Source organism: Pseudomonas sp. MOIL14HWK12:I1, from assembly GCF_000510705.1.
GTDB lineage: Bacteria > Pseudomonadota > Gammaproteobacteria > Pseudomonadales > Pseudomonadaceae > Chryseomonas > Chryseomonas oryzihabitans.
This window is the reverse complement of record NZ_KI783307.1, coordinates 1,607,125-1,663,279: the sequence shown is the minus strand read 5'-3', so window position 1 is coordinate 1,663,279 and position 56,155 is coordinate 1,607,125. Positions and strand designations below refer to the sequence as shown.

Here is a 56,155-nt window from a genome sequence, read left to right as displayed (position 1 = left end):
GGGTGGCTTCCAGGGAGGCCACCAGCTCGGGAGGGGTGAGCGGCGTGGCGGGCGCGAGCTTGGGGGGATAGGAGTCGTGGATGCTGGAAGAAATCTGTCTGTGCATATGCCGCTGGTCCTCTACCGCTGGAGCTGCCAGGTTCAGGAACCCGGCCCTAAGATCCTAACGAAAGTCCGGGAGGAACTCCTAGACCGTTCGTGCCCATCTTTATGACGCCTGGTTAGGTCACAGCGAGAAACATGCCAAGGTGGACGCAGAAAACGGCAGACGAAAAAAAGCCCGGCAGATGCCGGGCGGGAAAGGGGGCGTGAGATCGATCAGGCGCTGGTGCGGATCAGGTGATCGAAGGCGGCCAGGGAGGCCTTGGCACCTTCGCCAAGGGCGATGACGATCTGCTTGTAGGGCACGGTGGTGACGTCGCCCGCGGCGAAGACGCCGGGCAGGGAGGTCTGGCAGCGGGCGTCAACTTCGATCTCGCCGCGCGGCGACAGCTCGACGGTACCCTTGAGCCAGTCGGTGTTGGGCACCAGTCCGATCTGCACGAAGACGCCTTCCAGGTCGAGGTGGTGGAACTCGCTGGAGTTGCGATCCTTGTAGACCAGGCCGTTGACCTTCTGGCCGTCGCCCTTGACTTCGCTGGTGAGGGCGCTGGTGATGACGGTCACGTTGGGCAGGCTGAACAGCTTGCGCTGCAGCACGGCGTCGGCACGCAGCTGGCCGTCGTACTCGATCAGGGTGACCTGGGCGACGATGCCGGCGAGGTCGATGGCCGCCTCGACACCCGAGTTGCCGCCACCAATCACGGCGACGCGCTTGCCCTTGAACAGGGGGCCATCGCAGTGCGGGCAGTAGGCCACGCCGCGGTTGCGGTATTCCCGCTCACCGGGGACGTTCATCTCGCGCCAGCGAGCGCCGGTGGCCAGGATCAGCGTCTTGGCCTTGAGCGAGCCGCCATCGGTGAAGCGGACTTCGTGCAGGCCGCCGGCTTCGTGGGCCGGAATCAGCTGCTCGGCGCGCTGCAGGTTCATGATGTCGACTTCGTACTGCTTGACGTGCTCTTCCAGCGCCATGGCCAGCTTCGGCCCTTCGGTCTCCTTGATGGAGATGAAGTTCTCGATGGCCAGGGTGTCCAGTACCTGGCCGCCGAAACGCTCGGCGGCGACGCCGGTACGGATGCCCTTGCGTGCGGCATAGACGGCAGCGGCAGCGCCAGCCGGGCCACCCCCGATGACCAGGACGTCGAAGGCGTCCTTGGCATTGAGCTTGTCGGCTGAGCGAGCGGCGGCGCCGGTGTCGAGCTTGGCGACGATCTCTTCCAGACCCATGCGGCCTTGGCCGAAGGGTTCGCCGTTCAGGTAGACGCTAGGCACGGCCATGATCTGGCGGCGCTCGACCTCGTCCTGGAACAGGGCGCCGTCGACGGCGACGTGCTTGACCCGGGGATTGAGCACGGCCATGAGGTTCAGGGCCTGCACCACGTCCGGGCAGTTCTGGCAGGAGAGGGAGAAGTAGGTTTCGAACTGGTAGTCGCCGTCGAGCGCCTTGACCTGCTCGATGACGTCCTGGCTGGCCTTGGACGGATGACCGCCCACCTGCAGCAGGGCCAGTACCAGGGAGGTGAATTCGTGGCCCATGGGCAGACCGGCGAAGCGCAGGTCGATGTTCTGACCGGGGGTCAGCAGGGCGAAGGAGGGGCGACGGGCATCGGTGCCGTCGGTGCTGAGGCTGACCTGATCGGACAGGCTGGCGATATCCTGCAGCAGGCTGTGCATTTCACGGGACTTCGCGCCATCGTCGAGGGACGCGACGATCTCGATGGGGCGCGTGACGCGTTCGAGGTAGGTCTTGAGCTGGGCTTTCAGATTGGCGTCCAACATGGCGACGTGGCTTCCGTAAAAAATGGGCAAAAAAAGAGCGCGCGGGCAAGGCGCCCGGGCGCTCGGGCTAGATCAGGCGGGTGTTAGATCTTGCCGACCAGGTCCAGCGAGGGGGTCAGGGTCGCTTCGCCTTCTTTCCACTTGGCGGGGCAGACTTCGCCCGGGTGGCTGGCGACGTACTGGGCGGCGCGGACCTTGCGCAGCAGTTCGCTGGCGTCACGGCCGATGCCGTTGTCGTGGATTTCGCACAGCTTGATCTGGCCTTCCGGGTTGATCAGGAAGGTGCCGCGCAGGGCCAGGCCTTCTTCTTCGATCAGCACTTCGAAGTTGCGTGCCAGGCGAGCGGTGGGATCGCCTACCAGCGGGTAGTTGACCTTCTTGATGGCTTCCGAGGTGTCGTGCCAGGCCTTGTGCGCGAAGTGGGTGTCGCAGGACACGCCGTAGATCTCCACGCCCAGCTTCTGGAACTCGGGGTACAGGTCAGCAAGGTCTTCCAGCTCGGTGGGGCACACGAAGGTGAAGTCGGCCGGGTAGAACACGATGGCGGACCACTTGCCCTTCAGATCGGCCTCGGTCACCTGGACGAATTTGCCGTTGTGGTAGGCGGTCGCGGTGAAAGGCTTCACTTCGGTGTTGATCAGGGACATTGATGACTCCTTGATGGGTTTAAGTCAGGGTTGAAATCGATAGGACGCATACTAATCGCATTTTGACGATTCACCTCATTGTTAAAGGCGATGTCGGCGATTGGGCGTCTCTATCGGATACTACAGGTATTTAATAAAATCAGCGGCTTAGCTCGGCTCAGGCCGGGCCCAGCGCCTTGGTCGTGGCCGGATGCTGACCCCATTCGCTCCAGGAGCCGTCGTAGAGTCGACCATCCGGCAGGCCGGCGACGCTCAAGGCGAGCAGCAGGACCGCGGCGGTGACGCCACTGCCGCAACTGGTGATCACCGGATGCAGGCTGTCGATGCCCAGGGCCTGGAAGCGCTGGCGCAACTCCTGGGGTGGCAGCAGGGTGCCGTCTTCGTTCAGCAGGCTGTCGTAGGGCAGATTCTGGCTGCCGGGCATATGCCCGGAGGCGACGCCCGGGCGCGGCTCCGCTACCTCGCCGGTGAAGCGCTTGGCGCCACGCGCGTCGAGCACCTGGGTCTGGCCCACGCTGAGCGCGGTCTGCACATCGCCGAGGCCGCAGAGCAGGCGATTGTTGAAGATGACGGGGTAGGGCGGCTGCGGGTTGGGCAGGTTTTCACCGGTCTCCAGCGGCAGGCCCTGTTCACGCCAGAGCGGCAGGCCGCCGTCGAGCACCATCACCTGGTCATGGCCGAACAGGCGGAACAGCCACCAGGCCCGGGCGGCGGAGAACAGGCCCTTCTGGTCGTAGACGACCAGGGTGGTCTCCGGGGTGACGCCCAATTCGCCAGCCAGGCGGGCGAAGCGTCCCGCGCTGGGGACCATGTGCGGCAGCGCGGTGTCCGGATCGGAGAAGTGTTCGATATCGAAGCGCAGGGCGCCGGGGATGTGCTGCTGCCGATAGGTCTCGTCGGCGATCTGGGGTTCGTTGGGCAGGTAGAGACTGGCATCGAGGATCAGCAGATCCGGACGGCCGAGTTGCTCCTGCAGCCAGGCAGCGGTGACCAGCGGGGAGGCGATCATGGGTGGCGCTCCTTGATGGGCAAAGGACGACAGCTTACCGCGCCCGGCGCGACGTGGGCTGTCAGGGATCGGCGGATACTTTATCCTCGTCAGCCTGGTAACTGGATAGATGACTTATGAGCGAACTTAACGGGCAATCCACGGGCGGCAACGACTGGCAACTCGGACGTATCGTCGGGGAACTGCATGAGGCGCGCAGCCAATGGCGCGAGACCCATGGGCGTTTCCGCGAGTTCAGCGGCCGCGAGCTGCCGTCGCGCAGCGTCATGGCCAGCGTGATCGAATCCCTCAGCGGTGCGCTCTTTCCGCTACGCCTGGGGCCGGATCAGCTGCGCCAGGAAAGCGAGGACTTCTATGTCGGTTTCGAACTGGAGCGGGCGCTCAATGCCCTGGTGATCCAGGCGAAGCTGGAACTGGACTATTTCGCCAAGCAGCGTGGCGAGAACGGCGTCAATCGCGCCGACGAGGCCCGTCGGCTGGTGCAGGCCTTCGCCCTGGCCCTGCCGGATCTGCGGCGCCTGCTGGACACCGACGTGATCGCCGCCTACCAGGGCGATCCCGCCGCGCGCAGCGTGGACGAGGTGCTGCTCTGCTACCCGGGCATCTACGCCATGATCCATCACCGCATCGCCCATCACTTCTATCGCAGTGGCCTGCCGTTGCTGGCGCGGATGGTCAGCGAGCGGGCGCACTCGGCGACCGGGATCGACATCCACCCGGGTGCCCAGATCGGCGAGGGCTTCTTCATCGACCATGGCACCGGTGTGGTGATCGGCGAGACCTGCATCATCGGCGACCGGGTACGCATCTATCAGGCAGTGACCCTGGGCGCCAAGCGCTTCCCGGCCGATGCCGAGGGCAACCTCAAGAAGGGCCACCCGCGCCATCCGATCGTCGAGGACGACGTGGTGATCTATGCCGGGGCGACCATCCTCGGGCGCATCACCATCGGCCAGGGCTCGACCATCGGCGGCAACGTCTGGCTGACCCATGGCGTGCCGGCCAACAGCAACGTCAGCCAGGCCAGCCTGCAGGGGTGTGCCGGTCTGGCTCAGGAGTAGTCGGCGGCACTGTCACGGACGAACTTGGCCAGGAAGCGCCGGGTGCGTTCTTCACGCGGCCGATTGAACAACTCGGCCGCCGGACCCTGTTCGACGATGCGGCCGCCGTCCATGAACAGCACGCGATGGGCGACGTCGCGCGCGAAGGCCATCTCGTGGGTGACGATGACCAGGGTACGACCCTCCTGGGCCAGCCCGCGAATGGTCTCCAGCACCTCGCCGACCCGCTCGGGATCCAGCGCCGAGGTGGGTTCGTCGAAGAGGATGGCCTGGGGACGCATGGCCAGTGCTCGGGCGATGGCGACCCGCTGCTGCTGGCCCCCCGACAGCTGCCCGGGATAGCTATCGGCCTTGTCGGCCAAGCCGACCTTGGCTAGCCATTCACGGCCCTGGGCGATGGCCGAATCGCGCGCCTCGCCCTGGACGATGATGGGGCCCTCGATCACGTTCTCCAGCGCGGTGCGATGGGGAAACAGATTGAAGTTCTGGAAGACGAAGCCCATGCGCTGGCGCAGCTGGCGGATGGCGTGCTGCTGGCCCTTGAGCGGTCGGCTGGCGTCGATGCGCAGGTCGCCCAGGCGGATGCTGCCGGCCTCCGGGGTCTCCAGCAGATTGAGGCAGCGCAGCAGGGTGGTCTTGCCCGAACCGCTGGGGCCGATGATGGCGACCACCTCGCCCTGAGCCACCTCGAGGTCGATGGACTGCAGCACTGTCTGCTGCCGGAAGGACTTGGACAGCCCCTGCACCTCGATCATGACTGACCTCGTTCGTTGATGTGGCGCCCGTAGTGCCGTTCGAGGCGGTTCTGCAGGGTGGACAGCAGGCTGGCCAGGACCCAGTAGAGCAGCGCCGCGGCCAGGTAGAGGCTGAAGATCTCGAAGGTGCGGGCGGTGATCAGCTGGGCCTGGCGGAACAGCTCCGGCACCTGGATGGTGGCCGCCAGCGAGGTGTCCTTGACCAGCGAGATGAAGCTGTTGCCCAGTGGCGGCAGGGCGATGCGCAGCGCCTGGGGCAGGATGGCGCGCCTCAGGGTCTGCAGCGGCGTCATGCCGATGCTGGCGGCGGCTTCCCACTGACCGCGGTCGATGGCGCCGATGGCCGAGCGGATGATCTCCGCGGTGTAGGCGGCCATGTTCAGCGAAAAGCCGATCAGGGCGGCCGGCAGCGGATCGAGCTGCAGGCCCAGTTCGGGCAGGCCGTAGTAGATGACGAACAGCTGCACCAGCAGCGGCGTACCCCGGAAGAACGAGATGTACAGCCGCGCCAGGCTACGCAGCGGCAGGCTCGGCGAGCGGCGCAGCAGGGCCAGGCCGAAGCCCAGCAGCAGGCCGAAGAACATGCCGCCGAGGCTCAGGACCACGGTCCAGATCGCGCCCTTCAGCAGGAAGGGCAGCGAATCGAGCAGGAGCTGTAGCGTGTCGCTCATTGGGTGACGTCGGCCTTGAACCACTTCTCGGAGATCTTGGCCAGGGTGCCATCGGCGCGCAGCTTGGCGATGGCCTGGTCGACCGCGGCATGGAATTGCGGATCACCCTTGCGTTCGGCGATGCCCGACTCCTGGCGACTGAAGGGCTCACCGGCCAGGGCCAGCTTGTCCTTGGTCTTGGACAGCAGTTCCAGGGCGGCCAGGCGGTCGACGAGGATGGCGTCGATGCGGCCGACGCGCAGATCCTGGTACTTGGTGGGATCGTCTTCGTAGGTGCGCACGTCCGCCATGGGTACGTTCTGGCGCAGCCATTGCTCGTAGTTGGTGCCCAGGCCGACGCCGACCTTCTTGCCGGCGAGGTCGGCGGCGGTCTTGATGCTGTCGACGTCGTCCTTGCGCACCAGGGCCTGGATGCCGGAGACGGTGTAGGGGGTGGAGAAATCGTATTTCTTCTTGCGCTCGTCGCTGATGGTGACCTGGTTGATCACCACGTCCAGACGCCGGGATTCCAGGGCGGCGAGCAGGCCATCCCATTTGCCGGGCTGGATCTTGGCGTCGACACCCAGTTCCTTGGCCAGGGCCTTGGCGAAGTCCACTTCGAAGCCGGTCAGCTGGCCCTGTTCGTTCTGGAAGCTGAAGGGCGGATAGGTGCCCTCCAGGCCGACGATCAGTTCGCCGCGCTGCTTGACGGTCTGCAGGAGGTCTTCGGCCTGGGCGGTGGCCTGGTGGGCCAGGCCCAGGGCGAGCAACAGGGCGGCGCTACGGAGCAGACGCTGGGGGAGGGGTTTGCGCATGGCAGAGATCCTTGTGGTTATGAGGGTGCGCCACTATGAGGGTGTCTGTTCTGACATCCCAAGTCCGAAAACTGCTGACGTTATGCCATCGTCCTGTGGCTTGGCTAGCCGATCACGCCAACCAGTCGCCATAGGCGAAGATGCCCGGGGCGCCGCCGGTGTGCAGGAATATTAGGGGGCCGGGTGGGAGGTCCCCGCTGGCGACCATATCCAGCAGGCCCGCCATGGCCTTGCCGGTATAGACCGGATCCAGCACCAGGCCTTCGAGCCGGCCGAGGCGGCGGATGGCGGCCAGGGTGCCGGGATTGGGCTCGCCATAGCGCGGGCCGAAGTAGCCGTCACGCAGGAGCGGAGGATTCTCGGGTAGAGCGACGCCCAGCAACTCGGCCAGCTGCTGCCGCAGCAGGGCGACCCTGGGCAGCTGCTCGGCCTGGGTGCGGGAAACGGTGACGCCGATCACCGGCAGCTCTGGCCGCAGATGATGAAGGGCCAGGTCCAGCCCGGCCTGGGTGCCGGCACTGCCGGAGGCGAGGATGACGGCTGCGGGTTGCAACTGTAGCTCCTGCAGCTGAGCGTCGAGTTCCAGGGCCGCACGGACGTAGCCGAGGGCGCCCAGGGCGCTGGAGCCGCCAATGGGGATCACCCAGGGCTTGCGCCCTTGCTGGCGCAGGCGCTCGGCTTCGGCTTCCAGCTGGCGCAACGGATCATCGAGCGCCGCGACGGCTCTGATCTCGGCGCCGAAGAGTTCGAGCAGGAGGCGGTTGCCGCCGTGCAGGTAGCCGGGGTCCGCGGTGGCGATGGGATTTTCCAGCAGGGCGACGCAGGCCAGGCCCTGTTGCGCGGCGACGGCGGCGGTCTGGCGCACATGGTTGGACTGGATGGCGCCGGCGGTCACCAGGGTGTCGGCGCCGGCGGCCAGCGCCGCGGCGACCAGGTATTCCAGCTTGCGCACCTTGTTGCCGCCCAGGGCCAGGCTGGTGGTGTCGTCGCGCTTGCAGTAGACCGCGCGGCCCAGCTCCGCCGACAGCCGCGGCAGGACCTCCAGCGGGGTCATCGAGGGTTGCAGCGTCAGGCGCGGAAAGCGGGCGAGGGCGGTGGCGAGCATGGCGGAACCCAAGGCAATTGAAGGGGGCATCACTCTAGGGCCAAGCCGCGCCTGGCAGCAATCCTGCCCTCAGGCGAGGTCCGGACGCCGCGCCCAGGCCTGAGGCACCAGCGAACGCAGCAGCACGCCATAGAGCGGGACGAAGAGCAGCAGGCTGACCGTCAGCTTGACGCCGTAGTCGACCAGGGCGATCTCCGGCCAGTGACTGGCCATGAAGGGGTTGTCGCTGCGCCAGAAGGCGATGGAAAAGAAGGCCAGGGTGTCGAGAGCGTTGCCGAACAGGGTCGAGACCGCGGGCGCCAGCCACCAGTGGCGCGAGCGCCGCAGGCGGTCGAACACCTGGATGTCGAGCAGTTGGCCGAGCACATAGGCACAGAAGCTGGCGAGGGAGATGCGCAGCACGAAGACGTTGACCGCGGCCAGCGCCGCCCAGCCCTGGAAACTGCCGTCCTGGAACAGCACCGAGACCCCATAGGAAACCACCAGGGCAGGAATCATCACCCGGGCGATCACCTGGCGGGCGGGCGCCTTGCCCATCAGCCGCACGGTGAGGTCGGTGGCGAGAAAGATGAAGGGAAAGCTGAAGGCGCCCCAGGTGGTGTGCCAGCCGAACAGCTGCAGCGGCAACTGCACCAGGTAGTTGCTGGCGATGATGATGAGGATATGGAAGGCGACGAGCGCGGCGACCGCCGTGCGGCGCGCGAAAGCGATACGTTCGAGCATGAGAGGGCCTTTTTGAAAGTGCCTGGGGTGAGGGAACCCAGGCCCCGGAATTCGGGGCGGCGCCATCCTAGCCCAAACAGGGCGCCTATCACCAGTGATTGGCTGCAGGCGGCGCCCGGCGGGTGGGAGCGGCTCTTCCTGAGCGCTCCCTGGGAAGGTGAACAGCCTCAAGCGGCCGGCTTGAGTACCACCTTGGTCCAGCCATCATCCCGCGCATCGAAATGGCGATAGGCGTCCGGCGCCTCGGCCAGGCTCAGGCGATGGGAGATGATCTGCGAGGGTCGCGCCTTGCCTGCATGGATCAACCGCGCCAGCTCACGGTTGTAATTCTTGACGTTGGCCTGGCCGGTGCGGATCTGCTGGCCCTTGAACCAGAAGTTGCCGAAGTCGAAGGCCATCTTGCCTTGCTTGGCCAGGTCGTTCCGGCCACCCGGGTCCTGGGGCACGAACACCCCGACCACCCCGATACCACCGGTGGCGCGGGTCGACGCCACCAGGTTGTTCATGGTGAGGTGATTGGCTTCGTGCCCGTGGTGATCGCAGCACTGGTAGCCGACGCACTCGCAGCCGCGATCGGTCCCGCGCCCATGGGTGAGGTTGAGCAGTTGCTCCACGGCATCGCCTTCCTTGGCGTGGATGGCCTTGGCGCCGAGCTTTTCCGCCAGTGCCAGGCGATCCGGCTGGTCGTCGACCACATAGACCTCGGAGGCGCCACGGATCATGGCGGAATGGGCAGCCATGAGGCCGACCGGGCCCGCGCCATAGATGGCGATGGATTCGCCCGGGCGCAGACCGGCCAGCTCGGTGGCATGCCAGCCGGTGGGAAAGATGTCGGACAGCATCACGTAGTCGTCTTCGCGTTCCGCGGCATCTTCGGGCAGTACCAGGCAGTTGAAGTCGGCGTAGGGCACCCGCAGCAACTCCGCCTGGCCACCCTGATAGGGGCCCATGTCGGCGAAGCCGTAGGCCGCACCGGCGACGCCCGGGTTGGCGGTGAGGCAGAAACCGGTCAGTCCGCGCTCGCAGTTCTCGCAGAATCCGCAGCCGATGTTGAAGGGCAGGCAGACCCGGTCGCCAACCTTGATGCGATCGACGCCGAGACCGACCTCGACCACCTCGCCGAGATTCTCGTGGCCGAAGACCCGGCCACTTTCGAAGCTGGTGCGGCCCTCGTACATGTGCAGGTCGGAACCGCAGATGTTGGTGGTGGTGATCCTGACGAGGACGTCGGTGGGTTTTTCGATGCGGGCATCGGCTACGTTCTTGACCGCGACGTCGCGTGGGCCCTGGTAAACCACAGCTTTCATGATGTGCACTCCGGAGTGTCGCGTCGGTCCTCTACGGGCACCCGCTTGGGTAGATGGGCGTCTTCCCTAGCAGCGAGCAGCCTGGGCTGTCGCCTCAAGGGGAGGGCATCGGCAAGCGGACGATAGTTCAAATCGTCAGACGAGTTGGGCTGCGCTTGGGAGTCCTGCTAACGTTGCGGTTTCAACCGCGAAAGAGGCTTGCCATGCACTATCGATCCTTGGGCCGAACCGAGCTGAAGGTGAGCGCCATTTCCCTGGGTACCATGACCTGGGGCGAGCAGAACACCGAGGCAGAAGCCTTCGAGCAGATCCGGGTCGCCAAGGCGGCCGGCGTCAACCTGCTGGATACCGCCGAGATGTACCCGGTGCCGCCGCGCGCCGAGACCTACACCCGCACCGAGACCATCCTCGGCAACTATTTCCGCCAGCACGGCGACCGCGCCGACTGGGTGCTGGCCAGCAAGGCGGCCGGTCCTGGCCGCGACATGGACTACATCCGCGACGGTGGCCTGGCCTTTACCAAGACCAATCTCACCGCCGCGTTGGAGGCCAGTCTCAAGCGACTCAACACCGACTACCTGGATCTCTACCAGCTGCACTGGCCGGATCGGCGGACCAATTACTTCGGTCAGCTGGGCTATGTGCACAACGATGCCGACTTCACGCCCATCGAGGAGACCCTGGAGGCCCTCGACGGTCTGGTGAAGGCAGGCAAGGTCCGCCATGTCGGCCTGTCCAACGAAACGCCCTGGGGCGTGCAGCGCTTCCTGCATCTGAGCGAGACGCGCGGCTGGCCGCGGGTGGTGTCGATCCAGAATCCCTATAACCTGCTCAACCGCAGCTTCGAAGTGGGCCTGGCCGAGCAGGCCATCCGCGAGCAGGTGGGGCTGCTGGCCTATTCGCCGCTGGCCTTCGGTGTGCTCGCGGGCAAGTACCTGAACGGCGCCCGTCCGGAAGGGGCGCGACTGACCCTGTTCGAACGCTTCCAGCGCTACAGCAATCCGCAGACGCAACGGGCTGCCCAGGCCTATGTCGAACTGGCCCGGGAGCGCGGTCTGGATCCGGCGCAGATGGCCCTGGCCTTCGTCACCAGTCGGCCCTTCGTCACCAGCAACATCATCGGCGCCACCTCGCTCGCCCAGCTGGAAAGCAATCTGGCGAGCAGCGAGCTGGTGCTGGACCAGGAAACCCTGGCCGCCATCGAAGCCATCCACGTCGACCAGCCCAACCCGGCACCCTGATCGTCTGGTATCCGGCGCCCGGTACAGCTGCTGTACCGGGCGTTTCCTTGCGCCTGGCGAAAGGCGGCCGTGACCGACAGGGCAGGGACGCAAGGGCTGCTGTCCGCAACGCCTATTAAAACCGCGGCCCCAAGGGCCTAGAGTCGGTCGGACCTTCCACGCCTGCAGGTGTCCGTCATGACGTCGTACGAAATCGTGCTCCTGGGAGACCAGGATCCTTCCATCGTGGCCCACCAGGCCATCCCCCAGGCCCTGGCGCTGACCGCCACGGCGCTGGGTGTCACGCTGCAAACACGCTGGCTGCCGACGGTCGAGGCCGATGGCGTCCTTGCCAACTGCGACGGCCTCTGGTGCGTACCCGGGAGTCCCTATCGCCATCGTGAAGGGGTGCTGGCGACTCTGCGCACGGCGCGCGAACAGCGGATTCCCTTTCTCGGGACCTGTGGCGGGCTGCAGTACGCGTTGCTGGAGTACGTCCAGTCCGTGCTGGGCTGGACGGACGCCGCCCACGGTGAAGACGATCCGTCGGCCAGCCGCGCGGTGCTCACGCCCCTGAGCTGCGCCCGCATCGAGGTGCAGGATCAACTCCGACTGCTGCCAGGGTCGCGCCTGGCGGAGGCGGCCGGCGCCAAACGGGTCGAGGCCACCTATCGCTGTCGCTTCGGGGTAAATCCCGCCTATCTGCCGGCTTTGCTCGACGCCGGCTGGCGCGTACTCGCCTGGGATGAAGAAGGACTACCCGCTGCCTTCGAACTGACAACCCATCCCTGTTATTTCGGCACCCTCTATCAGCCGGAGCGCGAGGCGCTGGCCGGCCGGGTCCCCGCGGTGGTGCGCGCCTGGCTGGAGGCGATGATCGCCGCTCGGAGCGTGCTGCCATGAAGCGGCCGGAATTGCCCGAGGACTGTGTGGTGATCGCCTTCGTCTCGCAACGCGCCGACGACGATCCCGACTATGAGGCCATGGCGGCGCGCATGGTGGAGCTGGCGCAGGCGCAGCCAGGCTTTCTGGGCATGGAATCGGTGCGGGGCACCGATGGCCTCGGCATTACCCTGTCCTACTGGACCGATGAGGCCGCCGTCGCGGCCTGGGGCGCCCATCCGGAACATCGGCAGGCGCAGCGGCTGGGTCAGGCGCGCTGGTATCGCTGGCATGACACCCGGGTTATGCGCCTGCTGTCGAGCCGCGCCGGTCCTGGCGTCACTCCAGGCGGATCGCGCCCAGGGCCGGAGTGACACGGATCCAGCCGATACGACTCTCTTCGCCGATCAGCATGACCTTCTTCCAGGGGCGAAAGGGGGCGCTGTCCAGAACCAGGATGCAATCGCCCGGTTTGAGCATGGCGATCAGCTGGCGGTTGGCGACCACGCTGCGCTCCGGCATGGCGGGATACTGCATCAGCGGAATCTGGCCGCCGCGAATCTGCCAGGTCTCGCCGCTGGCGGCGTTGATGAAGGTCGGCAGCCGCGTCAGCAGGATGGCCAGCGCGAAGAACCCGATCAGCAGCAGGACGAGCCGCTGCGTCACGGTCCGGACGGCAACGATATCGGGTGACAGCTTGCCAAGCGAGGACATGGAGATGGCTCTGGGCGGCGGACGGTAGAGGCTCGATGCTACCGTCATGCGGCCAGTTGACATCATTCACATCCAGGAAAGGTCAACGGCTGCTCATTCGCCAGCGCCAGACTGTGAACGGCCGCAAAGCGGCCGCCTAGAGAGGCGGGTTCAGGGCGCCAGCTGGCGGGTGACTTCCACGGCCTTGTCGAAGGACGGATAGCCACTCTTGGCCACCGCGAGCTCTCCGTAGGCGCTCTTGTAGGTCTGCGCCTGGATCGGGTCGGCCTCGGGCACCAGGAAGGGATCGGTATACATCCGATAGAGCAGGGCATAGGCCAGCGGATAGCGATGATCGGCGGAGGCGTTTAGCAATTCCAGGACGTCATCGGTCTGCGGGCCCTGCTTGATGGCGATCACCGCGCGATAGAACTCCACTTCGCCATCGGCGCTGGTTCCGCCATTGCGCAGCAGCAGGGCATCCGCGAGCTTGAGCTGTTCTTCGCTGCCACCCAGGACCAGCAGCTTGGCCTGCAAGAGATCGTTCTGGCGCAGCAGGGTGGTCTGTTCCGCGCTGAGCGGCCGCGTGTCCGCCGCCTCGTGATGACCGCCCAGGGAGCAGCCGGCGAGGGAAACACACAGCAACGGGAGCATCCATTTCTTCATGTCGAGATCTATCCGCGGAGTCGTGACGCTGGTTCCAAACTTTGGACGATAGCAGTTCTTTGCGGCTTTGCGCAGAACCGGAAGGCAATCCTGGAGTCGTATCCGCACGTCCACAGAGCGCCCATGCCTGGCTATTTCCAGCGTCGCGCGCTTCGGGCATTGTATGCGACAAGCGGCTGGATAGACCGCCGTTCGTTTTGCCTTCACGTACAGATCAAAGGACTCCCATGATCACCAAATGTCTGTTTCCGGCAGCCGGCTATGGCACTCGTTTTCTCCCTGCGACCAAAGCCATGCCCAAGGAAATGCTGCCCATTGTGAACAAGCCGCTGGTGCAGTACGCCGTGGAGGAAGCTCTGGAGGCGGGCCTGCATCAGATCGGGATCGTTACCGGTCGTGGCAAGCGCTCGCTGGAAGACCACTTCGACATCAGCTATGAGCTGGAAAGCCAGATCAAGAACACCGACAAGGAAAAGTACCTGGTCGGCATTCGCAAGCTGATCGACAACTGCACCTTCTCCTACACCCGTCAGGTGGAGATGAAGGGCCTGGGCCACGCCATCCTGACCGGCCGCCCGCTGATCGGTGACGAGCCCTTCGCCGTGGTCCTGGCGGACGACCTCTGCCTGAACCTGGAAGGCGACAGCGTCCTCAAGCAGATGGTCAAGCTGTACAACCAGTTCCGCTGCTCCATCGTGGCCATCCAGGAAGTCCCGGCCAACGAGACCAACAAGTATGGCGTGATCGCTGGCGAGATGATCCGCGACGACATCTACCGCGTGAACAACATGGTCGAGAAGCCGAAGCCGGAAGACGCTCCTTCCAATCTGGCGATCATCGGCCGCTACATCCTGACCCCGGACATCTTCGACCTGATCGAGCAGACCGAGCCGGGCAAGGGTGGCGAGATCCAGATCACCGACGCCCTGATGAAGCAGGCGCAGGACGGTTGCGTTCTGGCCTACAAATTCAAGGGTCAGCGTTTCGACTGCGGCAGCGCGGAAGGCTTCGTCGAAGCCACCAACTTCTGCTTCGAGAACCTGTACAAGGCCCTCTAAGCCTGACGTGCAGTCGACAAGGCCACCTGCGGGTGGCCTTGTCGTTTCTGACGATTGGCCCCGGCGACCGTAGCCGGTGGCGGCTTGCGTTATGCTGACGCCAGCAGAAGCCAAGAGAGAGCTCCATGACGACCTATGATTTCGACCTCTTCGTGATCGGCGCTGGTTCGGGCGGGGTACGGGCCGCGCGCTTCGCGGCCGACTTCGGTGCCCGGGTGGCGGTGGCGGAAAGCCGTTACCTCGGCGGGACCTGTGTGAACGTGGGCTGCATGCCCAAGAAATACTTCATCTACGGCGCCTCCTTTCGCGATGAATTCCGCCAGGCCCGTGGCTATGGCTGGGATGCCGAGGTTCCGGCCTTCGACTGGAACACCCTGGTCGCCAGCAAAGACCACGAGATCCGCCGGCTGAACGGCATCTATCGGGCCTTGCTGGTCAACAGCGGGGTGACCTTGCTGGAAGCCCATGCCCGCATCCTCGATCCCCACACCGTCGAGGTGGAAGGCCAGCGCTATCGCTGCGAGCGCATCCTCATCGCCACCGGGGGCTGGCCGGACGTGCCGGACTTCCCCGGCCGCGAGCATGCCATCACCTCCAACGAGGCCTTCTACCTGCCGGAGCTGCCCAAGCGGGTGGTGGTGGTGGGGGGCGGCTACATCGCCGTGGAATTCGCCTCGATCTTCCAGGGGCTCAGCGCCAGGACGACCCTGCTGTATCGCCGGGAGCTGTTTCTGCGCGGTTTCGACCGGGGCGTACGCGAGCACCTGCGCGACGAGATGCAGAAGCGCGGCCATGACCTGCAATTCAATGCCGATGTGGCGCGGATCGACAAGGCCGCCGATGGCAGCCTGCAGGTGACGCTGAAGGACGGTCGGGTGCTGGACGCCGATTGCGTCTTCTATGCCACCGGCCGCCGACCGATGCTGGACGACCTGGGCCTGGAAAACACCGGTGTCGCCCTGGACGACCGGGGCTTCATCAAGGTCGGCGAGACCTTCCAGACCGCGGAGCCTTCGATCTACGCCATCGGCGACGTCATCGGCCGGGTGCAGCTGACCCCGGTGGCCCTGGCCGAGGGCATGACCCTGGCGCGCCATCTGTTCGATCCCGACAGCTATCGCCCGCTGAACTACGACCTGATCGCCAGCGCGGTCTTCAGCCTGCCCAATCTGGCGAGCATCGGCCTGAGCGAAGAAGAGGCGCGTGAGCGTGGCCATCGGCTGAAGATCTTCCAGAGCAGCTTCCGGCCGACCAAGCTCAGCCTGACCGATGTCCAGGAGCGCACCCTGATGAAGCTGGTGGTGGATGCCGACAGCGACCAGGTGCTGGGCTGCCACATGGTGGGCCCCGATGCCGGCGAGCAGGTCCAGTGCCTGGCCATCGCCCTCAAGGCGGGCGCGACCAAGGCCTGCTTCGACGATACGCTGGGCATCCATCCCACCGCCGCGGAAGAGTGGGTCACCATGCGCAAGCCAGTTCGCGAGGACGAGGCGCGCTAGACGGGCGCCTCGCCACCGCGGGGATCACTTCGCCACGGGGGCCGCCGCCACGGGCGCGGCCTCCGTCGTCTCGCGCCTGGCGTAGCGCTGCGCCAGCACCGCGCAGACCATCAGCTGGATCTGGTGGAACAGCATGATCGGCAGCAGCACCGGACCCATGGTGCTGCCGGCAAACAGCACCTTGGCCATGGGCACCCCCGTGGCCAGGCTCTTCTTGGAGCCGCAGAAGACCACGGTGATCTCGTCTTCCTTGCTCATGCCCAGCAGCCGGGCGCTGTAGCGCGTGGCGAGCAGGACCAGGGTCAGCAGGGTGGCGCAGATGAACACCAGGCCCACCAGCGACAGGATCGGCGTCTCGCGCCACAGGCCTTCGATGACCGCGGCGCTGAAGGCGGTGTAGACCACCAGCAGGATGGACCCCTGGTCGACGAACTTGAGCTTGCCCTTGTGGCGATCCACCCAGTGGCCGATCACCGGACGCAGCAGCTGGCCGGCGACGAAGGGCAGCAGCAGCTGGACGCAGATCTTGACGATGGCATCCAGAGTGCTCTGGCCGTCCGAGCCGCCGTGGGCGTCGAGCAGCAGCCGGACCAGCAGTGGAGTGAGGAAGATACCGAGCAGGCTGGACAGGGACGCACTGCAGACCGCGGCCGAGACATTGCCGCGGGCCATGGAGACGAAGGCGATGGACGACTGCACCGTGGCCGGCAGGGCGCACATGAACAGCACGCCGAGATAGAGCTCCGGCGTCACCAGCGGGGCCAGCAGCGGCTGCAGCGCCCAGCCCAGCAGCGGAAAGCTGACGAAGGTGAAGGCGAACACCAGGAGGTGCAGGCGCCAATGGGTGATGCCGGCCACCAGTGCCTGGCGCGACAGCTTGGCGCCGTGCAGGAAGAACAGCAGGCCGATGGCGATGTTGGTGACCACGTTGGCAATCTGGGCGGCAAGGCCCTGGCAGGGCAGCACGCTGGCCAGGATCACCGTGGCGACCAGCAGCAGCGTGAAATTGTCGGGCATCAGGCGGGGACGAGCCATGGTCTCTCTCGGGTTGTCTGCGGATAGCCCCAAGGCTATCGTCTCCTGACCTAGCCGACTAACGCGAAAAGCCCCAATGATGTCGTCAAACGGACAGTCTGCGGTCGAACGCCCCGTGCCCGAACTCGCGCACCTGCCGCGGCGCCTCTATGCCCGCGTGGAATCCCTGGCCCAACCGGCCTGGACACCCTGGCACCGGCATCCCTGGGGCCAGCTGTCCTATGCCATCAAGGGGGTGCTCACGGTGACCACCGCCGAGGGCAGCTATGTGGCACCGCCGCAGCGGGCGGTGTGGATCGCCGCCGATGTCGAGCATCAGGTGCGCTCCTCGCCCAGGGCGGAGATGCGCAGCCTCTATGTCGGGGCCGAGGCGGCGCCTTATGTGGGCGAGCGGTGTCGGGTGGTGGCGGTGAGTCCGCTGATCCGCGAACTGATCAAGACCTTCAGCGGCTTCGCCCGGGAATATGACGAGGCGGGACCCGAGGGAAGGCTGGTGTCGGTGATGCTGGATCAGTTGCAGGCGGCACCCGAGGTCGGACTGTCGCTGCCGGCGCCCCAGGATGTCCGGCTGCGTCTGCTGTGCGAGGCCCTGGCGGCCAATCCGTCGGACGATCGCACCCTGGCGCAGTGGTCGGGGGTGCTGGGCGCCTCGGAAAAGACACTGAGCCGGGCGTTCCTGCGCGATACCGAGTTGACCTTCAGAACCTGGCGCCAGCGGTTGCGCCTGATCAGCGCCCTGGAACGCCTGGAACAGGGCGCTGCGGTGACGGAGGTAGCGCTGGATTGCGGCTACAACTCCCCATCGGCCTTCATCGCCGCCTTTCGCCGGCAATTCGGCGCGACGCCCGGGGCCTTCGCCCTGGGCGTTTAGTCAGGCAGTGGCGCCGAGCAGGCTCAGGTAGTCGCCGAAACCGCCGCGGGCCCGGCAGTCCAGGCGCGAGCTGGTGCGCACCCGCACGCTGTTGCTCCAGGCGATACGCGCACCCTGGGTCTGGAGCGCGGTAACCAGGGTCACGTCCTCGTCCACCGTCATGGACGGAAAGCCGCCGGCCTGGAGATAGGCTGCCGTGGAGATGCCGAAGTTGGCGCCGTGAATGTGCTGATGGCCTTCGCGGTCGTGATAGGCCGCCTCGTAGCGAGCCCTGAGGCCGGGGGAATGCGGGGTCCAGTCGTCCACCTCCACCACGCCACAGACGGCATCGGCGCCATAGGCGAGCTGGGCGGCGAACCAGTCCGGCGCCACCTCTGAGTCGGCATCGGTGCAGGCCAGCCAGCGGGCGCCGAGCTGGATCAGGTGGGCGGCGCCGGTCGCCCGGGTCAGGCCGACGTTGCAGGCCCAGACTTCCAGGGCGGTCACCGGCAGCCGGCGAACGATGTCGGCGGTGCCGTCGGTGCAGCTGTCCAGCACGATGACGACCTCGACGGGTTCACCCAGCAAGGCCGGATGCCGCGCGGCGCGCAGGACCGATTGCAGGCAGCGTTCGACGTGTTGCTCTTCGTTATGGGCGGGTATCACGGCACCTATCATAGAAGCTGCTCCCGGCGGGCGACGGAGGTGGGGTCGGAAGACCAGAGGGTGAGGAGGAAATCGGATTCTTCGAGGTGGCTCAGGCGATGCAGGCCGGGCAGGGCGGCCATGCGCTCATGAACCTGGTCGCCGGTCAGGGCACAGCCTTCGATGGGATGGCGCCAGTGACAGCCGAGCAGTACCCCTCCGGGCAGCAGCGCGCTGTGGGCGCGATCCAAGAGGGCAGCCAGGCCGGGCTCGCCGAGGTAGTAGCCGATCTCGCTGATGACGATAAGATCGAAGGCGCCGGCCGGCCAGGCGTCCGGCAGCAGCAGGTGATGCACCTCGACATGAGCCTGATCGGCAAGGCGCTCGCGAGCGGTGGCGACCGCGGAGGCATTGCCGTCGCTGACCAGCAGCCGCTCGCAGCGCTCGGCCAGCCGCCGGGACAACTCACCGGTGGAGCAGCCAGGCTCGTAGCCGTGGCTGTAACGACGGTGCGGCAACATGGCCAGGGTCAGATCGCGCTTGCGCGCTTCGTACCAGCGATGGCGGTAGTCCCAGGGATCGTCGCTGCTGGCGTACAGCGAATCGAAATAGCTCATGGAGACGGTCACGTCAGATAGACCTCCCAGGCACGGGTGAGACGGGCCACTACCGCAGGCGGCAGGATGGGTCCCTGTCCCGTGCTCGTGTCCTCGGTCAGCTGACTGCCGAAGGCATTCACCGCGCGCTTCTTCAGCGCCAGGACGTCTTCCTCCAGTTCCAGGCGCCGCGCCCGTTCCCAGGGCACGCGTGGATCGCCCGGGGCGGCCCAGTGCCAGGTCCAGACCGGCACCTCGATGCAGCGGGCACCGCGCAGGCGGCAGGCTTCCACGGCGGCGCGGCCGGTCGCCTCGTGATCGGGATGGCCATCCAATCGCCAGGTGGCGAAGACCACGTCTTCCGGCGTGAGGATTTCCACCAGCCGCTGCTGCAGGGCGGCTTCCTGCTCGCTTACATGGCCGTCCGGTATCGCCAGGCGGGTCACGGTGGCGCGCTCCAGATGCAGGCGGCGCAGGGCTTCGCGGGTCTCCAGTGGACGGGTATTGCGCAGGCGGGTGGCCGGCCAGAGGGTGGATTGCGGATGGCTGCCATCGCCGTCGGTGACCGCCACCAGTGCCAGACGACGCCCCAGCTCACCCAACTGGCAGAGCAGGCCGCCGCAGCCGAGGATCTCGTCGTCCGGGTGCGGGGCGACGACCACGGCGCGATGGCCGGGCGGGACCAGTTGCGAGGCCTCGATTGCCGGCATCTCGGCGAAGCCGGACCACTGCAGCCACGCCTCGGGCGCGGTGCCAGCTCCCTGAATCTGACGATCGCCTACAGTTGCCAAGGGGCACCCTCCAGCAGATTGAGGTCACCCAGCACCGCCAGGTCGCGTTCGGCGTGGCTCTGGCGCAGGTAGACGGGGAGGTCCGCCATGTGGCGGGCGCAATAGGCGTCGCGACACAGCGGCGCGGCGCCAAAGGCGCGGCCGGTATGGCGGATGACGATTTCGGCGCACTGCTCGACCAGGGCCCGCAACTGGCAGACGGGATAACGGGCGTCCGCCTCGGGGTTGAGGTCCAGCCACTCGGCGGCCTGGCGCAGTGCAGTGGCGGCGCCGAGCAGGGCGGCGTCCACATGGCCCAGGTGAGCGAGGGCATGGGGTTCGCGATGACGCTTGCAGTGAGCGCGCAGGGTATCGGCCAGGGCGGTGGCGGAGCCATACCAGCAGGCGGCGATACCGCCGCCGCCATGCCAGAAGCCGGGACGCTGCAGGTAGCGACCGGGCGCCCCGACCAGCACGCCGGCGGCCCCGTCGAACAGCACGTCGACGCTACCCGTGTGCTGCATGCCGATGGCCCGCCAGCCGTCCTGGGTGACTTCGACGCCGGGTTGCTTTATTTCCACCGCCACCAGCATCGGATGATCGTCCATCCAGGCGGTGACCAGGGCGTGACTGACCAGGGAGGCGCCGGAGCACCAGGACTTCCGGCCGTGCAGGGTGACCACGCCGTCGGCGCTGTAGCGCACCAGCAGGCGGGCATCGGGCGGCTCGGCGGCCCAGACGCCCCAGAGGCTTTCGGGCGGCGCGTAGCCCTCCAGTTCGCTCAGGATGGCCAAGGCATCGGTGTGGCCTTCGTACAGCTTCACCAGGCCCAGGTCATGATGGGCGACCTGGGCCAAGGCGCGCCAACGGTCCAGGGTCTGACCCTGGCCGGGCAACGGCAGGCGGTCGAGACCGCGCTGGTTGAGAATCTGGAGTCGGTGTTGCAGCAGTGCGGGAGTGACCTCGTCATAGGCCCACTCGTCCAGGGTGTCCTGGAGGCTATCCAGATCGATCGACATCGGCTCCATCCCGTGGCTGGCGACGGCGCTGTCCACGACAGCGCTCGTTAGTGCAGACCACGGGCAGCGATAAGGGGTTTCGCTTAGCCGGTACGCTTGCCGACGGCAGGCGCATCGCTACGCTACGCCGAGCCGCTTGCGCCGCGCTGCGGTAAGGCTCTGGCGTATCTCGGCATACCCGGCCCAGGGGTCGTCCTTGAGCCCTTCGAGGCGTTCCAGCAGGGAGTCGAAGCGCCATTGGTCGCTGGCCTCCAGGGTCGCCAGCTCATCCCGGGCGATGGGTACCGAAACGCCGAGGTGGGGACGGGCGCGCAGGGAAAAGGCGCTGACCGTGGTGGCGCCATGGCGATTGCGCAGGTAGTCGACGAAGATCTTCCCCTGGCGATTCTGGGCGCCCATCTTGGCGGCGAAGAGCTTGGGCAGGGTGTTGGCCAGGTGCTGGGCCGCCGCCTGGGCGAAGGCCTTGACGGTGTCCCAGTCCTGGCGCCGATCCAGCGGCACCACCAGGTGCAGGCCGCGACCGCCGCTGGTCTTGACGAAGGCCTGCAGCTCCAGCTCGTCGAGCAGGGTCAGCACCAGCCCCGTCGCCTCCAGCATGCGCGACCAGGGCAGGGCGGGATCAGGGTCGAGATCGAGAATGAAGCGGTCGGGCCGGTCGATGCGGTCGGCGGTGGCGTTCCAGGTATGGAGTTCCACCGTGCCCATCTGGGCCGCGCCGATGAGGGCCTCGCGACTGTCGATGACCATCAGCGGCGCATGCCCCGGGTCCAGCGCCGGATCGAGTTCGCGGATATGGGGGATCGCCAGGGTCTGCTTGTGCTTCTGGAAGATCTGCTCGCCGGCGATACCCTCGGGCGTCCGGACCAGGGCCACGGGTCGGTCGGCCAGGTGCGGCAGGATCCAGTCGGCGACGGCGGCGTAATAGCCCGCGATGTCGAGCTTGCGCGCGCCGCTGGCTTCGTCGATGACCCGTTCGGGATGGCTGATGCGTACCCCGGCGACGCTGGCGTCCTGCTGCTTGCCCGCAGACGGACGGCGTGCGGCGGACGGGCGCGGCGCCTCGGCCTCGCGGGCTGGTGTCGCCTCTTCCAGGCCGATGCCCTCGGCCGGCTTGTCGTCGCGCAGGCCGTGGAAGACGCCCTGGCGGACGATGCGGTCCTGGGTCAGCTCGGCATAGGCGATCTCGCACAGCTGCTCGGGCCGCAGCCAGGTCACTTCGCGATAGGCGGCGCCCTTGGGCGGATCCACCACCGGCGGCTGATCGACGATCAGCGGCTGGAAGTGGGCGTGCAGCTGCTTGAGCACGACCGCGGTGAAGCCGGTACCGACCTTGCCGGCATAGTGCAGCTGGCCCTGGTCATCGTGCAGCGCCACCAGCAACGCGCCCAGGTGCTGGCGGCCGCCCTTGGGCGGGGTATAGCCGACGATGATGAATTCCTGGCGGTGGGCGCACTTGAGCTTGATCCAGTCCTTGTTGCGCCGCGAACGATAGGGGCTACCCAGGCGCTTGCCCATGACCCCTTCGAGCCCGAGTTCGCAGGCACTGGCCAGGATGCGATCGGCCGGCACCTCGAAGGCGGCGGAGAAGCGCAGCAGCTCGCTGTCGTTGCTCTCTTCCAGCAGCTTGCCGAGCAACTCGCGGCGTTGCTCGACCGGCACCTCGCGCAGGTCTGCGCCATTGAGATAGGGCAGGTCGAACAGGTAATAGGTGATGCGGGTCGCCTTGCCGGTCTCGAAGGCATTCTGCAGCGCCTGGAAGCTGGAGACGCCCTGGGCGTCGTTGACCACGATCTCGCCGTCCAGCCAGGCGTTTTCCAGGCCCAGCGCGGCCAGGGCCCTGGCCTGCTCCGGCAGGCGCTCGGTCCAGTCGTTGCCGCTGCGGGTGAAGAGGCGCACCTCGCCGCCCTCGATATGGGCGAGCAGCCGATAGCCGTCGTATTTCACCTCGTACAGCCAGTCGCCGGCCGGCGCACTGTCGACCAGGGTGGCCAGCTGGGCTTCCAGGAACTCGGGCAGCTTGGCCTTGCGCGCCTTGGCGGTGGGCTGGCGGGTCGGCCTTTGGGTCGCCTTGGCTTTGGCGGAGGTTTTGCCCTTGGCCTTGGACTGCGCCAGCCGGGGCAGGGTCTTGTCGCTCAGCACGCTGTCGGGCTCGGCGACGGTCACCTCGTAGTCGGCGGTGTCGCGGGCCTGGTCGTCGCGCTCCTTGATCAAGAGCCACTGCGGCTTGTCGCTGTGGCCCTGCAGCCGGGTGCGCACCAGGGTCCAGTGACCGCGCAGCTTTTCACCCCTGAGTTCGAACTTGAGCTTGCCCGCGGCATAGCCTTCGGCGGCATCGCCATCCGCCTCCCACTCGCCACGATCCCAGACGATGACATCGCCGGCGCCGTACTGGCCTTCGGGAATGCTGCCTTCGAAGCTGCCGTAGGCGAGGGGGTGATCCTCCACCTGCACCGCCAGGCGCTTTTCGCCGGGATCGAGGCTGGGACCCTTGGGCACCGCCCAGCTCTTGAGGGTGCCATCCAGCTCCAGGCGGAAGTCGTAGTGCAGGCGGCGCGCGTCGTGCTTCTGGATGACGAAGCTCAGGGCCCCCTTGGCCTTGCGCCGGCGGGAGCTGCCCTCGTCACGCGGTTCGGCGGTGATGTCGAAGTTGCGCTTGCGGTTGTATTCACTGGTCGAGCTGGCCATGGCGGCGCTCCTCACTTGGCCTTGCGGGTGCGGCTGGCGGCAGGGCTACGCCGGGTGGTCGAACGGCCGGAGCTCTTGGACTTGGGCGCCTCCTTGGCCTTGTCCTTCTTGCCACCCAGGCTGCGGCGCAGCAATTCGGTGAGGTCGATGACGTCGGCGCCGCTGTCCTCGGCTTCGGGCTCCTCGGCGACGGCTTCGAGCTTGCCGTCCTTGAGCTTGCGCTCTACCAGCGCCATGACGTTGTCCTTGAAGGTGTCGTGGTACTGCTCCGGGTCCCATTGCTCGGTCATGTCGTCCACCAGGCGCTGGGCCATGTCCACTTCCTTCTTGCTGACCTTGGCGTCCAGCCCCTCGAGCCCGACGTCTTCTGCGGACCGCACCTCGTCGGCCCAGCGCAGGGTGTTGAGCACCAGGGCGTCGCCCAGCGGCATGATCACCGCCAGGTGCTGCTTGGAGTGCATCACCAGGTTGGCCACGCCCACCTTGCCGGCGGCGCTCAGGGTGTCGCGAAGCAGGGCATAGACCTTTTCGCCGTTCTTGTCCGGCGCCAGGTAGTAGGGCTTCTCGAAGTGCAGGATGGAGATCTCTCGCGCCTCGACGAAGGTGAGGATGTCGATGGTGCGGGTGGCCTCGGGCAGGGCGTTGTGGATCTCGTCTTCGCTGAGCACCACGTACTTGCCCTTGCCGTGCTCGATGCCCTTGACGATGTGTTCGCTGGGGACCTCCTTGCCGGTGGTCTTGTTGATGCGCTTATAACCCACCGGGTCGAGGCTGCGTTCATCCAGCCAGTCGAAGTCGATGCCCGATTGCCGGGTCGCCGAGACGACCGACACGGGGATGTGCACCAGGCCGAAGCTGACGGCGCCTTTCCAGATCGAGCGGGGCATGGACGTTCTCCTCTTGGGGTGTCCCCTATGGATAGGCCGGCGATCCACCGGGTTCCGCCCTGGGGAACCCCGCTCCGCTGTTGGGTTCTACCCCCGGAACGACGATTTTGCCGTCGCAGGTGCAAGGTAGAGAGGAGCAGGGCGTGGACAGTGTCGATCAAGAAGTTTTGCGCATGACCCTGGCCTGGCGACGGGCAGGGCATGGCGTCAGCCTGTTCACCGTGGTCCAGACCTGGGGCAGCTCGCCGCGGCCGCCGGGCGCCATGCTGGCCCTGCGTGACGACGGCCAGGTATGCGGCTCCGTGTCGGGTGGCTGCATCGAGGACGACCTGATCGCCCGGCTGCACGCCGGCCAGTTCGCTGGCGAGCGTCCGGAGGTCATCACCTATGGCGTCTCGGGTGACGAAGCCGCCCGCTTCGGACTGCCCTGCGGGGGCACCCTGCGCCTGGTCCAGGAGCAGGTCGGTGACTGGCGCTGGGTCGAGCAACTGCTGCAACGCTGTGACGACCACGAACTGGCCCTGCGCGAGCTGGACCTGGCCACCGGCAAGGTGCGGATCTCCAGCACCACCCGCGACGAGCCGGTCGCCCTGGACGAGCACTGCCTGCGCCTGGTACACGGACCGCGTTGGCGGCTGCTGCTGATCGGCGCCGGTCAGCTGTCGCTCTATGTCGCTGACATGGCCGCCATGCTCGATTTCGAGGTGCTGGTTTGCGATCCCCGCGAGGAATTCCGCCAGGGCTGGGAGACGCGCCAGGCGCGTTTCATCCCGGGCATGCCGGACGATGCCGTGCTGGCGATCCGCCCGGACGAGCGCACCGCGGTGGTGGCCCTGACCCACGATCCGCGCCTGGATGACCTGGCGCTGCTGACGGCGCTGCAATCCGACGCCTTCTACGTTGGCGCCCTGGGTTCGCTGCGCAACAACGACCGGCGGCGGGAGCGGCTGCTGCAGCTGGAGGTGCCGGTGGCGGCGATCAATCGCCTGCACGGTCCCATCGGCCTGCACATCGGCAGCCATACGCCACCAGAGATCGCCCTGTCGCTGCTGGCGGAGGTGGTAGCGGTCAAGAACGGCATCGCCCTGACCCAGAAGAAGCGCGCCCTGGTGGCGGTGGAGCAGGTCGCCTAGGGATGCCCGGCGTTCAGGTGCTGATCCTCGCGGCGGGTGCCGGAAGCCGGTTCCGCGCCGCCGGCGGAGACGACAAGCTGCAGGCCATCTTGCCCGGTCCGTCCGAGCTGACGGTGTTGCAGGCGACCTTTCGATTGTGGCGAGGCCTGGGTCTGCCGTGCCTGGCCGTGGTCTCGGACAGCGCCCCCTGGCGCGCCGCGCTGGCGCGGCAGGAAGGCCTGGCGGTACTCAGCCTGCCCACCACCGGCATGGGCGACAGCCTGGCCGCGGCCGTGCGAAGGACGCCCGAGGCGTCCGGCTGGCTGGTCGCCCTGGGCGACATGCCCTTCGTGCAGCCCGCCACGGCCCGCCAGCTGCTGGAGCTGCATCATCCCGAGCGCATCGTCGTCCCTACTTACCAGGGCCGGCGCGGCCATCCCGTGCTCTTTGGTCGGAATTTTGCCGCTGCGCTGGGCGAACTCACGGGCGACGAGGGAGCGAAACGGCTCCTGCGCGAGGGTTCGGTACTAGAGCGGGAGATCGCGGACGCCGGTATCCATCGCGACATCGACACGCCCGCCGACCTGGAAAATACCCGGCAACTGACCCGAGAACTTCCCCATTTCGCCGTTCTTCCAACGGAGGAGAACTGCTTTCGGGGACACGCACTCATGAACAAAATCGAGTCCATGCTGGACTATCTCAAGACCCGCGAACTGCAACTCACCACGGCCGAATCCTGCACGGCCGGCAAGGTGGTGGGATTGTTGTCCGAGATACCCGGCAGCGGCAGCTGCATCGAATCCGGTTACGTCGTCTATTCGCCCGAGGCCAAGCAGCGCCTGCTGGGCGTCAGGCCGGAAACCATCGAGCGGCACAACCTCACCAGCGAGGAAGTGGCGCGGGAGATGGCTGCTGGCGCCCTGCGCGACAGTCCGGCCCAGGTGGCCATCGCCAATACCGGGCTGGCCGGACCGGGCGGGGCGGACGGCATTCCCCAGGGGACCGTCTGTTTTGCCTGGGGCTACCGCGTCGGTGACGACATCGTGCTCTATTCTGAAACCCAGCATTTTTCCGGCGACCGTGAGGCCGTGCAGCTGGCAGCGGCCCGGCACAGCCTCGGCGCCGTGGTGCCCTATCATCAACGTCTCGAACGCGAATCAGAGGAGAACGCCCGATGACCGAAGCCCTTCAGCGCGACATCATCCAGGCCCTGCAGGTACCCGAGCATTTCGATCCGGCCGAGGAAGCGGAGCGTCGCATTCAGTTTCTCAAGGACTATCTGCTGAACAGCCGCCAGGAAAGCTATGTGCTGGGCATCAGTGGCGGCGTGGATTCCTCCACGGCCGGTCGCCTGGCCCAGCTGGCGGTGGAGCGGGCGCGCGAGGAGAGCGGCAATGCGCGCCTGAGGTTCATCGCCATGCGACTGCCCTATGGCGTGCAGCGTGACGAGGCGGATGCCCAGCGCGCCCTGCAATTCATCCAGCCCGACGAGACCCACACCGTCAACATCAAGCCAGCCAGCGACGCCATGCTCGCCTCGGTGCGCGAAGCCCGCGTGGCCTTCGATGACGAACTGCACGAGGATTTCACGCTGGGCAACATCAAGGCGCGCCAGCGCATGATCGCCCAGTACGCGGTGGCCGGCGCGCGCCGGGGTCTGGTGATAGGCACCGACCACGCGGCGGAAGCCCTGATGGGCTTCTATACCAAATTCGGCGATGGCGCCTGCGATCTCACGCCTCTGCATGGTCTCAACAAGCGTCGGGTGCGGGCGGTGGCCGAGTGGCTTGGCGCCCCCAACGAGCTGGTGCACAAGGTGCCGACCGCCGATCTGGAATCCCTGTCGCCCGGCAAGGCCGATGAAGATGCCTTTGGCATCACCTACGCCGAGATCGACGATTTCCTGGAAGGCAAGGCGGTGAGCCCGGCCACGCTGGAGATCATTCTCAATACCTACCAGCGTAGCGCGCACAAACGCGATCTCCCCTATACGCCTTATGAGTGAAATCATGGGGTTATAGATCGTAGCTCAAGTGATTTATCGAATATTGGCTTGAGGGCGATCCTTACTCCGGCTTGCGCTACGGTGGTCTTCAATAAGCACCGTAGCGCTGGTCGCTAAGTTAGAAATAACTTCATTTATTTACCTTAAGTAGCTGATATTTATGGGATTTGGCTAGTTTTACGTGCCTGTCGTTCATTGCGGTTTGGCTGAACTTTTGCGCGTCGTCGGCGCTCAGACTCTTTCAGACACACCCGCGTGAGTGCTTCCGGTTGCAGTAGAGCCGCGGCTGTCTGGAGTGGCGTCCCTAGGGGTGTCACTACGGGTTACCGATTCCCTTGAAGGGTTCGGCCAGCCGGGCCTCTTTGGCGGCAAGCCAAGCAGTAGCGGGTTCATGACCAAGGTCGCAGCGCTTGCGCGTTGCGACCTTTCACGCGTCCCAAGATGGAGTCAGGCTCGATGTCGAACACCGATCTCCCCGGTTCTTTTTCCACGCTTTCCCTCGATCCCGCTACCGCTGCCCAGACCCCGCGCATCGCCATAGAGTCGGTCACGCCGGCCGTGGACAATGGCCAGTTCGCCGCCAAAGGCATCGCCGGGCGCGTCGTCGAGGTGACCGCCAAGATCTTCGCCGATGGCCACGACAAGCTGGCGGCCAGCGTGCTCTGGCGTCAGGAGGGCGAGGAGAACTGGCAACAGGCTCCCTTGACCCTGGAAACCAACGATCTCTGGCGCGGCCGCTTCACTCCGCCCGCGGTGGGTCGCTACGAATTCGTGGTCCAAGCCTGGTGGGATGTCTGGGGCACCTATCGCTACGAAATCGAGAAGAAGTACGCCGCGGGTGTGGGGCTGAACCTGGAATTGCAGGAAGGCCGCATCCATGTGGAGCAAGCCCTGTCCCGCGCCGAAGGCGAGCAGCGCGGTCCCCTGGAGGCGCTGCTGCAGCGGCTGGACCAGGCCGGCAGCGAGGGCGACAAGGTCGCCGTGCTCCTGGCCGGCGAGGCCAGCCAGGCCATGGCGCCAGTGGATGCCTATGTCCACCTGACCCACAGCATCGAATACCCGCTGGACATCGAGCGCCTGCGCGCCGAATTCGCCAGCTGGTACGAACTCTTTCCGCGTTCCATCACCGACGACCCCCACCGTCATGGCACCTTCCGCAACGTGATCGGCGAATTGCCGCGCGTACGCGACATGGGCTTCGATGTGCTGTATTTCCCGCCGATCCATCCGATCGGCCTGGCCCACCGCAAGGGCAAGAACAACACCCTGGGGGCGGGCGCGGACCAGCCGGGCAGTCCCTATGCCATCGGCAGCCCGGATGGCGGCCATGACGCCGTGCATCCCGAGCTGGGTACCCTGGACGACTTCCGCGCCCTGGTGGCGGCCGCTGCCGACCATGGCCTGGAGATCGCCCTGGACTTCGCCATCCAGTGTTCGCCGGATCACCCCTGGCTCAAGGAGCATCCGGGCTGGTTCTCCTGGCGGCCGGACGGCTCCATGCGCTATGCGGAGAATCCGCCGAAGAAGTACCAGGACATCGTCAACGTCGATTTCTATGCCAAGGATGCCGTGCCGGATCTCTGGCTGGCGCTGCGCGACGTGGTCTGGCACTGGGTGGAGCAGGGCGTGAAAATCTTCCGCGTCGACAACCCCCACACCAAGCCGCTGCCGTTCTGGGAGTGGCTGATCGCCGACATCCGCGGTCGTGACGCCGATGTCATGTTTCTCGCCGAGGCCTTTACCAAGCCGGCCATGATGGCGCGCCTGGGCAAGGTCGGTTACAGCCAGAGCTACACCTACTTCACCTGGCGCAACACCAAGGCCGAGCTGACTGAATACTTCACCCAGCTCAACGAAGCCCCGCTACGTGACTGCTACCGGCCGAACTTCTTCGTCAACACGCCGGACATCAACCCGGGCTTCCTGCAGACCAGCGGCCGGCCCGGCTTCCTGATCCGCGCCGCCCTGGCCACCATGGGCTCCGGCCTGTGGGGCATGTACGCCGGCTTCGAACTCTGCGAGGGCGCGCCGCTCACGCCGGGCAAGGAGGAGTACCTGGATTCGGAGAAATACGAGCTGCGCCCGCGCGACTTCTACGCCCCCGGCAACATTATGGGCGAGATCGCCCAGCTCAACCGCATCCGCCGGCAGAACCCGGCGTTGCAGACCCACCTGGGGCTGAAGATCTACAACTGCTGGAACGACCAGATCCTTTATTTCGGCAAGCGCACCGACGACCTGGGCAACTTCATCCTGATCGCCGTCAACCTGGATCCCTTCAACGCCCAGGAAGGCCACTTCGAACTGCCGCTGTGGGAGCTGGGTCTCGACGACCACGCCACCACCTACGGCGAGGACCTCATGACCGGGCACCGCTGGGCCTGGTACGGCAAGACCCAGTGGACGCGCCTAGAGCCGTCGATGCCCTTCGGCATCTGGCGCATCCAGGCGGGCCACTAGCGCTAGCTCGGGCGGCACGGGCCAGGCGGTGCGGACAGATCCGCACCGCCTGGCCCGGCCGTCATCACTGCCGGGCGGCAAGGACGACCGGTACACGCATTCGATTCAGACGCCCTGTTAAGGACCTGACGACATGGCAAAACCCAATAAAGCTCGTTCCCGCAAACCCGCTGCCTTCATCGACGATCCGCTCTGGTACAAGGACGCGGTCATCTATCAGGTGCACGTGAAGTCGTTCTTCGACTCCAACAACGATGGCATCGGCGACTTTCCCGGCCTGATCGAGAAGCTCGACTACATCGCCAGCCTGGGCGTCAACACCATCTGGCTGCTGCCGTTCTATCCCTCGCCGCGGCGCGACGACGGCTACGACATCGCCGAATACCGCGGCATCCACCCCGACTACGGCACCATGGCCGATGCCAAGAGGTTCATCGCCGAGGCCCATGCCCGTGGCCTGCGGGTGATCACCGAACTGGTCATCAACCACACCTCCGACCAGCACCCCTGGTTCCAGCGCGCCCGCCGCGCCAAGAAGGGCTCGGCGGCACGCAACTTCTACGTCTGGTCCGATGACGACCAGAAGTACGACGGCACCCGCATCATCTTCCTCGACACCGAGAAGTCCAACTGGACCTGGGACCCGGTCGCCGGCCAGTACTTCTGGCACCGCTTCTATTCGCACCAGCCTGACCTGAACTTCGACAATCCCCAGGTGATGAAGGCGGTGATCTCCATCATGAGGTACTGGCTGGACATGGGTGTCGACGGCCTGCGTCTGGACGCCATCCCCTACCTGGTGGAACGCGACGGCACCAATAACGAGAACCTGCCCGAGACCCACGCGGTGCTCAAGGAAATCCGGGCCGAGATCGACGCCAACTATCCCGACCGCATGCTGCTGGCCGAGGCCAATCAGTGGCCGGAAGACACCCAGCTGTACTTCGGCGATGGCGACGAATGCCACATGGCCTTCCACTTCCCGCTGATGCCGCGGATGTACATGGCCATCGCCCAGGAAGACCGCTTCCCCATCACCGACATCCTGCGCCAGACCCCGGAGATCCCGGCCAACTGCCAGTGGTCGATCTTCCTGCGCAACCACGACGAACTGACCCTGGAGATGGTGACCGACCGCGAGCGGGACTATCTGTGGAACTACTACGCCTCCGATCGCCGCGCGCGCATCAACCTCGGCATCCGGCGCCGCCTGGCGCCCCTGCTGGAGCGCGACCGTCGGCGTATCGAACTGCTCAACAGCCTGCTGCTGTCGATGCCCGGCACCCCGACGATGTACTACGGCGACGAAATCGGCATGGGTGACAACATCCACCTGGGCGACCGCGACGGCGTGCGTACCCCGATGCAGTGGTCGGTCGACCGCAACGGCGGCTTCTCCCGCGCCGACCCAGCCAGCCTGGTGCTGCCATCGATCATGGATCCGCTCTATGGCTACCAGGCGATCAACGTCGAGGCCCAGTCGCGCGATCCCCATTCGCTGCTCAACTGGACCCGGCGCATGCTGGCCGTGCGCAAGCAGCAGAAGGCCTTCGGACGCGGCACCCTGAAGATGCTGTCGCCCACCAACAGACGCATCCTGGCCTACCTGCGCGACTTCACCAACGCCCAGGGCGAACACGAGACCATCCTCTGCGTGGCCAACGTCTCCCGCGCCGCCCAGGCGGTGGAACTGGACCTGTCCAGCTTCGCCGGTCAGGTGCCAGTGGAGATGATCGGGGGTAGCGCCTTCCCGCCCATCGGCCAGCTGCCCTACATGCTGACCCTGCCGCCCTATGGCTTCTACTGGTTCTACCTGGCCGGCAACGAGCAGATGCCCGCCTGGCACACCGAGCCGCCGGCGCCGATGCCCGACTACCAGACGGTGGTCATCAAGCGGCACCTGCAGGAATTGCTGGAGGGTGAGCCGCGCCGCATCTTCGAAGAGGTGCTGCCGGTCTATCTGCCCAAGCGGCGCTGGTTCGGTTCCAAGGACGAAGCCATCACCAGCGTGCGCCTGGACTATGCGGCCCAGATCAACACGCCCAAGCTGCCGGTGATGTTCAGCGAGGTGGTGGTGACCAATGCCAAGGGCGAAGAGCGCTATGCGCTGCCCCTGGGCTTCCTCGCCGAAGAGGACCAGCACTGCAGTCCGCTGGCCACCCAGCTGGCCCTGTCGCGCATCCGCCACGTGCGGCGCGTGGGCCTGGTGACCGATGCCTTCGCCCTGACCAGCTTCGTCCATGGCGTGTTTGACGCCTTCCGCAAGGGCGCCAAGATCGCTTCGCCGTCCGGCGAGCTGAGCTTCGAGGTCTATGACCAGCCCGAGGACTTCGCGCTGGATCCGGACATCGAGATCAAGCACCTGGGTGTCGAGCAGTCCAACAGCTCGCTGATCGTCGGCGACCACCTGATGCTCAAGCTGATCCGCAAGGTGGCGCCGGGCATCCATCCGGAAGTGGAGATGGGGCGCTACCTGGCCCAGGCCGGCTTCGCCAACATCGCCGCGACCCATGCCGTGGCCCAGCGCATCGCGCCGGATGGCACCCCGCACGTGCTGATGCTGGTGCAGCAGCACATCCACAACCAGGGCGATGCCTGGACCTGGAGTCTGGACGGTCTGGATCGCGTCACCCGCGATCTGCTCAGCGGCGGCATCTCCGACGTGGAGAACGAGTTCACTGCCATGGGCGATCTGGCGGCCTTCGCCGGCGTGCTGGGCAAGCGCCTGGGCGAGATGCACCTGGTGCTGGCGCAGCCCACCGAAGACGCGGCCTTCGCGCCGGAAACCGTGGACGCCCAGGCGGCCAAGGAGCTGGCGCACCGCGTTCGCGTCCAGGTGGACGGTGCCCTGGACACCCTGCAGGGCATGAGCGACAAGCTCGATGCCACCGGCAAGGAGCTGCTGCAGGGTCTGGTCGGTAAGCGCGAAGCCCTGGCCAAGCGCATCGAGGCCCTGGCCGCGGATGTCGAAGGCGGTCTGCGCATCCGCGTCCATGGCGATCTGCACCTGGGTCAGGTGCTGGTGGCCCAGGACGACGCTATTCTCATCGACTTCGAAGGCGAGCCGGCGCGGTCGCTGGAAGAGCGGCGCGGCAAGTACGGTCCGCACAAGGACGTCGCCGGGGTGCTGCGCTCCTTCGACTACGCGGCGGCCATGGTCACCCAGTCGAGCAACGCCGGCGCCGATACCTCGGAAGAGCATCTGCAGCTGCGTGCCAAGGCGGCGGAGACCTATCGCAATGCCTCCTACGCGGCCTTCCTGGAAGGCTATCGCGCTGCGGCGGCCGGTATCGGCCACCAGTGGGGCGAGCGCGGCGAGCAGGCGGCGCTGGATCTCTACAGCCTGGAGAAGGCGGTGTATGAGATAGGCTACGAGGCTGCCAACCGACCCACCTGGATCAACATCCCGCTACGTGGCGTCGCTGCCATCGTCGAGACCCTCTTGTCCGGAGCCCGCGCATGACCGATCACAACACCGCTCCCGTCGCTCCCCTGGACGACGCCCGGCTCTCGGCTGCCGAAGCCGAGTCGCTGGCCCGCGGCGAGCACGGCAATCCCTTCGCCGTGCTCGGTCCCCATCCCGATGGCGAGGGCGTGATCGTCCGCGCCTTCCTGCCCAACGCCCTGGGCGTGGAGCTGGTCGATCGCGTCAGCGGTCGGCCCCTGGCCCAGATGCAGCCGGGGCGGGTGCCCGGGCTGTTCGTCGCGCGGCTGGAATACGCCGCGCCCTACAAGCTGGTCATCCGCTGGCCCAGCGGCGTGCAGGAGACCGAGGATCCCTATTCCTTCGGTCTGCTGCTTGGGGAGACCGACCTCTATCTGTTCAACGAAGGCCGCCACCGCAACCTCGGCGAGACCTTTGGTGCTCAGCGCTGCCAAGTCGCCGGCGTAGAGGGCGTGCGCTTCGCGGTCTGGGCCCCCAATGCCCGCCGCGTCTCGGTGGTCGGCGACTTCAACAGCTGGGACGGCCGCCGGCTGCCCATGCGCCTGCGCGCCAACAGCGGCGTCTGGGAGCTGTTCGTGCCGCGCCTGCCGGTCGGTACTTCCTACAAGTACGAGATCCTCGGCCAGCACGGCGTACTGCCGCTCAAGGCCGATCCCATCGCCCTGGCCGCGGAATTGCCGCCGCGCACTGCCTCGGTGGTGGCCGACAACAAGCCCTTCACCTGGCACGACCAGGACTGGATGGCCCGCCGCCGCGAACTGCAGGGTGTGGAAGCGCCGATCTCGGTCTATGAACTGCACGCCGGGTCCTGGCGCCGCGAAGGCGGTGACGAGGGGCGCCAGTACAACTGGCGGGAACTGGCCGAGCGCCTGATTCCCTATGTCCGCGAGATGGGCTTCACCCATATCGAGCTGTTGCCGATCATGGAACACCCCTTCAGCGGTTCCTGGGGCTACCAGCCGCTCGGCCAGTTCGCGCCCACCTCGCGCTTCGGTACCCCGGCGGATTTCGCCGCCTTCGTCGACGCCTGCCACCAGGCCGACATCGGTGTCATCCTCGACTGGGTGCCGGCGCATTTCCCCACCGACGAACACGGCCTGGCTCGCTTCGACGGCACCGCCCTGTACGAATACGAGCATCCCTTCGAAGGCTTCCACCAGGACTGGAACACCTACATCTACAACCTGGGGCGCCATGAGGTGCACGGCTTCATGCTGGCCTCGGCCATGCACTGGCTCAAGCACTTCCACATCGACGGCCTGCGGGTGGATGCCGTGGCTTCCATGCTCTACCGCGACTATTCGCGCAAGCACGGCGAGTGGATCCCCAACATCCATGGCGGTCGCGAGAACCTGGAAACCATCGCCTTCCTGCGTCACCTCAACGAGGTGGTCCACGAAGAGGCGCCGGGTGCGCTGGTGATCGCCGAGGAATCCACGTCCTGGCCGGGTGTGAGCGCACCGGTCAGTGAAGGCGGCCTGGGCTTCGACTTCAAGTGGAACATGGGCTGGATGAACGACACCCTCCACTATGTGGAAGAGGATCCGGTCTATCGCCAGTACCATCACCATCAGATGACCTTTGGCCTGGTGTACGCCTGGTCCGAGCGCTTCATGCTGCCCATCTCCCACGACGAGGTGGTGCACGGCAAGGGCTCGATGATCGAGAAGATGCCAGGGGACGTCTGGCAGAAGTTCGCCAATCTGCGCACCTACCTGAGCTTCATGTGGACCCACCCGGGCAAGAAGCTGTTGTTCATGGGCTGCGAGTTCGGCCAGTGGCGCGAGTGGAGTCATGACCGCGAGCTGGACTGGTTCCTCCTGGAGCACGGCACCCACCGCGGTGTGCAGCAATTGCTGGCCGATCTCAACCAGCTCTATCGCAATGAGCCGGCACTGCACGAGCGCGATCACCTGCCCGAGGGTTTCGACTGGGTGGTCGGCGACGACAATGGCAACAGCGTCTTCGCCTGGTTACGCAAGGATGCTCAGCAGCGGCCCTTGCTGGTGATCGCCAACTTCACGCCAGTACCGCGGCATGACTACCGGGTGGGCGTGCCCTCGCTGGGCCATTGGCAGGAGATCTTCAACAGCGACGCCGAGCGCTACGGTGGTTCCAACCTGGGCAACGGCGGTGGGGTGAACGCCGAGGAGATCGGCGCCCATGGTCAGCCGGCCTCGCTGAATCTGCAGTTGCCACCCCTCGGTGTGCTGGTGTTCAAGCCGCAGGGCTGATCCGGGAGCGTCCCGCAAGGGACGCGCTGCGCTGACAGGCATCCCCGTTCTGGGCGATGCTTGTCAGGCATCTGGCAACCGAGAGCACCATGATCGATCTCGCCGAATGGAATCTGACGGTTCCCGTACCCATGCCCGTGGCCCAGGTACAGACCGCCGAACTCAACAGCAGCGCCTTTCGCAGCCCCTATCTCATGCGTGGTGAGGGAGGGTCGCTGCTGTTCTGGGTCCCCGTGACCGGTACCCCGCAACCCTTCAACAGCTATCCCGCCACCGAGTTGCGCGAAACGCGTCCGGATGGCAGCGCCTATGCCTGGAAGTATCGCGAGGCCGATGCCCTGTTGCAGGCCGAAGCGGCGGTGCAGCAGGTGCCCTCACGCCCCGAGGTCATCATCAGCCAGATCGAGGACCAGACCGCCGCGCCTGAAGCGTCCCAGGCCCTGTTGCAGCTAGTCTATCGGGTGGAAAGCGCGGCCACTGCCAAGGGCCAGGTCGAGCAGGGCCAACTCATCGCCCGGTTGCGGGAAAGCCCCACCGACAGTCCCAAGGACGTCATCCTGCTGGAGCATCTGCCGCTCAACAGTCGCTTCAGCTATGACATCAAGCTGGCGCGTACCGGGGTGCTCACGGTACGTGCCCATGGCGCCGGTTCGCGCAACGGAGACCTGGGTCTGCAACTGGACAGCGCCTGGAGCAACCACCACCTGTATTTCAAGGCGGGCGCCCGCTTGCGCGATGGGGAAGGGCCCGCCACCGAGGGCGGGCGTGTGCTGTTCTACCGGCTGATTTCCATGCACCAGCCCAATAACAGATAGGGCACGTCCTAGGTGGCGTGCTTTTCCTGCTGCTTGCGCTCTTCGCGGCGGTCGTTGCTGACCTTGAGCTTCTTGGCGCGGCTCTCCAGGGCGAAGTAGAGCACGGCGGCGATCAGCAACGGGACGATGAAGTACAGCGTCCGGTAGCCGAGCAGGGCGGCGATGATCTTGCCTTGGGAAAGACCGTCGTTGGCCAGCAGAGCGATGAACACCGTCTCCAGGACACCGACCCCGGCCGGGATATGCACGATGACCATGGCGATGCTGGACAGCAGCAGGACGCCGAGCACGTGCAGATAGTCCACCTGACGGCCGAGGAAGAGATAGACAATGGCGGCCATGGCCATCCAGTTGATCGAGGACACCAGCAGCTGCAGACAGGCCATGCGCAACGAGGGCAGGGCGAGGCGCTGCTTGCGCACCGTCCATTCGCGCTGCTTGGCAAAGGCGCAGACGCCCAGGTAGAAGACGATGAAGGCCAGCAGGCCAAAACCGATCAGGCGCAGCGTGGTGTCGCCGACGAACCAGTTGGGCGGCATGTCCACCACGCCGCTGACGAAGATGCCGCCGGCGAGCAGAACGTACCCCAGCCAGTTGGTGGCGATGCTCAGGGAAAAGATCCGGGTGATGGTGCCGCTGGACAGGCCCAGCCGCGAGTAGAGGCGATACCTCATGCCGATGCCGCCGACCCAGGTGCTCAGGGTCAGGGTGAAGGCGTAGCAGATGAAGGACACCAGGAACACCTGGCGCTTGACCAGCTTGTGGCCGCAATAGGCGCGCCCGATCAGGTCGTAGCAGCCATACATGATGTAGGACAGCACCACCAGGCCACCGGCCATGGCCAGGGTGGTCCACTTGTAGCCGGTAAAGACCTTCCAGACTTCGCCCCAGTCGACCTTGCGGGCATAGATCACCAGCAGCACCACCACCGCGATCAGGAACACCCAGGTGAGAATCTTCTTGGCCAGGACCCAGTGCTTGTTCTGCGGCTTGTCGGCGGCCTGCTGGTCCGCCTCGTCGTCGGCGTGGTCCAGGGTGTCGCTGTGGCTGCTCATCGTTGCGGATACCTTGAGATCGAGGAATCGACCCGGTCCTGGGTTTCGAGCTCGGGCTGCACCGGCGGACTCACCAGTTCGATCTTAGGGGTATGACCGGGCAGCCAGCCGACCCAGGCGGGAAAGTGGCGCAGGAAGTGAAAGACCAGCATCGTCTTGGCCAGGTGCCAGTAGGTGCGCTTGGGCACCTTGCTGCTGTCGACGTGCTCGCAGTGATTCTGGATCAGGGTTTCCAGGCGACCGCGCAATTCACGGTTGAAGGCATGGTCGTGGAAGATCAGGTTGCATTCGAGATTGAGCGAGAGACTCAGGGGGTCGAGGTTGCTCGAACCCACGGTGGACCAATGCTCGTCCATGGTCGCCACCTTGCCGTGCAGGGGGCGCAGACAATATTCGTAGATCTCCACCCCGGCCTTGACCAGGTAGTTGTAGAGCATCTGGGCGCCGACCTTGACGATGGCCATGTCCGGTTCGCCCTGGACGATCAGCACCACGCGGACGCCACGCTGCGCCGCATTGCGCATCTCCCTGAGCAGCCGATAGCCGGGGAAGAAATAGGCATTGGCGATCACCACCTCACGCTTGGCGTTGCGCAGCATCTCCAGGTAGTGCTTTTCGATATCGGCGCGGTGCTCGTCGTTGTCGCGGAACACCAGCAGCGCCTGGGCATTGCCGGGATTGCGATTGTCGGCCGGTTTCTGCGAGCGCTTACCCCACCAACGGTGGGTCTCCTCGGGGGAGTTGATGGCGTCGCGGGCGAAGCGGTGGATGTCATCGACGATGGGGCCTTCGACCTCGACGGCATAATCCTGCTTGGCCTCGGGCCCGAAGTCGCCCAGGTGCTCGGCGGAATAGTTGATGCCGCCGATGAAACCCAGGCGGGCGTCCACCACCACGATCTTGCGATGCAGGCGGCGGAAGAGGTTGGTCCTCATGCCCATAAGCAGGGGGCGCGGATCGTAGTAGCGAAAGCGCACCCCGGCATGGACCATCTCGTCGATGAAGGCCTGCGGCAGGTCCGGCGAGCCGTAGGCATCCACGGTGATGTCCACCTGGACACCGCGCTTGGCCGCCGCGACCAACTCCTCCTGCAAGGCCTTGCCGACCTTGTCGTAAAAGAGGATGAAGGTCTCGATGATCACCTCGCGCTCGGCTTCGCGGATCGCCTCGAAGACCCGTGGAAAGAAGTCCTCGCCGTTTTCCAGCAAGGCGATGCGGTTTCCGTCCCGCCATTCGAAGTTCATAGGTGGAAGTCCGCAGCCAGGGGAGCGTGGTCGGAAAGGTGCGACCACGGCTGATTGCCCAGCACCTGTGGGCGCCCGACACTGACGTTACGGGTATAGATGCGATCCAGGCAGAGCAGGGGACGCTTCGCCGGGAAGGTCTTGGGCAGGCGTCCCGCGGTTTTCATGAACACCTCTTCGAGGCCCGCGCCCTGGCCAAGGATGTCATTGGCCTTCTGGCGCCAGTCGTTGAAATCCCCCGCCACCACGACGGGAGCGTCGCTGGGCAGGGAATTGATGTGTTCGCAGATCAGCTTCATCTGCATCTGGCGGTGCTTTTCCCGCAATCCCAGGTGTACGCAGATCACGTGCAGATCCACACCCTGATCCGGAACACGCAGGACGCAGTGCAGCATCCCGCGCTTTTCCGGTCCGGCGATGGAAATGTCGAAGTTGTCGTAACTGACGATGGGAAACTTCGACAGCACCGCATTACCGTGATGGCCATCCGGGTAGACCGCATTTCGCCCGTAGGCGAAATCGGTCCACATGGAATCGGCCAGGAACTCGTACTGCGGCGCCGCCGGCCAGTTCTCGAAGCGCAACGGGTGCTTTTCGTGGGTACCCAACACCTCCTGCAAGAAGACAATGTCCGCTGACACCGTCCGCACCGCCTCGCGCAATTCCGGCAAGATGAACTTGCGGTTGAAGGACGTGAAGCCCTTGTGCGTGTTGATGGTCAGGACCTTGAACGAAAAACCCTGTTGCGCGTCCGTCATGCCTGGCGCTTCCTCCGCTTGGTCTGGGTCAGCTCGAACAGCAATACCGAGCGTCCGGTGACCTGATAGGTGTCTCCGAAATTGAAGACGTCGCCGGCATCCAGGTCGGGCTGATTGGTGTCCAGCTGCAGGGACCAATGCTCGCCCATGGGGACTTCCGGCAGGGTGAAATCCACCACGTCATAATGAGCATTGACCAGAATCAGCAGCGAGGTATCCGCGCCCTTGCGACGAATGCCGGTCGGTTGGGCCCGGCCATCGAGCAGGATGCCCATGCACTTGTTGCTGCCGTCCTGCCATTGCTCGTCGCCCATCTCGGTGCCACCGGGTTGCAGCCAGGTGACGTCCTTGACGCCCAATTCCTCGTTGTAGGCGCCGGTGAAGAAGCGGCTACGACGCAGCAGCGGATAGCGACGACGCAGGTCGATCAGGTTGCGCACGTATTCCTGCAGTTCGGCGCTCTTCTCGCTGATCTCCCAGTTGACCCAACCGATCTCGCTGTCCTGGCAGTAGGCGTTGTTGTTGCCGCCCTGGGTCCGGGCGAATTCGTCGCCGGCCAGCAGCATCGGCGTGCCCTGGGAGAGGAAGAGGGTGGCCAGCAGGTTGCGCATCTGGCGATAGCGCAGCTCGATGATTTCCGGATCGTCCGTCTCGCCTTCGGCGCCACAGTTCCACGACAGGTTGTGGGAGTGACCGTCGTTGTTGTCTTCGCCGTTGGCCTCGTTGTGCTTGTCGTTGTACGACACGGTATCGGCCAGGGTGAAGCCATCGTGGGCGGTCACGAAGTTCACGGACGAATAGGGCTTGCGACCGCGACGATTGAACTTGTCGCCGGAGCCCAGGAAGATCTTCGCGAAGTCGCCGATCTTGTCCTCGTCACCCTTCCAGAAGGCACGGGCGGTGTCGCGGAAGGTGTCGTTCCACTCCATCCAGCCGGGCGGGAAGTTGCCCACCTGATAGCCGCCAGGGCCGCAGTCCCAGGGTTCGGCGATGAGCTTGGTCTCGGCCAGGATCGGGTCCTGACGGCAGGCGTGCAGGAAGCCGCCGCCCTCGTCGAAGCCGTCCGGCTCGCGACCCAGGATGGTGGCCAGGTCGAAGCGGAAGCCGTCCACGCCCATCTCGGTGGCCCAGTAGCGCAGCGAGTCGGTCACCATCTGCAGCACGCAGGGGTGGCTCATGTTCAGGGTGTTGCCGGTGCCGGTGTCGTTGATGTAGTAGCGCGCATCATCGGGCATCAGGCGGTAGTAGTTGGCGTTGTCGATGCCCTTGAGCGAGAGGGTCGGGCCCATCTCGTTGCCTTCGGCGGTGTGGTTGTAGACCACGTCGAGGATGACCTCGAGGCCGGCGTTGTGCATGCGCGCGACCATCACCTTGAATTCGCCGATGGACTGGCTGGCCATGTAGCGCGAGTGCGGGGCGAAGAAGGCCAGGGTGTTGTAGCCCCAGAAGTTTCTCAGGCCCTTTTCCAGCAGGTGGTTGTCATCGAGGAAGTAGTGGATCGGCATCAGTTCGACGGAGGTGATGCCGAGCGACTTGATGTAGTCGATGACCTCGCTTTCCTGCAGACCGGAGAAGGTGCCGCGGGCGCTTTCCGGGACAGCCGGGTGCTGCATGGTGTAGCCACGGACGTGGGTCTCGTAGAACACGGTGCGATCACGCGGCACGCGCGGGTGGGTGGTGTTGCCCCAGGTGAAGGCGGGGTCGATGACGCGGCAGCGCGGCATGAAGGGCGCGCTGTCACGCTCGTCGAAGGACAGGTCGCCATCGGGGTGGCCGATGGTGTAGCCGAACAGGGCGTCGTTCCACTCCAGCTCGCCCACGATCTGCTTGGCATAGGGATCGATCAGCAGCTTGTTGTGGTTGAAACGATGGCCATTCTGCGGCTCGTACGGGCCATGCACGCGATAGCCGTAGAGGGTGCCAGGACGGGCGTCGGGCAGATAGCCGTGCCAGATCTCGTTGGTGAATTCCGGCAGTTCGATACGCTCGATTTCTTCCTTGCCTTCGTCGTCGAAGAGACAGAGTTCCACCTTGGTGGCGTTGGCGGAAAAGATGGCGAAGTTCACGCCGGAGCCGTCCCAGGTGGCGCCCAGGGGGTAGGGCAGCCCTTCACGAACACGAGACTTGGACTTGCTGATGAAAGTGGTCGCTTCGGTTAACGGCTTGTTGGACTCGGTTGAAGTCATTTCGACGCTCTCGGGATAGCTAGGAAGGAAGTAGCTCTGACTCGGCTCTCAATACCTGCCGGTGGCTGAATCGATACAGATCCGGCTACCTGCATATGAAAGGCCCGACGCAGCGCAGTTCCGAGTCCTGATGGCGAACCGACAAAGCGTTGTTTTTTCAGGAAAAAATCTGGAAAACAGCGATAACGCAGACACCGCAGCGAGGCGGCGGGGGGAAGGCCTGGCCGGACGGCCAGGCCGAAACATCACATCACTCGGTGGCGGCGGGCTTGGTCGTGGCCGCCTTGGCGCGGGACGCGCGCGGCTTCTTCGGCGTGGCCGGCGCCACGCCTACGCCGGTTGCCTCGACGTTGGCATCGGCCTTGGCCTTGCTGGCGGTGGTCTTGCTCGCGCCGGTCTTGCCTGCACTGGGCTTGACCGCCTGCTTGACCTTGGAGGCAACCTTCTTGGCCGCCGATTCCACCTTCTCGGTTACCGACTCACCGGCCGCTGCGGCTTCGGTAGCGGCCTTCTCGCTGCCACTCTTGGTCTTGCCGGTGGTGCGGGGCTTGCTGGCGACGGGCTTTTCCGCGCTCGCTGCCGCAGCCTTGGTCGCGCGAGGCTTCTTGGCCGCGGTCTTCTTGGCCACGCCTTCCTGTTCGGCTTCGTACAGTCGAGTCGCCATCTCCCAGTGGCGATCGTGTTCGTGGGCCGGCCGTCCTTCGGACTCCCAGATCTGATAGGCGAGCTGCTGGATGCGTTCGTCTTTTTGGGTCATTGCGGTGCGGCTCCTTGAGTGATGTCTTGTGTGCTGAGCAATCCAAGCGGAAAACGTGCCAGAACCTCGCCGACAGAAAGCTCTTTCTTCTGGTCATGGACAGATGCCGGGGCAAAAGTTTCCCCAAAACGGTACATGGACAAGGTTTCCGGAAGTTTTATCCGGGTGTCCTGCCAGGCCTCTGCGGAAAAGCGGAGATTTTCATCGTTCTGCATGAGGTCGGAGGCATGCACCGGTACGATGACGATCACCGCCTGTTGCTCCCAGGTCCGGGCGAACGCCAGCACCTGATCGGCATGGGCACCCACTACGGTCAGGGGCAGGTAGCGACCTTCGGTGAACAGCTGCGGCTGCTGCTTGCGCAGCTGCAGGACGGCAGCCAGTACCTGTTGCTTGATCTCGCCGTTCTGCCAGGCATCCAGGGCAGCCTCGACGGAAGCGTGCTTGGCCAGCGCCTGCTGCCGTGGGGCGTAGTCCACGGCACGGCGGTTGTCGGGCTCCACCAGGCTGAAGTCCCAGAATTCACCACCCTGGTAGAGGTCGGGCACGCCGGGCGCGGTATTGCGCAGCAGCATCTGCACCAGGCCGTTCAGCGCACCGGCCGGAGCCAGTTCGCGGACCGCGGTGACGATCTCGCCGCGCAGGGCGCGGTAGTTGTCGTCGGTGAGCAGACCTTCCAGGAAGGCCTTGCAGGCCGCCTCGTAGTCGCCATTTGGCGCCCACCAATCGGACTCCAGCTTCTCTTCGCGCAGGGCCTTTTCCTGCCATTGCAGCAGGCGCTCCAGATAGGCCTCCAGACCCTTCTGGTCATCGGCCTGGAGCTGCAGCGGCCAGCTGGCGAGCAGGGTCTGGTAGAGCATCAGTTCATCGCCCGGCGTCGGCGCCGGGGCGTCGTTCCACTGGCCGCGCAACGGTGCGGCCTGTTCCATCCAGCGGGTGGCCTGGGCGATATAGGCGTCCGGGCGTTCCGACACGACGGCCAGGCGCGCGCGGGTGTCTTCGCCACGCTTGTGGTCGTGGGTCGCGGTGGTCAGCATGTTGCGCGGGAAATGCTCGGCGCGCCAACCGCTGGCCTGGTGGAAGGCACTGACCGGCTGGGCGAAATGCTGCGGATCGAAGCCCACGTCATTGCGCGACAGCAGCGGCGCGGAGCGATAGCAGGCCGTGTCTTCCACCGCCTTGGCGGCGATCGGCGAGGTGAGTTGCTGGAACTTGGTGATGGCACGACGCTGCTCGCGGCGGGCCACGCTGCCCACGGGCTTGTGACGCGGGGCGTCGCCACCCAGCCAGGCGCGCAGCTGTTCCAGCAGCGGTTGCTCCGCCTCGCTGACGTGGGGGCGGGCAGCTTCCAGTGCGGTATCGAACCATTGGGCGTCGTTGCCGACGAAGCCCGCCGCGCCGGCGTAGGTACGATAGACCTTGAACTGCACGATCAGCTCCAGCAGCACCCGGCGGATGGCGCCCTGACTGGTGTCGCGGGTGCGCCAGTCCTGCTGCGCCAGCAGGTGCAGGGTATGCACGGCCGATTCGAATTCGCTGTTCAGCGCGGTGGTGAGCACCAGGCGGCGCGCTTCCCGCACCTCTTCGAGGAAGTCCTCGGTGCGGCCGGTCCGCTCCGCCCAGAACTGGCGCAGCGGGGCTTCGCCGCTGGCGGCGTGTTGCACCGCCGACACCTCGTTCATGAATTCGTAGCCGGTGGTGCCGTCGATGCCCCAGCCTTCCCGCAACTGCTCGCCTTGGGCGAGGATCTTCTCGATGTAGATGGGGAAGCCGTCCTCCGGCGCACCGCCGCTGCGGCTGGCGCAGAGGTCGTCGACGCGACGGCGCAGCTTGCGGCAATAGGCGCGCGGATTGGCCAGACCATCGATGTGATCCAGGCGCAGGCCGTCGAGCAGGCCTTCGCTGATCAGGCGGAAGATCAGCGAATGGGTTTCCTCGAACACCTCGTGGCGCTCCATGCGCAGGCCGCCCAGTTCGGTGATGTCGAAGAAGCGCCGCCAGTTGATGTCGTCCGAGGCGGTGCGCCAGCTGGCCAGGCGATAGTGCTGACTCTCCAGCAGGGCGTGCAGCCGCTCCTGGTTGGCCGGCTGGCTACCGTCGAAGGCGGCGACCGCCTTGTCGATGGCGGCGGCGACGGCGGGGTCCTTGGCGGCATCGGCCAGTTGGCGCTGGGCGCCACGGGCTTCTTCCAGGTCCTTGGCCCGTGCCGAGAAGGCATCGGCGAACAGACTCAGCTGGGGCAGGTCGCTCTCGCGCAGGATCTGGCCGTAGGTACCCGGATTGATCGGAAAGTGGTGGGCGTAGTACTCGACGCGGAAGGCACCTTGCTCGCCGTCGAACACCAGCTTGAGTTCGCCGGCCTGCAGCACGTTGCCATAGGCGTCACCGAGGAAGGGCAGCAGCACCTGGCCCTGCAGATCCGGGTCGGGCCCGTACCAGTTGATGTCGTAGAAGCTGGCGTAGCGGCTCTGGCGACCCCATTCGAGGATGTCCAGCCACCAGGCGTTCTCCGAGCCGCCCACGTTGGTGTGGTTGGGCACGAAGTCGGCGATCAGGCCCATGCCGTGTTCGCGCAGGCGGGCGACCAGGCGCCGCAGCGCCTCTTCGCCGCCCAGTTCCGGGTTGACCCGGGTCGGATCGACCACATCATAGCCGTGCACGGAACCGGCGCGTGCGGTGGTGATGGGCGAGGCATAGAAATGACTGATGCCCAGCTTGGCGTAGTACTCCACCAAGGGCAGGGCGTCGTCGAAGGTGAAGTCCTTGTGGAACTGCAGGCGTACGGTAGCGCGCAAGCGACTCATCGAGTGTTCTCCGGATTGTTACGAGCAGTGCTCAGCACGCGTAGGCGTCGTTCAGGGGTAGCGGCATCCAGCAGGCGCTCGGCGGGGTCGTCCCAGCGGCGCAGCCAGTTGGGGTGTTCGTTGGTGGTGCCGGGCAGGTTGGCCTGTTCCAGCTGACCCAGGGCATCTTCCACCGGCAGGATGATCAGCGGCGCCGGGGTGCGGCCGATGAAGTCGATGGCGGCATCGACGGCGGACTCGACATTGCTTTCCCGGGTGTCGTCCAGTTCCAGCACCTTGGCCAGCTGCTGGCGATCCTTGGCACGCTCGTCGAGACGGTCCTGGCGCGAGGTGCCGTCGGGCAGCAGTCCGAGTTCTTCCTGCCAATCGGCGTCGCGACCCTGCCACCAGCCGGTGAGGGTCGGCAGGTCGTGGGTGGTGGGCATGCCCATGGCCGTGTCCGACCACTGCGCGGCCGGCTTGAAGGCGTCGCCATCGCGCTCGAACAACAGCACCTGCATGCCCATGATGGCACGCTCGGCCAGCCGCTCGCGAAAGCCCTCGGGTACGGTGCCCAGGTCTTCACCCATGACCACGCAGCGATAGCGCCAGGATTCCAGCGCCACCAGCCGCAGCAGGTCGTCGATGGGATAGGAGAGATAGGCACCGTCGGCCGGGGAGGCACCCTCGGGCACCAGCCAGAGGCGCTGCAGCCCCATCACATGGTCGATGCGCACGCCGCCGGCATGGGCGAAGTTGGCCCTGAGCATCTCGATGAAGGCGCGGAAGCCATGCTTGACCATGCCCGTGGGGGAGAAGGCGGAAATGCCCCAGCCCTGGCCCTTCTGGTTGAGCAGATCCGGCGGACAACCCACGGTGACCGAGGCCAGCAGCTCTTCCTGGCGACTCCAGGCCTGGCTGCCGCCACCGTCGGCGCCTACGGCGATGTCGGCGATCAGGCCGATCTTCATGCCTGCTTCGCGGCACTGCGCCTGGGCCGCCGACAGTCCTTCACTGGCCAGCCACTGGGTGAAGGCATAGAACTCCACGTCCTGGGCATGGCGTTCGGCGAATTCGGCCACGGCCGGATTCTTGGGATCGCGATACTGCTGGGGCCAATGCTGCCAGCTGGGCGAGGCATCGCCCTGGGTGAAGGAGGCATGCAGGGCTTCGAAGCGGCAATGGTTTTCCAGGGCGTCGCCACCGTCGCGGCGGAAGGCCTCGAAGCGCTCGCGCAGCTCACCGCCAGCGGTACGGAAATCCAGGTGCAGGGTGCGCAGCAAGCGCAGCCGCAGCCTGGCCAGGGCCGGCCAGTCGATCAGTTCCAGTTGCTCCAGGCGCTCGGCTTCGGCCTGCAGGCCGGCGCGCTGCATGGCCTGGCGCACCGGCTCGGCACCCAGGACCAGCTCCGGCGCGGCATAGAGCACGTTGAAGAACACCCGACTCGACGGGGAGTAGGGGCTGTAGCGACTGCCGTCGGCGCTGAACATGGCGTGCAGCGGGCTGATGGCCAAGGCGTCGGCGCCCTTGCTGCCTGCGGCCTTGGCGAAGTGCACCAGGCCCAGCAGATCGCCGGCGCCGCTGCCCCCTTCGCGCCTTAGGCTGTAGAGCTGCACGGCCAGCCCCCAGAGACGGGCCTGCTCGTTACCGGTGGCGTCGGCGATGGTGAAGCAGCGTTCCGGCGCCACGGCCAGGGTCAGGGCTTCGCCATCGACCTCGGCCTGGTGATAACCGGCGGCGCTGATCGGCGCCAGCTGTCCGCGGTCGTCGACCTGACCGTCCAGACGCTCGCCGCCTTCCAGCTGCACCTGGTAGCGGACGCCACGCTTGAACTGGTCCGGCGCCCCAACCGGCTTGCCGACCACCGCGGTGATGAGCGGCGGCAGATGGTGCTTGTCGCCCACCTCGGCCAGCTTGCGCAAGCTGGTGTCGATCTCGTCGTCACTGTCCGCTGGCAACTCGATGGCCTTGAGCAGATTGCGCAGGGCCTCGGGGCTCACCCGTTGGCGCTTGCCGTCGTAGGCGGTCCATTCGATGGCGATGCCCGCGGCCTCCGCCAATTGTTCCAGACGATCTCCACTCATGCCTTTTTCTCCAGCCAGACCAGTGCCGAGTGAGCGGCCAGGGTGCCGTCCTGGCGGGTCGGCGTTGCGCTGGCGTCACTGCTGTGCAGCAGCTCGCCCTGGGGAGCCTCGTCCACCGGCACGGCCTTGTCGCTCAGGTTGAGTTCGATGGTCAGGCGGCTACCGTCGGCAAGGCTCCAGCGCGCCCGTACGGCGCGCTCGGCCAGGGCTTCGGCGCCCATGGGGCGAGCACCTTCCAGACGCGGGAAGAGTTCGCGGCGGCGGATTTCCAGTAGCTCGCGATACAGCCCCAGCCAGGCGGCGTGATCGGGCTGATCGGCCTCGCCGAAATTGGGCTTGGAATCTTCGAAGGTCTTGGCGGCGTTCGGGTCGGGGATCTGCTGGCGATGCTCTTCGCTGGTGAAGAAATCGAAGTCCTTGAATTCGTTGCGACGGCCGTCGCGGACCAGCTCGGCCAGCTCGTCGTTGTGGCTGGTGAAGAACAGGAAGGGTTGGCGGCTGCCCCATTCCTCACCGATGAACAGCAGCGGAATCATCGGGCTGAGCAGCAGCAGGGCAGTGGCGGCCTTTAGCGCCGGCTCGGGCGCCAGACGGGTCAGGCGTTCACCGAAGGCGCGGTTGCCGACCTGATCGTGGTTCTGCAGGAAGATGACGAACGCCGAGGCCGGCAGGTCCTTGCTGGGTTCACCACGGGCCTTGCCATGGCGGGTCTGCTCGCCCTGGTAGATGAAGCCCTCGCCCAGGCAGCGCACCAGCTTGGCCGTGGCGTCCTCGGTGAAGTCCTGGTAGTAGCCTTCGTTCTCGTCGGTCAGCATGGGGTGGATGACGTTGTGCCAATCGTCCGCCCACTGCGCGTTGTAGTGCTTGCCACCCAGCAGCGTGGCCGTGTTGTCCTCGTTCTCCAGCATCAGGTGGATGTGGCGACCCGGCTCGACGGTGCTGCGGATCTCCTCGGCCATCTCTTCGAGGAAGCCCTTGTCGTTGATGGCGTGGACGGCATCGAATCTGAGGCCGTCGAAGCGATACTCCATCAGCCACATCAGGGCGTTGTCGATGAAGTAGCGGCGTACCGCGTCCTGGCGGAAATCGATGGCCGCGCCCCAGGGCGTATGGATGTCTTCGCGGAAGAAGCGCTCGGCATAGGCGTGCAGGTAGTTGCCGTCCGGTCCGAAGTGGTTGTAGACCACGTCCAGGTAGACCATGACGCCATGGCCGTGGGCGGTGTCGATCAGCGACTTGAGGTCGTCCGGGGTGCCATAGGAGGCTTCCACCGCGTAGGGCAGCACGCCGTCATAGCCCCAGTTGCGATCGCCAGGAAATTCCGACAGCGGCATCAGCTCGATGGCGGTGACGCCCAGTGCCGCCAGGCGCGGCACCAGCTTCTCGACGCCGGCGAAGCCACCCAGGGTGCCGACGTGCAATTCATAGATGACGCTCTCGTGCCAGGGACGGCCCTGCCACTCGACGGTCTGCCAGTGGTAGGTGGTGGGGTCGATGACGATGCTCGGCTCGTGCACATCGCCGGCCTGGGCGCGGGAGGCCGGGTCGGGGACCAGCAGGTCCTTGATCTGGTAGCGATAACGGGTGCCGGCACCGCATTGGGCCTCCACCGCGAACCAGCCGTCTTGCTCGGCTTCCATGGGAAGGGTCATGCCACCTTCCAGGACCACCGACACGGCGTCGGCGCTGGGCGCCCAGAAGTGGAAGAGGGTGCGTTCCTTGCTCACCAGGGTGGCACCGGCACGGGTCTGCCAGACATAGCCCCCGGTCACCGCGGCTGCGTCGCGCGAAATATCAGTCATGGATAGAGAACTCCCGAAACCGGACGGCAGAAAAGACGCTGCGGCCCAGTTGGCCGCAGTTGCTGTTATGACCGGTGAGAGTTGCGCAAAGTTAGGCGGGGAAAGCGCTTTTCGTCGGCCTTTTGCCGAGGGAAAAGCGCTTGGTAGTCAGGTTGCGCCTCAGGCGCCGACCTGACGCTCCTGGTGAGCGGTGGTCTGGAGCAGATCGAGGTACAGCGAGGCATAGGGCTTGGCGCATTCGGACCAGAAGAACGGGCCCTGCATGGCGCGGTGACGCATGGCCAGCAAGAGGTCCTGACGTTCGAACACACCCAGGGCGCGGTCGATGGCGCTGATGTAGTTTTCCAGCGACAGCGGGGCGAACAGGAAGCCGGTGGTGCCGTCCTCGATGCTGTCGGCCAGGCCACCGGTGCGGGTGGCGATCGGTAGGGAGGCGAAGCGCTGGGCGTACATCTGGCTCAGACCGCACGGCTCGAAGCGCGAGGGCATCAGCAGGAAGTCGCTCCCGGCGTACATGCGCCGTGCTTCGGTCTCGCAGAAGCCGATGTGGGCACTGACGCGACCGGGATGGCGCAGGGCCAGGGCCCGTACCTGGCGCTCGATGTGCGGCTCGCCGCAACCGATGATCATCAGCTGGCCACCGCGGGCGACGATGTGATCGGCCGCCTCGATGGTCAGGTCGATGCCTTTCTGCTGGACCAGTCGGGAGACCACTGCGAACAGCGGGCCGTTGGAGGGCTCCAGGCCGAATTCCTCGCGAATGCGCGCGGCGTTGACCGCCTTGCCGTCCCAGTCCGATTCGGTGAATTGCTGGCACAGGTGCGGGTCGCTGCAGGCACTCCAGCCATCGTCGATGCCGTTGAGCAGGCCGGTCAGCTTGCCGTCGCGGGCCTTGACCTGCAGCAGGCCTTCGAGGCCGCAACCGAATTCCGCGGTGGTGATTTCCTGGGCGTAGGTGTGGCTGACGGTGGTGATGTGGTCGGCATAGACCAGACCGGCCTTGAGAAAGGACACCTTGCCCCAGAACTCCAGGCCCTCCATCTGGAAGGCGTGGGCGGGAATGTCCAGATCGGCCATGACCGAAGCCGGGAACAGACCCTGGTACGCCAGGTTGTGGATGGTGGTCAGGCACGGGGTGCTGGCACCCTTCCAGCGCAGGTAGCCAGCGGCGAGGCCGGTCTGCCAGTCGTTGAGGTGCAGCAGGTCCGGCACCCAGCGGATGGAGGCGTCGCCCAGGGCGAAATCGGCGGCAGCGCTGGCCAGGCGACCGAAGCGGATGTGGTTGTCGGCCCAGTCGGCACCGTTCAGGTCGCCATAGGGGTTGCCCGGGCGCTCATAGAGTTCGGGGCAGATCAGCACATAGACGACCAGGCCGTCTTCTAGGTTGACGCGACCGATCTCGCAGGCCGGCATGGCGGCGCGGGCGGCGATGCGGCCGACCATCTGCACGCGATCCTTGATCGCGGCCATCACCTGACGATAGCCGGGGATCAACACCCGGACGTCGTGGGAGGCGGCGAGGGCGCGCGGCAGGGCGCCCGATACCTCGCCCAGGCCACCGGCCTTGACGAAGTCGGAAATTTCCGGGGTCACGAAAAGAATGCGTTTGCGACTTTCGACGACGGAGCTCAGCGTCAGCTGAGGCTCGTCCGTGCGCTTGCGAGGAGAGCTGGATCTGGTGGTGCGAGTGGCAGTTTCAACGGGCTCCAGAGCCCCAAATTTCCCCACGACGGCATTTGCCATGGTGCGCTCCCAATGCAGCAAGTTCGAGACTGAGGTTTACCTGATTGCTTCTTTCCTGAAGCTCGATGCTCCTGGTTCAAAAACGCCTACAGCCGAGCTGCTACAGCCTTTTTGCCGGTCACCTCTTCTTGAGATGTCTGGATCTGGGCGAGAACTGCTTCGCGGATTTCCAGATTGCTCTCGCACTGACTCACGGACAACGTCACAAGTTTCCCGCTCGAATGTTGCGGTCTTGCTTCGTATTGCCAGATGCATGCCCGAAAGCCGTCGCGGTTCGGGCCGGCACCCCTGAATAACCGCCAGGTGAACCGCTTGATGGTCACCTGATCGCGACAATTGGCCGAAAAATCAGACTTCTGGCTGACGAACGACCGGCTCTTGCCTTTCGTCGGATAGTGGCGCGGGGTGGACGTCACGGCGTCCAAGTTCGGTCCGCAGCTTGGGCAGGCAGAGGGGATATTCGCGATTGATGTAGGTGATCAGCCGCTCGCGCACGAAGCAGCGCAGGTCCCAGTTCTTGGAGGAATCGCCCGAACTCACCAGTACGCGCAGCTGGATGGAATCGTGGGACGCATCGGTCACCTGCAGCACGCAGACACGGCCATCCCACAAATGGGGCACCTCGGCACAGGCGCGTTCCAATTCGGTGCGGATGGGTGCCAGGGGCAGGGAATAGTCAACCCATATGAAGACTGACCCGATCAGGCTGGAAGACGAGCGCGTCCAGTTCTGGAAGGGCGTCTCGATGAAGTATTGCAGCGGGACCACCAGCCGGCGGTCGTCCCAGATGCGGACCACCACGTAGGTGCCGGTGATCTCTTCCACCCGGCCCCATTCGCCTTCGACGATGACCACATCGTCCAGCCGGATCGGCTGGGTCACGGCGATCTGCAGGCCGGCGATGAGATTGCCCAGGACCGGTCGCGCAGCGATACCCGCGACCAGGCCTGCGACCCCGGCCGAGGCGAGCAGGCTCGCACCCACCTGGCGAACCGCCGGGAAGGTCATCAGCATCAGGGCGATGCCCACCAGCAGGACGATGAAGCTGAGGCTGCGCACCAGCACCCGATTCTGCGTCTGGATCCGCCTGGCCCGCAGGTTGTCCGCCACATCCACGGGATTGCGCAGGGCGATGGTCGCGCCGACGGCCTTGACCGCCCGGAGGCCCAGCCAGGTAAAGGCGGCGATGCTCAGCAGACCGGTGAGGTGCTGTACGGCACGCAACAGCGGCAGGGCATCGGGTGCGGAATTCCAGACACCTTGCAACACCACCAGCGGCACGGCCAGGCGCGCGGGTTTCTCGGCGTACTTGACCAGGTTGCGCGCCAGCAGGAAGGGATTGGCCAGGCGGCGGATGGCCGCGAACGCCAGGGTCATGGCGACGCTGCTGATCAGCAGGGCGACCCCCGCCGCGATCAGCGTGGTGATCCAGGGGGCGTTGAGCCAACCCGTCCAGTCGATGGCCGTCATGCGCAATTTCCTCAGGCAGACGGCTCCCCGTGATCCAGAAAAGCTGACGCGCCGGAACCGCGGGAAGCCTTTCGAGACACCTGTTTTCCGACTGAGGGGCTTCGCCACGGTTCCCCGGATGTCCGGCAAACGGTTCCTGGGTAGTAATACCACCCCAATAGGTGCGATGCCTGTTGCGCAGTGCTGGCTTTTTTCTGTCGATCAGTGGGGCAGGATGTCGCACCTCGCGTCTAAGCTCAGAGGAGAGTGCGCAGCGGACGCCGGATAGGAGTAGAATTCGCGCCCCAACGAGATACGTCCAGTCAGATGGCGGACCTGCGGAGATCGAGACGGATTTATGAAACCAGTGGTAGTGGTCGTCGAAGACGAGAACATGTTGCTCGGGCTGATGGAAGAGGTGCTCGAAGGCGAAGGCTTTCAGGTGCACACCTTCGGCACCGCGGATCAAGCCTGGGAATACCTGTCGAGTGCGCGTCCGACGCCTGATCTGCTGATCACCGACGTCCGCATGCCGGGTGCGATCGACGGCCTGGAGCTGGCGCGCCGCGTCAAGCAGCAGCTGCCGGGTCTGCCCATCATCGTCTCTTCGGGCTATTTCGAAGAGCTCCAGCCCGAGCGCGCCCCGGACATCTACTACCTGCCCAAGCCCTGGCGCTTCGACGACCTGCTGGCCGGCTGCTTCCGCTTCCTCAATCAGCGCAAGGGCTGATTGCTGCCTTCCGCGGCCTGGTTCCAGGCCGTGTTCTCCTTTCTGGTGGAAGCAGGCGGTGTCCGCAACCGTTCAGCACCCTGCCTAAGCTGATTCCTTTTCGTTATTTATCTGACGATACTTAGATCGTTTAGCTTGGCCTCCGACAGGCATCGAGTCGATGCCGAGGGCGCGCTCCGGCGTGCCTGCCGACAAGGAGGCCTTCATGAATTCGCTGTTCAAATCCCTGGCGCTGGCTGCAGGCCTGGCAACGCTCGCGGTGCAAGCGACCGCTGCCGATCTGGTGGTCGGCTACCAGACCGGTGTCGATCCCTCCAAGGTCGCCCAGGCCGATGGCCGCTACGACCAGGCGATTGGCCAGAAGATCGACTGGCGCCGTTTCAACAGCGGTCCCGAGGTCGTCGCCGCGCTGGCATCGGGTGATGTCCAGATTGGCAATCTCGGCTCCAGCCCGCTGGCGGCGGCCACCTCGCGCAAGCTGCCGCTGGTGACCTTCCTCGTCTCCGCGCAAATCGATTCCGCCGAAGCCCTGGTCGTACGCGATGGCAGCGGGATCGACAGACCCGAGCAACTGGTCGGCAAGACCATCGCCACGCCCTTCGTCTCCACCTCCCACTACAGCCTGCTGGGAGCCCTCAAGCACTGGGGCGTGGATCCCACCAAGGTCAAGATCGTCAACCTCAATCCCACCGAGATCGCCGCTGCCTGGCGCCGCGGTGATATCGATGGCGCCTTCGTCTGGTCACCCGCGCTGGGCGAGATCAAGAAGAACGGCAAGGTGCTCGCCGATGCCGCCCAGGTGGGCAGCTGGGGTGCGCCAACCTTCGAGGTCTGGGTGGCGCGCAAGGACTTCGCCGAAAAGCATCCCGAAGTCATCGCCCAGTACGCCAAGGTCACCTTGCAGGCCTTCGCCGACTACCAGGCCCATGGCAAGGCATGGGATGCGCAGTCCGAGCAGGCCAGAAAGATCGCTCGCTTGACCGGCGCGGACGCCGCGGACATCCCCGAATTACTGGCCGGCTCACGTTATCCGGATGCCCAGGCGCAACTCGGGCCCGATCTGCTCGGTGGCGGCACGGCCAAGGCCATCGCCCACACCGCCGAATTTCTCAAGGAACAGAAGCGCATTCCCACGGTGCTCGACGACTACTCGCCCTATGTCAGCGCCGAATACGTCCGCAAGGCTCAATAGCGATCCTCTCACGCCACGATTCGCCCCTCTCCGGAGGGGCTTTTTTTCCCAGCCGACAGGAGCCGGTCATGAGTCGACTCACCCTGGAACAGGCCAGCCTCGGATTCGTCCGCCGTGGCCGTCGTCAACCGATCCTGCAGCGTCTCGACCTCGCGGTGGAGAAGGGCGCCTCCCTGGTCGTCCTGGGTCCGTCCGGCTGTGGCAAATCCAGCTTGCTCAACGTGCTCGCCGGTTTTCAATCCCTGGATGAAGGGCGCGTGCAGCTCGATGGCCGGACCCTGGCGGGGCCGGGCGGCGAACGCGGCGTGGTGTTCCAGGACGACGCCCTGATGCCCTGGCTCAATGCGCTCGACAACGTCGCCCTGGGCCTGCGCCTGCGCGGGTTGGGTCGTGCCGAGCGCGAGGCCAGGGCCCGCGAGATGCTCGAGCTGGTGGGGCTGCCACAGCACGCCGAGCACGCCATCGGCGAACTCTCGGGTGGCCAGCGCCAACGCCTCGGTCTGGCCCGCGCCCTGGCGGTGGATCCGGATTTCCTGCTGCTCGACGAACCCTTCGGCGCCCTCGACGCCCTGACCCGGGAACGCATGCAGGTGCTGTTGCTGGACGTATGGAAACGCACCGGCAAGGGTCTGTTCCTCATCACCCACAGCGTCGACGAGGCGCTGTTTCTGGCGACCGAACTGCTGGTGCTGGACGGACCGCCCGCGCGCATCGTCCGCCGTCTGGAGGTGCCTTTCGCCCGCCGCTATCTGGCGGGGGAGCCCGTTCGCGCGATCAAGGCCGATCCCCTTTTCGCCGAGCTGCGCCAGGAGCTGCTCGACCTCTTTCTGCAGGAGTCTCCCGATCATGTCCTCTGACACCCTGACAACCTCCCTGCGCGATACCCGGGAACGTCGTCGACTGCACCTGGACCGCCGCCGCGTGGCAGCGCTGGGCACCCTGGCAGGCGTGGCGACGCTCTGGTGGAGCGCGACCCATCTGGGTTGGGTGGATACCGTGTTCCTGCCGTCGCCCGAACAACTGCTGGTCGCTCTGCAGGGACTGCTCGCCGACGGCTATCTGGATGCCAGCCTCTGGCAGCACCTGGGCACCAGCCTGCTGCGGGTGCTGGCGGCGCTACTGGCGGCCGTGCTGACCGCGGTACCCCTGGGCATCGCCATGGGCCTCAACCCGACCCTGAACGCCGCGCTGGACCCCCTGGTGGAGTTCTATCGGCCGATTCCACCGCTGGCCTACCTGCCGCTGATGGTGATCTGGTTCGGCATCGGCGAGCTGTCCAAGGTGCTGCTGATCTATCTGGCGTTGTTCGCGCCCTTGCTGATCGCCACCGTGGGTGGGGTGCGCCGGGTCGATCCGGCGCGACGCCAGGCAGTGCGCTGCCTGGGCGCCTCGCGAGGGCAGGTGGTGCGGCACGTCATCCTTCCCAGTGCTTTGCCCGACATCCTCACCGGCCTGCGGATCGCCCTGGGGGTGGGCTGGTCGACCCTGGTAGCCGCGGAGTTGATCGCGGCCAATCGGGGCCTGGGCTTCATGGTGCAATCGGCCGCCCAGTTCATGGCCACCGACGTGGTGGTGGTGGGCATCCTGCTGATCGCCAGCATCGCCCTGTCCATCGAACTGGGCCTGCGCGCCCTGCAGCGGCGCTATGCCGGCTGGCAGTAGGGAGACGTCCATGCCCCTTACCTTCGAACGTCTGAGCCCCGCCCTCGGGGCACGCGTCCATGGCCTGGATCTGCGCGAGCCCCTGGACGCCGCCAGCCACACGGCACTCCACCAGGGGCTGCTGGAGCATCAGGTGCTGTTTCTGCGTGACCAGTTGCTGACGCCACGCCAGCAACGGGAC

General features: G+C 65.7%; 48 protein-coding genes and 1 pseudogene (2 of these 49 running past the window's edge). 20 read left to right on the top strand and 29 right to left on the bottom strand.

Translation table 11 applies throughout. The features are described 5' to 3' along the window. From PSEK12I1_RS0117630 to sseA, 4 genes are all read right to left on the bottom strand, one after another. Positions 1 to 106, bottom strand: partial view of a gamma-glutamylcyclotransferase gene (locus tag PSEK12I1_RS0117630; protein WP_007161856.1) — the beginning only. It extends 560 nt beyond the left edge of the window; the window shows 106 of its 666 coding nt (coding positions 1–106); it begins with the start codon at positions 104 to 106; its stop codon lies beyond the left edge, outside the window. A gap of 212 nt (positions 107 to 318) precedes the next feature. After that, the gene (gene ahpF / locus PSEK12I1_RS0117625; protein ID WP_027599204.1) at positions 319 to 1,878 is read right to left on the bottom strand and encodes an alkyl hydroperoxide reductase subunit F; all 1,560 of its coding nucleotides are present in this window, start codon (positions 1,876 to 1,878) and stop codon (positions 319 to 321) included. Between the two features lie 83 nt (positions 1,879 to 1,961). Then, positions 1,962 to 2,525 (bottom strand): alkyl hydroperoxide reductase subunit C, encoded by a 564-nt coding sequence (ahpC, locus tag PSEK12I1_RS0117620; RefSeq protein WP_027602434.1) that lies wholly within the window; start codon positions 2,523 to 2,525, stop codon positions 1,962 to 1,964. A 157-nt stretch (positions 2,526 to 2,682) separates the two neighbouring features. After that, on the bottom strand, positions 2,683 to 3,534 hold the full coding sequence (gene sseA, locus PSEK12I1_RS0117615) for a 3-mercaptopyruvate sulfurtransferase (protein WP_027602433.1): 852 nt from the start codon (positions 3,532 to 3,534) through the stop codon (positions 2,683 to 2,685). A gap of 116 nt (positions 3,535 to 3,650) precedes the next feature. Between sseA and epsC the strand changes: the two genes are divergently transcribed. Further along, positions 3,651 to 4,595, top strand: coding sequence for a serine O-acetyltransferase EpsC (gene epsC / locus PSEK12I1_RS0117610; RefSeq protein ID WP_007161852.1), 945 nt, complete (start codon positions 3,651 to 3,653; stop codon positions 4,593 to 4,595). Here epsC and tcyN read toward each other — a convergent pair. From tcyN to PSEK12I1_RS0117580, 6 genes are all read right to left on the bottom strand, one after another. After that, on the bottom strand, positions 4,586 to 5,350 hold the full coding sequence (gene tcyN / locus PSEK12I1_RS0117605) for an L-cystine ABC transporter ATP-binding protein TcyN (RefSeq protein ID WP_027602432.1): 765 nt from the start codon (positions 5,348 to 5,350) through the stop codon (positions 4,586 to 4,588). The genes epsC and tcyN overlap by 10 nt on opposite strands. Beyond that, a complete protein-coding gene (tcyL, locus tag PSEK12I1_RS0117600; RefSeq protein WP_027599207.1) occupies positions 5,347 to 6,021 on the bottom strand; it encodes a cystine ABC transporter permease in 675 nt (224 codons plus the stop codon). Before tcyL ends, tcyN begins: the two co-directional genes overlap by 4 nt. After that, a complete protein-coding gene (gene tcyJ / locus PSEK12I1_RS0117595) occupies positions 6,018 to 6,815 on the bottom strand; it encodes a cystine ABC transporter substrate-binding protein (RefSeq protein WP_037007059.1) in 798 nt (265 codons plus the stop codon). Before tcyJ ends, tcyL begins: the two co-directional genes overlap by 4 nt. A gap of 112 nt (positions 6,816 to 6,927) precedes the next feature. Then, on the bottom strand, positions 6,928 to 7,920 hold the full coding sequence (locus PSEK12I1_RS0117590) for a D-cysteine desulfhydrase (protein WP_027602430.1): 993 nt from the start codon (positions 7,918 to 7,920) through the stop codon (positions 6,928 to 6,930). 69 nt (positions 7,921 to 7,989) lie between these two features. Further along, positions 7,990 to 8,643, bottom strand: coding sequence for a 7-cyano-7-deazaguanine/7-aminomethyl-7-deazaguanine transporter (locus PSEK12I1_RS0117585; protein WP_027602429.1), 654 nt, complete (start codon positions 8,641 to 8,643; stop codon positions 7,990 to 7,992). Between the two features lie 167 nt (positions 8,644 to 8,810). Further along, a complete protein-coding gene (locus PSEK12I1_RS0117580) occupies positions 8,811 to 9,950 on the bottom strand; it encodes a glutathione-independent formaldehyde dehydrogenase (protein ID WP_027602428.1) in 1,140 nt (379 codons plus the stop codon). Positions 9,951 to 10,153: 203 nt separating this feature from the next. Here PSEK12I1_RS0117580 and PSEK12I1_RS0117575 point away from each other — a divergent pair, with 203 nt between their 5' ends. The 3 genes from PSEK12I1_RS0117575 (at position 10,154) to PSEK12I1_RS0117565 (ending at position 12,426) form a co-directional block, all read left to right on the top strand. Continuing rightward, the gene (locus PSEK12I1_RS0117575; RefSeq protein ID WP_027602427.1) at positions 10,154 to 11,191 is read left to right on the top strand and encodes an NADP(H)-dependent aldo-keto reductase; all 1,038 of its coding nucleotides are present in this window, start codon (positions 10,154 to 10,156) and stop codon (positions 11,189 to 11,191) included. A 177-nt stretch (positions 11,192 to 11,368) separates the two neighbouring features. Further along, the gene (locus tag PSEK12I1_RS0117570) at positions 11,369 to 12,073 is read left to right on the top strand and encodes a gamma-glutamyl-gamma-aminobutyrate hydrolase family protein (RefSeq protein WP_027602426.1); all 705 of its coding nucleotides are present in this window, start codon (positions 11,369 to 11,371) and stop codon (positions 12,071 to 12,073) included. Continuing rightward, a complete protein-coding gene (locus PSEK12I1_RS0117565; RefSeq protein WP_027602425.1) occupies positions 12,070 to 12,426 on the top strand; it encodes an antibiotic biosynthesis monooxygenase in 357 nt (118 codons plus the stop codon). Before PSEK12I1_RS0117570 ends, PSEK12I1_RS0117565 begins: the two co-directional genes overlap by 4 nt. Here PSEK12I1_RS0117565 and PSEK12I1_RS0117560 read toward each other — a convergent pair. After that, positions 12,392 to 12,766 (bottom strand): hypothetical protein, encoded by a 375-nt coding sequence (locus PSEK12I1_RS0117560; protein ID WP_027602424.1) that lies wholly within the window; start codon positions 12,764 to 12,766, stop codon positions 12,392 to 12,394. The two genes, PSEK12I1_RS0117565 and PSEK12I1_RS0117560, sit on opposite strands and share 35 nt — an antisense overlap. A 150-nt stretch (positions 12,767 to 12,916) precedes the next feature. Further along, positions 12,917 to 13,399 (bottom strand): hypothetical protein, encoded by a 483-nt coding sequence (locus PSEK12I1_RS0117555; protein ID WP_231501019.1) that lies wholly within the window; start codon positions 13,397 to 13,399, stop codon positions 12,917 to 12,919. Positions 13,400 to 13,638: 239 nt separating this feature from the next. On the opposite strand from PSEK12I1_RS0117555, the gene galU reads away from it, so the two are divergent. Then, complete coding sequence (gene galU / locus PSEK12I1_RS0117550; RefSeq protein WP_007161840.1) at positions 13,639 to 14,469, top strand: UTP--glucose-1-phosphate uridylyltransferase GalU; 831 nt, start codon at positions 13,639 to 13,641, stop codon at positions 14,467 to 14,469. Positions 14,470 to 14,594: 125 nt separating this feature from the next. Continuing rightward, on the top strand, positions 14,595 to 15,968 hold the full coding sequence (gorA, locus tag PSEK12I1_RS0117545) for a glutathione-disulfide reductase (RefSeq protein WP_027602422.1): 1,374 nt from the start codon (positions 14,595 to 14,597) through the stop codon (positions 15,966 to 15,968). A gap of 24 nt (positions 15,969 to 15,992) precedes the next feature. On the opposite strand, the gene PSEK12I1_RS0117540 is transcribed toward gorA, so the two are convergent. Further along, positions 15,993 to 17,003 (bottom strand): bile acid:sodium symporter family protein, encoded by a 1,011-nt coding sequence (locus PSEK12I1_RS0117540; protein WP_027602421.1) that lies wholly within the window; start codon positions 17,001 to 17,003, stop codon positions 15,993 to 15,995. Between the two features lie 76 nt (positions 17,004 to 17,079). On the opposite strand from PSEK12I1_RS0117540, the gene PSEK12I1_RS0117535 reads away from it, so the two are divergent. Beyond that, a complete protein-coding gene (locus PSEK12I1_RS0117535; RefSeq protein ID WP_081737510.1) occupies positions 17,080 to 17,874 on the top strand; it encodes a helix-turn-helix domain-containing protein in 795 nt (264 codons plus the stop codon). Here PSEK12I1_RS0117535 and PSEK12I1_RS0117530 read toward each other — a convergent pair whose 3' ends face one another. The 6 genes from PSEK12I1_RS0117530 to PSEK12I1_RS0117505 form a co-directional block, all read right to left on the bottom strand. Next, positions 17,875 to 18,531 (bottom strand): glycosyltransferase family 2 protein, encoded by a 657-nt coding sequence (locus PSEK12I1_RS0117530; protein ID WP_027599219.1) that lies wholly within the window; start codon positions 18,529 to 18,531, stop codon positions 17,875 to 17,877. Then, positions 18,528 to 19,115 (bottom strand): trans-aconitate 2-methyltransferase, encoded by a 588-nt coding sequence (locus PSEK12I1_RS0117525; RefSeq protein ID WP_077173015.1) that lies wholly within the window; start codon positions 19,113 to 19,115, stop codon positions 18,528 to 18,530. Before PSEK12I1_RS0117525 ends, PSEK12I1_RS0117530 begins: the two co-directional genes overlap by 4 nt. Before the next feature lie 8 nt (positions 19,116 to 19,123). After that, a complete protein-coding gene (locus tag PSEK12I1_RS0117520; protein WP_231501018.1) occupies positions 19,124 to 19,885 on the bottom strand; it encodes a PIG-L deacetylase family protein in 762 nt (253 codons plus the stop codon). Further along, the gene (locus tag PSEK12I1_RS0117515; protein ID WP_371099742.1) at positions 19,873 to 20,883 is read right to left on the bottom strand and encodes an acyl-CoA dehydrogenase; all 1,011 of its coding nucleotides are present in this window, start codon (positions 20,881 to 20,883) and stop codon (positions 19,873 to 19,875) included. The genes PSEK12I1_RS0117520 and PSEK12I1_RS0117515 overlap by 13 nt, the downstream gene beginning before the upstream one ends. Before the next feature lie 117 nt (positions 20,884 to 21,000). Continuing rightward, the gene (ligD, locus tag PSEK12I1_RS0117510; protein ID WP_027602418.1) at positions 21,001 to 23,568 is read right to left on the bottom strand and encodes a DNA ligase D; all 2,568 of its coding nucleotides are present in this window, start codon (positions 23,566 to 23,568) and stop codon (positions 21,001 to 21,003) included. Between the two features lie 11 nt (positions 23,569 to 23,579). Next, the gene (locus PSEK12I1_RS0117505; RefSeq protein ID WP_027602417.1) at positions 23,580 to 24,455 is read right to left on the bottom strand and encodes a Ku protein; all 876 of its coding nucleotides are present in this window, start codon (positions 24,453 to 24,455) and stop codon (positions 23,580 to 23,582) included. A gap of 143 nt (positions 24,456 to 24,598) precedes the next feature. Here PSEK12I1_RS0117505 and PSEK12I1_RS0117500 point away from each other — a divergent pair, with 143 nt between their 5' ends. The 8 genes and pseudogenes from PSEK12I1_RS0117500 to PSEK12I1_RS0117470 all read left to right on the top strand — a co-directional run bounded on the left by PSEK12I1_RS0117500 (position 24,599) and on the right by PSEK12I1_RS0117470 (position 36,529). Continuing rightward, complete coding sequence (locus PSEK12I1_RS0117500) at positions 24,599 to 25,588, top strand: XdhC family protein (protein WP_027602416.1); 990 nt, start codon at positions 24,599 to 24,601, stop codon at positions 25,586 to 25,588. A gap of 2 nt (positions 25,589 to 25,590) precedes the next feature. Beyond that, positions 25,591 to 26,073 (top strand): annotated as a pseudogene (locus tag PSEK12I1_RS25035) (NTP transferase domain-containing protein); the annotation flags it as partial. 165 nt (positions 26,074 to 26,238) lie between these two features. Next, positions 26,239 to 26,748 (top strand): CinA family protein, encoded by a 510-nt coding sequence (locus PSEK12I1_RS25030; RefSeq protein WP_027599226.1) that lies wholly within the window; start codon positions 26,239 to 26,241, stop codon positions 26,746 to 26,748. Then, positions 26,745 to 27,575: an ammonia-dependent NAD(+) synthetase gene (gene nadE, locus PSEK12I1_RS0117490; RefSeq protein WP_027602415.1), complete on the top strand. Its 831-nt coding sequence runs from the start codon at positions 26,745 to 26,747 to the stop codon at positions 27,573 to 27,575. Before PSEK12I1_RS25030 ends, nadE begins: the two co-directional genes overlap by 4 nt. Before the next feature lie 456 nt (positions 27,576 to 28,031). Beyond that, positions 28,032 to 30,035 carry an alpha-1,4-glucan--maltose-1-phosphate maltosyltransferase gene (locus tag PSEK12I1_RS0117485; protein WP_027602414.1) on the top strand — a complete coding sequence of 668 codons (2,004 nt, stop codon included), beginning with the start codon at positions 28,032 to 28,034 and terminating at the stop codon, positions 30,033 to 30,035. A gap of 133 nt (positions 30,036 to 30,168) precedes the next feature. Then, positions 30,169 to 33,498, top strand: coding sequence for a maltose alpha-D-glucosyltransferase (gene treS, locus PSEK12I1_RS0117480; RefSeq protein ID WP_007161826.1), 3,330 nt, complete (start codon positions 30,169 to 30,171; stop codon positions 33,496 to 33,498). Continuing rightward, complete coding sequence (gene glgB, locus PSEK12I1_RS0117475) at positions 33,495 to 35,714, top strand: 1,4-alpha-glucan branching protein GlgB (protein ID WP_027602413.1); 2,220 nt, start codon at positions 33,495 to 33,497, stop codon at positions 35,712 to 35,714. The genes treS and glgB overlap by 4 nt, the downstream gene beginning before the upstream one ends. An 89-nt stretch (positions 35,715 to 35,803) precedes the next feature. Beyond that, positions 35,804 to 36,529, top strand: a complete 726-nt coding sequence (locus tag PSEK12I1_RS0117470) for a polysaccharide lyase family 7 protein (RefSeq protein ID WP_027602412.1) — start codon at positions 35,804 to 35,806, stop codon at positions 36,527 to 36,529. Positions 36,530 to 36,537: 8 nt separating this feature from the next. Here PSEK12I1_RS0117470 and PSEK12I1_RS0117465 read toward each other — a convergent pair whose 3' ends face one another. The 10 genes from PSEK12I1_RS0117465 to PSEK12I1_RS0117420 all read right to left on the bottom strand — a co-directional run bounded on the left by PSEK12I1_RS0117465 (position 36,538) and on the right by PSEK12I1_RS0117420 (position 52,411). Beyond that, positions 36,538 to 37,584, bottom strand: coding sequence for a YbhN family protein (locus PSEK12I1_RS0117465; RefSeq protein ID WP_037007058.1), 1,047 nt, complete (start codon positions 37,582 to 37,584; stop codon positions 36,538 to 36,540). After that, positions 37,581 to 38,828 carry a cardiolipin synthase ClsB gene (clsB, locus tag PSEK12I1_RS0117460; protein WP_027602410.1) on the bottom strand — a complete coding sequence of 416 codons (1,248 nt, stop codon included), beginning with the start codon at positions 38,826 to 38,828 and terminating at the stop codon, positions 37,581 to 37,583. The genes PSEK12I1_RS0117465 and clsB overlap by 4 nt, the downstream gene beginning before the upstream one ends. After that, entirely contained in the window at positions 38,825 to 39,586 is a 762-nt protein-coding gene (locus PSEK12I1_RS0117455) for an endonuclease/exonuclease/phosphatase family protein (protein WP_007161821.1), read from the bottom strand. Before PSEK12I1_RS0117455 ends, clsB begins: the two co-directional genes overlap by 4 nt. Then, complete coding sequence (gene glgX / locus PSEK12I1_RS0117450; RefSeq protein WP_223855432.1) at positions 39,583 to 41,772, bottom strand: glycogen debranching protein GlgX; 2,190 nt, start codon at positions 41,770 to 41,772, stop codon at positions 39,583 to 39,585. Before glgX ends, PSEK12I1_RS0117455 begins: the two co-directional genes overlap by 4 nt. Before the next feature lie 250 nt (positions 41,773 to 42,022). Beyond that, a complete protein-coding gene (locus PSEK12I1_RS0117445; RefSeq protein ID WP_027602408.1) occupies positions 42,023 to 42,529 on the bottom strand; it encodes a DUF2934 domain-containing protein in 507 nt (168 codons plus the stop codon). Beyond that, complete coding sequence (gene treY, locus PSEK12I1_RS0117440; protein WP_027602407.1) at positions 42,526 to 45,333, bottom strand: malto-oligosyltrehalose synthase; 2,808 nt, start codon at positions 45,331 to 45,333, stop codon at positions 42,526 to 42,528. The genes PSEK12I1_RS0117445 and treY overlap by 4 nt, the downstream gene beginning before the upstream one ends. Next, complete coding sequence (gene malQ, locus PSEK12I1_RS0117435; RefSeq protein ID WP_027602406.1) at positions 45,330 to 47,396, bottom strand: 4-alpha-glucanotransferase; 2,067 nt, start codon at positions 47,394 to 47,396, stop codon at positions 45,330 to 45,332. Before malQ ends, treY begins: the two co-directional genes overlap by 4 nt. Continuing rightward, positions 47,393 to 49,198, bottom strand: coding sequence for a malto-oligosyltrehalose trehalohydrolase (gene treZ / locus PSEK12I1_RS0117430; RefSeq protein ID WP_027602405.1), 1,806 nt, complete (start codon positions 49,196 to 49,198; stop codon positions 47,393 to 47,395). The genes malQ and treZ overlap by 4 nt, the downstream gene beginning before the upstream one ends. Positions 49,199 to 49,357: 159 nt before the next feature. Next, complete coding sequence (gene glgA, locus PSEK12I1_RS23915; protein WP_051399149.1) at positions 49,358 to 50,941, bottom strand: glycogen synthase GlgA; 1,584 nt, start codon at positions 50,939 to 50,941, stop codon at positions 49,358 to 49,360. A gap of 348 nt (positions 50,942 to 51,289) precedes the next feature. Beyond that, positions 51,290 to 52,411: a mechanosensitive ion channel family protein gene (locus PSEK12I1_RS0117420; RefSeq protein ID WP_037007055.1), complete on the bottom strand. Its 1,122-nt coding sequence runs from the start codon at positions 52,409 to 52,411 to the stop codon at positions 51,290 to 51,292. A 337-nt stretch (positions 52,412 to 52,748) separates the two neighbouring features. Here PSEK12I1_RS0117420 and PSEK12I1_RS0117415 point away from each other — a divergent pair, with 337 nt between their 5' ends. The 5 genes from PSEK12I1_RS0117415 to tauD all read left to right on the top strand — a co-directional run. Beyond that, a complete protein-coding gene (locus PSEK12I1_RS0117415) occupies positions 52,749 to 53,120 on the top strand; it encodes a response regulator (protein ID WP_027599241.1) in 372 nt (123 codons plus the stop codon). A gap of 205 nt (positions 53,121 to 53,325) precedes the next feature. Next, positions 53,326 to 54,312, top strand: a complete 987-nt coding sequence (tauA, locus tag PSEK12I1_RS0117410) for a taurine ABC transporter substrate-binding protein (RefSeq protein ID WP_027602403.1) — start codon at positions 53,326 to 53,328, stop codon at positions 54,310 to 54,312. Positions 54,313 to 54,380: 68 nt separating this feature from the next. Then, positions 54,381 to 55,169 (top strand): taurine ABC transporter ATP-binding protein, encoded by a 789-nt coding sequence (locus tag PSEK12I1_RS0117405; protein WP_027602402.1) that lies wholly within the window; start codon positions 54,381 to 54,383, stop codon positions 55,167 to 55,169. After that, positions 55,159 to 55,974: a taurine ABC transporter permease TauC gene (gene tauC / locus PSEK12I1_RS0117400; RefSeq protein WP_027602401.1), complete on the top strand. Its 816-nt coding sequence runs from the start codon at positions 55,159 to 55,161 to the stop codon at positions 55,972 to 55,974. The genes PSEK12I1_RS0117405 and tauC overlap by 11 nt, the downstream gene beginning before the upstream one ends. 10 nt (positions 55,975 to 55,984) lie before the next feature. After that, positions 55,985 to 56,155 carry the 5' end (the start) of a taurine dioxygenase gene (tauD, locus tag PSEK12I1_RS0117395; protein ID WP_027602400.1) on the top strand. 681 nt of this gene lie beyond the right edge of the window, so only the first 171 of its 852 coding nucleotides appear in the window; the start codon lies at positions 55,985 to 55,987; its stop codon lies off the right edge, out of view.

Coding starts and splice junctions, on each gene's coding strand:
- ahpF (WP_027599204.1), bottom strand. CDS start 1,878: ATGTTGGACGCCAATCTGAAAGCCCAGCTCAAGACCTACCTCGAACGC.
- ahpC (WP_027602434.1), bottom strand. CDS start 2,525: ATGTCCCTGATCAACACCGAAGTGAAGCCTTTCACCGCGACCGCCTAC.
- sseA (WP_027602433.1), bottom strand. CDS start 3,534: ATGATCGCCTCCCCGCTGGTCACCGCTGCCTGGCTGCAGGAGCAACTC.
- epsC (WP_007161852.1), top strand. CDS start 3,651: ATGAGCGAACTTAACGGGCAATCCACGGGCGGCAACGACTGGCAACTC.
- tcyN (WP_027602432.1), bottom strand. CDS start 5,350: ATGATCGAGGTGCAGGGGCTGTCCAAGTCCTTCCGGCAGCAGACAGTG.
- tcyL (WP_027599207.1), bottom strand. CDS start 6,021: ATGAGCGACACGCTACAGCTCCTGCTCGATTCGCTGCCCTTCCTGCTG.
- tcyJ (WP_037007059.1), bottom strand. CDS start 6,815: ATGCGCAAACCCCTCCCCCAGCGTCTGCTCCGTAGCGCCGCCCTGTTG.
- PSEK12I1_RS0117590 (WP_027602430.1), bottom strand. CDS start 7,920: ATGCTCGCCACCGCCCTCGCCCGCTTTCCGCGCCTGACGCTGCAACCC.
- PSEK12I1_RS0117585 (WP_027602429.1), bottom strand. CDS start 8,643: ATGCTCGAACGTATCGCTTTCGCGCGCCGCACGGCGGTCGCCGCGCTC.
- PSEK12I1_RS0117580 (WP_027602428.1), bottom strand. CDS start 9,950: ATGAAAGCTGTGGTTTACCAGGGCCCACGCGACGTCGCGGTCAAGAAC.
- PSEK12I1_RS0117575 (WP_027602427.1), top strand. CDS start 10,154: ATGCACTATCGATCCTTGGGCCGAACCGAGCTGAAGGTGAGCGCCATT.
- PSEK12I1_RS0117570 (WP_027602426.1), top strand. CDS start 11,369: ATGACGTCGTACGAAATCGTGCTCCTGGGAGACCAGGATCCTTCCATC.
- PSEK12I1_RS0117565 (WP_027602425.1), top strand. CDS start 12,070: ATGAAGCGGCCGGAATTGCCCGAGGACTGTGTGGTGATCGCCTTCGTC.
- PSEK12I1_RS0117560 (WP_027602424.1), bottom strand. CDS start 12,766: ATGTCCTCGCTTGGCAAGCTGTCACCCGATATCGTTGCCGTCCGGACC.
- PSEK12I1_RS0117555 (WP_231501019.1), bottom strand. CDS start 13,399: ATGCTCCCGTTGCTGTGTGTTTCCCTCGCCGGCTGCTCCCTGGGCGGT.
- galU (WP_007161840.1), top strand. CDS start 13,639: ATGATCACCAAATGTCTGTTTCCGGCAGCCGGCTATGGCACTCGTTTT.
- gorA (WP_027602422.1), top strand. CDS start 14,595: ATGACGACCTATGATTTCGACCTCTTCGTGATCGGCGCTGGTTCGGGC.
- PSEK12I1_RS0117540 (WP_027602421.1), bottom strand. CDS start 17,003: ATGGCTCGTCCCCGCCTGATGCCCGACAATTTCACGCTGCTGCTGGTC.
- PSEK12I1_RS0117535 (WP_081737510.1), top strand. CDS start 17,080: ATGATGTCGTCAAACGGACAGTCTGCGGTCGAACGCCCCGTGCCCGAA.
- PSEK12I1_RS0117530 (WP_027599219.1), bottom strand. CDS start 18,531: ATGATAGGTGCCGTGATACCCGCCCATAACGAAGAGCAACACGTCGAA.
- PSEK12I1_RS0117525 (WP_077173015.1), bottom strand. CDS start 19,115: ATGAGCTATTTCGATTCGCTGTACGCCAGCAGCGACGATCCCTGGGAC.
- PSEK12I1_RS0117515 (WP_371099742.1), bottom strand. CDS start 20,883: ATGTCGATCGATCTGGATAGCCTCCAGGACACCCTGGACGAGTGGGCC.
- ligD (WP_027602418.1), bottom strand. CDS start 23,568: ATGGCCAGCTCGACCAGTGAATACAACCGCAAGCGCAACTTCGACATC.
- PSEK12I1_RS0117505 (WP_027602417.1), bottom strand. CDS start 24,455: ATGCCCCGCTCGATCTGGAAAGGCGCCGTCAGCTTCGGCCTGGTGCAC.
- PSEK12I1_RS25030 (WP_027599226.1), top strand. CDS start 26,239: ATGAACAAAATCGAGTCCATGCTGGACTATCTCAAGACCCGCGAACTG.
- nadE (WP_027602415.1), top strand. CDS start 26,745: ATGACCGAAGCCCTTCAGCGCGACATCATCCAGGCCCTGCAGGTACCC.
- PSEK12I1_RS0117485 (WP_027602414.1), top strand. CDS start 28,032: ATGTCGAACACCGATCTCCCCGGTTCTTTTTCCACGCTTTCCCTCGAT.
- treS (WP_007161826.1), top strand. CDS start 30,169: ATGGCAAAACCCAATAAAGCTCGTTCCCGCAAACCCGCTGCCTTCATC.
- glgB (WP_027602413.1), top strand. CDS start 33,495: ATGACCGATCACAACACCGCTCCCGTCGCTCCCCTGGACGACGCCCGG.
- PSEK12I1_RS0117470 (WP_027602412.1), top strand. CDS start 35,804: ATGATCGATCTCGCCGAATGGAATCTGACGGTTCCCGTACCCATGCCC.
- PSEK12I1_RS0117465 (WP_037007058.1), bottom strand. CDS start 37,584: ATGAGCAGCCACAGCGACACCCTGGACCACGCCGACGACGAGGCGGAC.
- clsB (WP_027602410.1), bottom strand. CDS start 38,828: ATGAACTTCGAATGGCGGGACGGAAACCGCATCGCCTTGCTGGAAAAC.
- PSEK12I1_RS0117455 (WP_007161821.1), bottom strand. CDS start 39,586: ATGACGGACGCGCAACAGGGTTTTTCGTTCAAGGTCCTGACCATCAAC.
- glgX (WP_223855432.1), bottom strand. CDS start 41,772: ATGACTTCAACCGAGTCCAACAAGCCGTTAACCGAAGCGACCACTTTC.
- PSEK12I1_RS0117445 (WP_027602408.1), bottom strand. CDS start 42,529: ATGACCCAAAAAGACGAACGCATCCAGCAGCTCGCCTATCAGATCTGG.
- treY (WP_027602407.1), bottom strand. CDS start 45,333: ATGAGTCGCTTGCGCGCTACCGTACGCCTGCAGTTCCACAAGGACTTC.
- malQ (WP_027602406.1), bottom strand. CDS start 47,396: ATGAGTGGAGATCGTCTGGAACAATTGGCGGAGGCCGCGGGCATCGCC.
- treZ (WP_027602405.1), bottom strand. CDS start 49,198: ATGACTGATATTTCGCGCGACGCAGCCGCGGTGACCGGGGGCTATGTC.
- glgA (WP_051399149.1), bottom strand. CDS start 50,941: ATGGCAAATGCCGTCGTGGGGAAATTTGGGGCTCTGGAGCCCGTTGAA.
- PSEK12I1_RS0117420 (WP_037007055.1), bottom strand. CDS start 52,411: ATGACGGCCATCGACTGGACGGGTTGGCTCAACGCCCCCTGGATCACC.
- PSEK12I1_RS0117415 (WP_027599241.1), top strand. CDS start 52,749: ATGAAACCAGTGGTAGTGGTCGTCGAAGACGAGAACATGTTGCTCGGG.
- tauA (WP_027602403.1), top strand. CDS start 53,326: ATGAATTCGCTGTTCAAATCCCTGGCGCTGGCTGCAGGCCTGGCAACG.
- PSEK12I1_RS0117405 (WP_027602402.1), top strand. CDS start 54,381: ATGAGTCGACTCACCCTGGAACAGGCCAGCCTCGGATTCGTCCGCCGT.
- tauC (WP_027602401.1), top strand. CDS start 55,159: ATGTCCTCTGACACCCTGACAACCTCCCTGCGCGATACCCGGGAACGT.